Origin of the sequence: Bacillus silvicola (assembly GCF_050524305.1) — a bacterium.
GTDB lineage: Bacteria > Bacillota > Bacilli > Bacillales > Bacillaceae_G > Bacillus_A > Bacillus_A cereus_AT.
In genome coordinates this window covers 57,672-115,342 of sequence record NZ_JBNGVC010000017.1, presented here as the reverse complement: position 1 = coordinate 115,342, position 57,671 = coordinate 57,672, and the positions used below count along the sequence as shown (strand labels likewise).

Genomic DNA, 57,671 nt, shown 5'->3' with positions numbered 1-57,671 from the left:
CATTTATTATACATTTGCTGCTTTAGGGCTTCACTTTTCACTTCCAAAAAAATTATGATTCAGAGGTGTATGCTTTCATATCAAAAGTTTAGTACTCTATTTTATAATCGAAAACATTTATAAACGCTTGTTAAGTGATTACAACCTTTATTAACTTCTTAGCGTACAATTTTCTCGAAATGATATGGAATGTAGTTTCAGTGAAAGTTGATGTAGATACAAAAGAAGCTAACGAAAATATTAAGGTATTAACTTCTGTAGCTAAGGATTGTGTTGAAGCGTTAGAACGATTAGAAAAGAAACTAGGAAGATGCTATGTCTTCTCCAATCCTCTTTAGAGCCATCACTTCAGTAATCGCTTTTTGTTCATTTGAATAAAAGGATAATTATGTTTTCTGTTGAATGAATAGATTGGGAAAGGTGGAGAATTTATGCAATATGGAGAGATGTTGAAAGAATTAGCCGAAGGGGGAATATATACCGAAAAACAGATTTCTAATTTGTTATGCAATAATAGAAAGGAATTAACTATTTTATGCGATTCTGTAAAAAAGTTCGGTGAATCTGAAAAAGAAAGATTTCAAGTGATGGGTAAATATGAAATATATGTTCATAAAAATCAAGGTCACTCTTATCAAGCACCATCAAAAAAGACAATGGTTTATGTTATAGAAAAGATTTAAAAGCATCCAAAACGGGTGTTTTTTCTTTGCTATATAGAAATTACACATTAATGGCCAAAATGGACATTTGATGAGGTTATAACATGTATATAGGAATTACTGTATTAGGCGCTGTTGTGTTCGATTTAGCGTCTTATTTGTTGTTAAGGGATGATAAAGGGTAACAAAATAAACGAAAATAGAAATAGCTAACAAATGTCTGTTTTTATAATTTATAGGTGAACATAACTATACCTTCATTTTTTATATGTAAATTATTGCTGATTATAAGTATATGTCTGTCTGTAAGAATGCTATATTCTTCTCTGTTTACCTATACCTATATTTTCACTAATTTATTATGATATCAATGTTGATTTAATATGTTTTATATAAAATGAATAAATGGATTTTTTGGGGCATAAAACACAATGAACTATTCTTTTTTATAATTCACATAATTTTCAAAATTAAAATCTTTGTTTGTTAATATTTGTTATATAATATAGCTAGGCAATAATCTAAATGGTTTCCCTGTTTTGTATGTTGAATTAGTTTGTTTTGCCCTTTTTTACACTATCTGAAAAAGAACTTGTAGTGATTCCTACAAGTTCTTTTTGTTTTTGGGGTTAAATGTGGATTCGAAATAAAGTTACGATTTTTTGAGGGGGAAAAGTAAATGTTTGTAAAGACAGAACGATTATTGATACGAAAATTTGAGTTGGAAGATTGGCAAGCTGCCCATGAGTATACATCAGATATCAATGTTATGAAATACATACCCGAAGGGGTTTTTACTGAAGAAGATACAAGAAACTTTGTGAATGAAAACATTGGTGAAAATGCAAAGAACTTTCCTGTGATATTAATAGATGACAATACCCTAATTGGTCATATTGTTTTTCATAAATATTTTGGTGAACATACTTATGAGATTGGTTGGGTGTTCAATCCTAAATATTTCAATAAAGGATATGCTTCTGAAGCAGCAAAAGCTACTTTGAAATATGGGTTTAAGGAAATGAAATTACATAGAATTATAGCTACATGTCAGCCACAGAATACCCCATCATATCGAGTGATGGAGAAGATTGGAATGAGAAGAGAAGGCTATTTCAGGAAGTGTATACCACATGGTAATGAATGGTGGGATGAATATTATTACTCTATTTTAGAAGAAGAATAGTGTCTCAGAACGCATCATTTAAATCAGAATCTCTTGGCTTATAAAATCGTTAAAACGTGGGCGGTACGCCATGCCTATCAAGCTAAGGTTTCATTACACCCTCAGAACGAAATTTTTAGGCTTTCTTGTAATGAAAAAGCTTATTTATCGTTTTGGGGGTGATCTGTTTTCTTAGGCTGATGGCAATGGGTACCGCCAGCATTTCGGAAAAACCCCGCGCTAAGAGCATGCAAGATTGTATGTAAAAAATCGGGAGACATAGGGAACTATGGGGGGCCAAAAGGCACGCCAAAATAGGAATGTATAAAAAAATGCATAGATCCATAGAATAAAAAAGGAGGTTCCCTTATGAGAGTAGGGGTTCCTCCTTGTCCTTGCTACCAATAATAGAGCGTTATGTTAACTGGAAATGTATGCGATATTCATAAAACCCGGACTGCTCAATTTGTTATGATTAAAAAATTATAGTTGAAATTCTTTCTTTATAATCTGAGCTACTTCTGTAGCGTTTATATTCGTATTATTGATTCTTATATAATTTTTCTCTGTAATTTCTCCTTCTTTTGAATTCAATCTAAGACTTTCAAATGTGCTTAATAAATTTTGTTCAGATTGTTCAATATTTCTTTTCGTTGGCTTATGTTCAAGTCGATTAGGTGTTTTATTCCGTTGAAGTCTTTCTTCTATATCAGCTTCTAGTTCAACGAAATAAATATCAACTCCTTGAGAACGAAAAATATTACATATGCTTTCAACATCATCCCAATCTTGCTTTTCATTAAACGCCCATACGTATGTAAAAATCATTCCATAATGGTCACTTTTTGAAAATGATTGAAATATTTCTTTTCGAAAAAGATGTGTTAATCGCCACATTTCCGAAGAGAACCCATACAGTGGCTCCAATAAATCAATTGTCATATGGTTATGAAATAATTTTAAATCAGTTAACTTTGCTAGTTCTTGTCCAACTGTCATTTTCCCAACTGCTTGTGCCCCAAATATCAAAACAAATTTTTTCATCGGATTCCCTCCACTAAGATATCAATTGCAAAACAAGAGATTCTATAAATGTATCACAATCAAGATGTTCTGTAGAATCTAGATGATTTTCTCTTCTTTGTATTTATAAAAATAGCTGTCTTCCGATAACGATAATTATGTGAAATATGCTCTTTTTATAATAACTATAAGAAAGGATTTGTATTTAATGGTATAATATGGTTTATATTTTATGGACTGGAGTTGAATGAGTAATATAAATACAAAAGGTAAAATTAAAAAAACAAAAAGAAAAGTATTAATAATTGTACTTTCCATGTTAGTAATTATAATTGGATTTGGATATTGGAAATTCTTTAGTTTGCAAGGTGTTCCAAAAGGTGAATTAATTCGAACAGTGAAATCCCCCGATGGAAAATATCTCATTAAGACTTATTTTCATAATGCAGGATCATTAAGTGCGGATGCTGTTAGAGGTGAATTAGTTAACCTTGATACAGATTCAGAGGAAAATATATATTGGAACTATCCAGATACGGATCCATATATTGAATGGGTAAATAAGCATAGTGTTAAAATTGGAGATCAAATTTTAGATATTTCACAGAAAGAAACTTATGATTGGCGTGATGATGATAAGCACGTTAAAGAAATGCCTAAACAATTTATTAAATAAAACAAGACAAATAAGATTTATTTAATAAATTGTTTAACTATAGATAGGATTATGTGAATGAAAAGTCTCTTTAGAAGTGAACTGCACCCCAATTGTTAGACACGACTAACAATTGGAGGTGCAGTTTTTTTATGGCTAAATTTTCTTCAAAAGAAAAAATACAAGCAGTAAAACGATATTTAGAAGGCCCAGAAGGCGGGACAAGCATTGCTAAATCTATAGGCGTGGATCAGCGGGTATTTTATCACTGGATTAGCCGATATGAATATTCCGGTGAAAAAGCTTTTGAAAAACGCTATACATCTTACTCTACGCAATTTAAACTAGACGTACTTAACTATATGATTGAAAATAGGACGTCTATTAGGGAAACAGCGGCAATTTTTAATATTCCATCTTATGAAACGGTTCGTAAATGGAAAGTAGCTTATGAAACAGAAGGATTGGATGCCCTACAACTTAAAGAAAAGAGGCATCCGTCTATGAATAATAAAAATCACAAAATAGTGAAAAAGCAATTACCAGTCGAAGGCTCCATTGAAGAACTCCAAGAGGAGTTAGAAAGGTTACGTATGGAGAATGCGTATTTAAAAAAGTTGAATGCCTTAGTTCAAAACAAACAGAAGTCACAAAAAAAGACAAAGCGCAAGTAGTTTATGAATTAAGGCATCAATTTCCGGTACAATCACTTTTAGTGCTTGCCAATATTCCACGTAGCACATATTATTATTGGTTAAAAAATGCCAAACGTCCGGATCCAGATGCAGATTTGAAAGTATTAATTCAAGCTGTTTATCATGAACATGAAGGCCGTTATGGTTATCGCCGTATTCGTGATGAACTTACTAATCGTGGACATAAAATAAATCACAAAAAGATACAACGCATTATGAAAGAATTAGGATTAAAGTGTTTGGTCCGTATGAAGAAATATCGCTCTTATAAAGGAACTGTTGGAAAGATTGCCCCTAATATTTTAGAACGTAATTTCAAAGCAGAAAGGCCAAACGAAAAATGGGTCACGGATATTACGGAGTTTAAATTATTTGGAGAGAAATTATATGTATCGCCAATGTTGGACTTGTTTAATGGTGAAATTATCACGTATACAATTGGTTCAAGGCCAACCTACGCCCTTGTTTCTAATATGTTAGACCAATCCTTTGAACGCTTAACAGATGAGGATGCCCTCCTTATTCATTCCGATCAAGGTTGGCACTATCAAATGAAAAAATACCGTGATTCTCTTCATAAACGTGGTATTACACAAAGTATGTCTCGGAAAGGGAACTGTTACGATAACGCAGTTATCGAAAATTTCTTTGGTATTATGAAATCTGAATTTTTATATCGAAAAGACTTTAAGAATATGGAACATTTTGAACAAGAACTAGCAAAATATATATCTTACTATAATCATAAGAGAATTAAGGCAAAATTAAAGGGTATGAGTCCGATACAATACCGGACCCACGCCCAAAACGCTGCCTAATGAAATAACCATGTCTAACTTTTAGGGGTCACTTCAAAGATCTAAAGGGACTTTTTTTAGGGGGGAAATTAAGATTTCAACCAAATTTTTGCTAGTTGAGATACTCCTTTTATTATCTTTTCTTCACATAAATTACCCAATCCAAGTTGAATATGTGGATATTTTGGTATATGTTTCGAGAAATATATTGAGCAAGGATAAACTGCAATTCCGTGTTCATATGCTCTTTCAATTAGCATTTTTTCACTCATTTTTGTTTTAACTTCAATAATAACGAAAATTCCGGAGCTACCACCTTTTATTTCAACATAATTCTTAAAGTGTTTTAGTAATTCCCTATTCAATAGATTCATTTTACGTTTATACAAAGTTTTCATCTTCCTTAAGTGTGGGTACCAATATCCTTCATTCATAAAGGTCGCCAGTGTTCTCTGATGAATAGATGAAGAGGTTTGCTCAAGCAAAGGGAGTATCTTTTTATATTCACTTACTAGCCTCCTAGGCAAAACCATATAACTGACACGGATAGAGGGTAGCAGTGCTTTTGAAAAAGTTCCTAAATAAACCACCCTATCATTAGAATCTAAACTTTGAAGAGACGGTACAGGTTGATGGATGTATCGAAATTCACTATCGTAATCATCCTCAATAATATATCCTTCCACCCTTTTTGCCCATTGAATTAACTTTAATCTTTCATTGACGGGGATAGTCACTCCAAATGGAAAGTGGTGAGTAGGAGTGACATATAAAAGTCTAGAAGGCGACGTCAAAAGGCGATCGACTTGGATGCCTTGCTCTTTTACCGGGATCGGATCAATGATAAATGACTGAAGAGCAAATAGCTCCCTTGCCACATTATATCCAGGGTCTTCTACTGCTAGATAATGATAGTCTTGCTTTAGCAACAGCGACAAAAGTAATAACAAGTGTTGTGTGCTACTGCCAATAATAATCTGTTCAGCAGAAGTATTGACCCCTCTTGATTGAAACAAGTAATCTGCTAGTACCTTTCTTAATTTAACATCGCCTTGTTTTTCTCCGTATGAAAACATGCTAGAGTCTTTAACGATTTTGTTTGTAAGCATTCTCCATTTTTTTAAGGGGAAGTTCTCTTGATCCACTGTTCCAATCTTAAAGTCAATAGTTTTCATGGCAGTTTGATTTTTTTTATGATGCTGTTCTCTAATGGGTTCATAATTAAGCATCTCATCCGATATAGTGGCCTCTACAAAAAATCCCTTTTTGTTCTCACTTCGAATATATCCTTCCGATCGCAATTGTTCATAGGCTACCTGAGTTGTGTTTCTGCTAACCTCTAATTGGAGGGCAAGTTGCCTAATCGATGGCAACTTTGTATTCCTTTCTAATTTACCAGATAAAATCTGAGTACGTATGTATTGATAAACTTGGTGGTACATAGAAGTGTTACTTTCTCGATTGATATTAAATATTAGTTCATTCATCATTGAAATACCTCATCTGTCATTTGTGTTTATTGTAAACTGTACCTTTTAGAAATGACAGTATAAATGAATAATGAATTTAGAAAATATTTTGATCTGGGAGATAACTTATGACAATATTTATGTACATATTTTGCTTGATTGTATGGGGACTTAACTTTATTGCAGTAAAAATTCAAGGAACTCCTGTCAGCTTGGAATTATCCTTAACTTATCGTTTAGTTATGACAGCCTTTTTATTTTTGATTCTTGTATGGTTCCTTCGACCAAGAGGGATGCCAACAAGAAAAGATATCCCATTTGTAATAGTTTTTGGTGTATGTAACTTTGCATTAAGCTATTTATGCCTTTATTACGCCACAATTTTGAGTTCTGCAGCAATCGTAACATTGGTTTTTTCATTAAAGGTGATTTTGACCCCGATTGCTCTCCGGGTTTTTTTAAAAGAAAAGTTACATTCACGCATTTTGTTTGGGGGGATTTTTGGTGTATTAGGCGTATGTATTCTCATCTATCCGAATTTGAGCAACTTTCAAGGGTCCAATGACATAAAAGGAATAATGGTTGCGATCGTAGGTACGCTTCTTACCGCAGTAGGTGATGCCAGCTCGGCACGAAATGCAAGTCACAAGGTGAATCCTATCTATGCAAATGCCATTGGATTTACAGTGGGCAGTATGTTGATGGGAATAATTGTATTATTTCAAGGGCAAAAATTTATATTTCCAACATCGTTTTCATACTTATCTGTGTTGCTATATTTAACTCTGGTTGCTTCATTTCTAGCATGGTTATTCTATTTGAAGCTTGTAGAAAAAATTGGAGGAGCTCAAAGTGGCTATATGGTTGCACTTTTCCCGGTAATTGGAGGGATAGCTTCCGTTTTAATCGGTGAGTCAGATCCATCATTGTATTTGTTTGCTGGTTGCTTTTCTAGCTGTATTGGCGCTGCTATTGCATTAGGGTTTGGAACTCGGAAGCAAAATGTGAAATTACCTCTAAAAAGAGCTAATTAAGAAGGAATAAGTCTTGTGAACTTGAAAATAGAGCTCATTTATTTGATTCTCAGGTTGTTGACCAAGAATGCATGAACACTTAAACAAATGAAATATAGACTATAGGGGTTTATGAACCGAGATCTATATGTATCTCGATTTTTTCTTATTAAACTAACGGAACAGATTAGCATCAAAACAATATTTCGTGTTATTGCAGTAAAAGAACGTTGATTAATGGTTTAAATTAAGTAATGATTGAACCAGTTAAAGAGTAGATAATGGGTTTCAATGTTATTTTTATGTTTAATAATATGCATTTGGACATCAAGTAAACAAGTCCTATAAAACAGAATCATTTATTTTTACCAGATTGTTAGTGTACAAATACAAGAGAATCGAGATCGTTTGTTTTGCTAGATTAAAGCAACGCCACATCTATATGGTTGAGATGTGTTACGCCTTCTAATCCGAGAATCTGCTTTATAGAACGTGTCCACGATTTATATTTTACTTCATATAATATTTATTTAGTTTAATTTTTATGAATATGTATAATTACATAAAGTTTATGAGAAAAAGAGAGTATACTTTGATATTGTGTAATAAAGATAAGGCCCACCTACGGAAATAGGTGGGCTCTTTAACGCATAAAGAAAAGACACTCCTCTTGAAGTGTCTCTCTCTACTTAATCTACATAAAACTTTTCTTACAGCACAAATATATCTGGGTTCCCACCCAATTTATATTTTACTACATCTCTTTATAAAGTTTAGTTAATTTAATGTAAATTTTATAAAGAAAAAACACTCATATAAGAGTGTCTTTTTCGATAGTTTTTTAGCAGAAGCAAGAAGCTCCAACTATGATTAATAGAATAAATAATACAACTAATAAAGCAAAGTCGCCGCCACAACTACTGCAACTACCACCAAAGCCCATTTTAATCTCTCCTTTGAGTAGGAAGGGAAAATTAAGGTCACTCATGTATTTTAATGGATTCACTTTACCTTATGTTTTTACGTATTAATTGAGCAGGTCCTTTTGAAAATAAAGAAAAGACACCCTAAGATGCCTTCCTCCGACTTGAACCATCTTAATTTTAAATTATGTCAGGAAGTAAAAAAAAATATAAATTGTTAATAGGGATACAGACTTCAAAACAAAAAAGTACGTTAAGTAAACTCTTATTCAAAAGTTTACTTTCATATTAGAAAAGGTTAGCTCCTCACTTCACCCCACCCAAAAATAAAGGGTAACTCAATTATCAAACTCATATAAAGTTTTAATCTTGTCTAAACACCCATTAGGATATACAACTGATCATCTATTTTTCTTTACATAATCTCCAGATACAGTCCATATCAACTATAGATTCTTGTCTTATGCTAAATGTAATCAAAAAGCAAGTAGATAAAGATAATGACTAAAACATTAACTCTAGATACTTTTTTGATGAATATTACAAATAAACAGGAGGTAATGAAAAATGATTAAAACATTATTAGCAGGAGCACTTTTAAGTACAGGATTAGTAGCGGGAGGTGCAGTAGGTGCAGATGATGCGAAAATGGACAATTTAAAATCAAATGAAGATAGTTCAAATCAAGTAATTACACAGAGTGCAGATGGAACAACGTCTTTCTCACAAAACTTTGATGCACCTAAAGATGCAGTGCCAGCAACTCCTAAAGGAGATGCAAAAACTGTTGAAAGAACAGAAGGTACAGGTTCTCAAGAAGGAAAAATGGTACCAACAAAAGAAGGTACAGATTCTCAACCTGGATTTAAAATGGGAGCCCCTGAAAAACCAGAACATGCAAAAACTGTTGAAAGAACAGAAGGTACAGACTCTCAAGAAGGAAAAATGGTACCAACAAAAGAAGGAAATTAAATAATATATAGTCATAACGAAGAGCATCCAAAAAATGGTGCTCTTTTTATATGATAGGGATCAACTAGTTTTACTGAATATAGAACTGTAGCAGGAATTGAGGCTAGAGCATGGTGTTTGGAGCAATAGTTTTGGTGGTAACGTTAGAACACAAACATTTTATTAGAGATTTTTTAAATTTACATACACTCTAGATAGACTACATATTAACTTCAGATACTTGTTTTATGATACAAGTAATCAAACAAAAGGAGGGCAATGCAAAATGATTACAACAGTATTAACAGGGCACTCTTTTAAGTACAGGAGATTATTAGCAGGTGGAGCAAATGTTGAAGATGTACAGACAGATAAACATATTCCATATGAAGAAAATGAATTGCAGCAAACTTTAGAAGAGTACGATTCGAAGAGGTTTGAGTTATAAAAAGAAAATAGATACATAAAGTGAAAATATATAAATTGACAAGAGAAAAGCACTTTGTGTATATCACAGGTGCTTTTTATTTTCATTTTGATATAGGACTTGAATTAAACTTTTATACTAAAATATATACGGCAAAAAGGGGGGAGTTCATTGCACAAAATTATGTATGGAATATTAATTTTAATGTATACTTTGTATTCATTTTTTGTAAGCGATGGAAGTGAAGTAAGGTTTATTATGGTGTTAACTATAGTACTTATCTTTTCTGTGATTTTAGAAAAAGGAAATGGAAACAAAACGACTGATTAAAGGTCGTTTTGTTTCCATTTTTTTAGTTGGCTATTAAAGTCCAGATGTTTTAGGGGTACCATCACATCGCCATCAAGCTAAGGTTTTGAAGTACCACCAAAACGAAAATTCACTTTCTCTACAGGTAGTTACTTTGAGAAGTCAGCTCATTTATTTCGTTTTGGGGGCGTTTATTTTTCTTAAGTTGATGGGGATGGGTGGGACCCTTTCCTTGTTTAGGCCGGATATCCGCCTGTTGGCGATGGCCAAGCACTAAATAATCTGCGAATCAGCACAATTTCTCCTAAATGGTAGGAGTTGTGAGATGCAATATTGCGTAGTACACCGCCCGGGGTTTCACCAGGCCATTCCTCCAATGTTTTGTCCAATTGAACAGTTTGGGCAATCGTGCATGCCTGTTCAATCCCCTGAAGAAAATACTGAATAATCTGTTTCCACTCTTCCTCACTGCCAGGACATTCTTCTTCAGGCCAGCTCTCTTTTACATGGGCAGGCAATGCAGGCTTCTTCCCCTGAGCGGATAATAAGAGAAAATCTTGCCAGTAGGTCATGTGTTTCACTAATTGATAAATAGAATAAGGCTGTTCCTCTTTGCGTTTTCCCGCAAGCGCCGCGTCTATATCCGACAAAGCATTCTTGATGGGAAGATGTCCTCGTTCTCCTCTTAACGATTTTACTAATGCCTCGCTAAACGCATTATTTAATTGCTCCATAATAACTGACTCCCATCCTGTTTTATTTTCTAATTTTCTGATTTTACGATTCCGTCTCTTTATATGCACTAAAAATATAATAGAAGATTTACGACCATTAAGAGAAAACAAAATAAGGCAAAAATAACAAGAATCACTGACTTTTTAACGTACAGGAAATCGGTGATTTTTATTCAAATAGTACCTTAACGTACAATTGTAGTAACAGATAAATCAACAGTTCGAATGACAACATCCAGGTCTGCGTTAATGTCAGCCACTTTTGATTTTAGCTTTTCCAATCCCTCCTGAATTTTCTCCAATTGATTTTATTGTGGATGAACTATGAGTTGATTATAGTGATTAGAGTAAACTCTAAGTCAAGAAAAAAATAATGAAAAGGATAGTTAGTCCATTATGAGGGCTAACTATCCTTTTCATTTACTAAAGTAAACCTTGATGAATAAAATAAATCTCGATGTAAACTTTTAAATATCAGTTCACATTTGAAACCTTTATATTATTGAGTTTATCGCAATTTACCCATTTTCTTCGAAAGCTTAAGTTGTACCGCAGGTACCATCTTAATGTTAATAAGATTAGTCCAGGCTGATAATGTTTCCACTTGAATAGGTTTTGCTTTTCCATACTAATCACGTCTTTTTTAGAGTACTAGTATCAGTATGTCCAAGTTTCAGAGATTAGTTACATAAGTCATATAGTTTTTGCACCAGAACCATAAAAGTAAGTCTATGACCTATTTTTACACGTATCTCGGCTGTTCCCTATAAGAGGCCAAGTAAATAGTAGACAAAAAAGCGACCAATTTCAATTAGTTGCTTTTTTGTCTTTATTGTTCCACCAATCCCTATTCTTCAATTCGATTGGATCAGTGTAAAATATTCCTATTTTATCATCAGTATGTTTTGTTTCAACTTTCAGACGATAAATGCTAGGAGTTACAATCTGTCCAAATATCAAAATTTTTATAATAGTTAACTGAAAAATTTGAATGATATCATTTTTTTATTATTAGCTTAATAGAGATGTGGTGGTATTCCTATTAAATGATTTTCACAGCAGAACTGGATTTGAAATATATTCACCTGAAAAATCAGATAAATGATGATAAATAGAAAGAACATTTAATTATTTATAAAAGTGTACCTTTCGAAACACTTTTATAGAGGTATCGTGGATTCTTTAGATGTATGAAAATAAAAACTGTTCGAAAATGTATTAATAATGGAATGTGAAGCCAATCATCCCTAAAGTGATTCCAAAAGAAAAACTTAAGACTATTCAAATTCCAACCCTCTTATTGATGGGCGTAATGATTGGTACCATGATACCTCAAACCGGATTATATATCATTGTAATACTATTAATGATATTGTTTACAACCACTTGGGTTACCATGAATCGACAAATTCACAGTCAACCTATAGAGTAGAATCTGCTCCCTAATTTTTGGGTGTGAGGCAAGGCATGGAGAGAAGAGTATTTCCTAAAAAAGTGCTCCTAGATAAATCTAGGAGCACTTTTTTGGATTTAGTTACTGGTTTTATTGGATGGTGAACACCAGCAGTTAGATAATAACTTATGAATGTGAACTACTCACCACTTAGCAAAGTTTGAAGAGGGAGCTTCTTAGTTCCACGACGAAAGTAACCTTTCGTCTCCCTGAGCTTTACTTCGGGGTGTTTCACCCCTAGATGTCCAACGCTTGAGGAAGGAGAATTCTTTCGGGGAATTCGTTAAAACATACTCCAGCCTTCTTGTGCGGAAAGTAGTTCTAGTATTTTAAAACCAGCTATACTATTTCCGTTAGCATCTAGAGCGGGTCCAAAAATACCAATTCCCATTTCTCCTTTTACGCATCCGAATATCCCACCGGCAACCCCACTCTTGGCGGGTATTCCGACGCGAATTGCAAATTCACCAGATTCGTTGTACATGCCACATGTGACCATAAATGTTTTACAAATTTTTGTTATATGTTCCGGAACGATTTGTTTTTTTCTATATGGATCATATCCATCCATTGCAAAAATCAAACCAATCCTTGCTAAATCAATGCAGTTTACCTCAATTGCGCATTGACGTGTGTATAAGTCCATTAACGCCTCTACATCGCCATTGATAATGTTATTTTGTTTCATATAGTAGCAAAGAGAACGATTCAAGTAAGCTGTTTCTAATTCAGAGCCGGCTACTTTTGAAGAGTAATTAATCGTAGGATTGTCCGTAATATCACGCACAAAGGAAAGAATCCGTTCCATCTTCTCGTCATTACTATCCCCTGTTAGTATACTTGTAATCGCTAGTGCTCCTGCGTTAATCATTGGATTGAGTGGTTTAGAAGGGTTAGCTGTTTCTAGTTTTATAATAGAATTAAAAGGGTCACCAGTTGGCTCCATTCCAACTTTAGAAAATACATACTCTTCGCCACGCTCTAAAAGTGCAAGTGCAAGCGTAATTACTTTTGAAATACTTTGAAGGGTAAAAAGCGTTTGGGAGTTCCCAGCATGGATATAATCTGTTTCTTTATGATAAATTGCAATCCCTAAATCATCTGGATTTGCATTTCTTAGTTCTGGGATATAAGTAGCCAGTTTCCCTTTTTTTGTATATGATTGTACTTGCTCTAGTAATTGTTCTAAGTTATTTGTTTGAATACAGTGCATAACTAAAACGTCCTTTTCCTTTTTATTAAATGTATTCTCTCTAATTCATCTGAAGGTTAATAAAATTTTTGGTGAAATGGATAGATATTGTCTGAAATATTATAAACGTGCAAGTTCATAATTTCCTATTTCCACAACTTTTTAGTTGTGTTCATATAATCTGTATTTAATAAACGACCTGAATAAAGGTGCATCTTCGGTATTCTAAAAATTGACTCCTCTGTATTTAAGAGAAGATTTTTGTTATCCAATCTTTTCTTGGGTGCTTTCGCTGTTCCAGCATTCAGTATTATTTAAATTAGGAATATTAGTTGCATAGAAAATCGGATCTTTTCCGGCTTTCTTTTGCCTTATATAATCTTTGAGGGCGGAGAAAGCATATTTTCCAAGGAGGATGATTGCAATTAGGTTGAAAATGGCCATAATCCCCATGAATAAATCTGCAATATCCCACACAATTTTAACCGTTGCTATAGAACCTAGCATTACCATACCAATTACCGAAATACGATATATCAGTAATAATGTCTTACTACCACTTAAGAACTCAATGTTTGTTTCCCCATAATAATAGTTCCCAACGAGAGAACTAAAGGCAAATAGAAAAATAGCTATTGCTACAAAGGTAGGTGCCCATGGTCCAATATGAGTTTTTAATGCTTCTTGTGTTAATTGAATCCCATTCAGGTCTGTAGCATTGTGCATATCGGATAGAAGGATCATAAATGCAGTACAACTACAAATTATTAGTGTATCCGTAAAAACACCGAGCGTTTGAATAAATCCTTGTTTAACAGGATGTGTAACATTGGCAGTCGCAGCTGCGTTTGGCGCACTTCCCATGCCAGCTTCATTTGAAAATAAACCACGCTTTACTCCTAGAAGAATCGCAGCACCAAGCCCTCCGCCTACAACTTCCTTAATACCAAAAGCATGCAGCAAAATTTCTTTGAATAAAATAGGAACTTGCGTAATATTTGTAATAACCACAAATAGTGCAACACCAACATAAAGAATCGCCATAAATGGTACAATCATTTCTGCGACACGAGCAATCCGTTTTACGCCTCCAAAAATGATTAGTGCTATCAAACCTACTAGTATACAGCCGACAATTTTAGGGTCTAGGTTGAATGCGTTTTCAAATGCTAGCGTAACCGTATTCGCTTGAACAGCATTAAACACAAGACCAAAGCAAACTGTAATTAAAATTGAGAAAATAACTCCCATCCAGCGTTTATTTAATCCTTTTTCCATATAGTAAGCTGGACCGCCTCGAAATTTATTTCCATCTTTTACTTTGTATATTTGAGCAAGTGTACTTTCAACAAATGCAGAAGCTCCTCCAATTATTGCGATAAGCCACATCCAAAATATTGCACCGGGTCCGCCGGTGGAGATCGCAATGGCGACACCAGCTAGATTTCCTGTACCAACGCGAGAAGCTGTACTCATGCAAAATGCTTGAAAAGAAGAGACTCCATTTTTTTCTTTTTGTGCTTTACGGGTTGAGGAACTTGCACCATCACTAAGTAAGCGAATCATTTCCCCAACATAGCGAAATTGTACAAACCTTGTTTGAATTGTAAAATAGCATCCAACCCCAATTAAAAGAGCAATTAGGATGTAACCCCATAAAAATTCATTTGTAATTCCAATGAATTTGTGGATGGGATTGATTACATCTTTAATAAAATCCATATGCTTACTCCTCCTTATTCTAATGAATATATATTTATCTAAAAAGACGTGGATTCAGTATGACAAAGAAAATAAGCGGAAACATGATGTGCAAAGATTATTTTATCTTTTCCGACAGAATACTTCCTCCTCAATTTGTGTGAAGGTGTGATAGCACCAGCAGGTAGGTGGGAGATAAATGTCGGATGGCGTAAGTCAAAACGTTTGCTACCATATACTTGTACAGATTGCTCTTTGAAAACTGAAGATATGAGGTTGGTTGCAGAAAAATCGTTGCAATCGTAAAATCCTCAACGTTCCATCGTCCCACGCTTGCCGAAGTTGCGAAAACCAAGCTAAAGTAGGAAGCGTGATGAGTCAACGTACAAGACACTTCAGTTCTTACCGTAGGAACTACGGGAAGAGCCTGCTAAGATAACTGGTGGATATATTGATGTTCGCAGGAATCCCCCACTTCAAACATCTCGTAAGAGTGTTAAGTGGGGGGAGTTCAAAGAAGCTACCATAATGTTATTACCAGGAAAAATTCAATCCCGATACTATTTTCGTTTATATATTTTCTTTTTGTACACGAATCAGACGCCCCTTTAGAGTTACATTGTTCCAATGATTACAATTGCCTTAATGATTTTAGGTAGTAGAACATTGTTTAGTTCTTCCTGAAATCATCAAACCAATCAAACTACCAAGTAAGGCTATTAAAATCCATCCTATTCCTTCATTGTATAGAGGAACGTATTGCATGAAAGTAAGCAACGAGTCACTAGCAAGTTCTGCTGTTTCTAATCCTTGTACTATACTAATCAGTAATGCTCCTAAAACTGATCCAACATAGACAGCCTGCTTATCTTTTATAAACCGATCAAAAAAAGCGAGGATAATTAGCACAATTGCTACAGGATAGATAACAATTAGGATAGGTAGGGAAAGTTTAATTAGCATAGACAAACCAAGGTTTGATACTCCAAAGCTAAATAAGCAAATAATTAAAATGATTTTGTTATAAGAAATCTTTGGAAATAGTGTTGTGAAAAATCTCCCACATGCTGAAACGAGTCCTACAGATGTAGTTAAACATGCAAATAACATTGTAATTCCTAATAAGGAAAGACCATATTGACCAAATAAATGTTGTACTACATTTGTTAATAACACACTTCCGTTTTCAAATGTGCCAAATGTTTGAGAAGTAGCTCCAATATAAGCAAGTGATATATATATGATAGATAATCCAAGTGCGGCTATAAGCCCTGCTACTATAGTAGATTTAGCAATGGATTTTTTATTTGTAACACCTTTTTCTTTTATAGCGTTAATTACGATAATTCCAAATACGAGAGCAGCAAGGGCATCCATTGTTAAAAACCCTTCAATAAATCCTTTGAAAAAAGGAGATTCCTGATATGAATCAGAGGGTGTTGAAATAGATCCAACTGGTGAAGAAATTGCTTTAACAATAATAATACTAATCATGATTAGTAACAGCGGGGTTAAATATTTTCCAATTCTATCTACCAATTTAGAGGGATTTAAAGATATATAAAACGTTATACCGAAATATATAAAAGTATATAGTAGTAATATATACCATTGATTTTGCATGGTGGTACTTAAAAAGGGGGCAACTGCCATTTCATATGAAACAGTGCCTGTACGAGGAATGGCGAAAAAAGGGCCGATTGCTAAATAAATGATTAGAGGGATAATAACACCACAGGCGGGGTGAATCCTACTAGCAAGGGTACTAACATTTCCACCAAAAAGGGAAATAGCAGCGATGGCTAATAATGGAAGTCCAATACTACTCACAACAAATCCCGAAATTGATATCCAAATATTTGTTCCAGATGAATATCCTAATAATGGAGGGAATATCATATTACCCGCACCGAAAAATATTGCAAATAACATAAGTCCAATAGGAATTGTTTCTTTAAAAGTTAACGATTGTTTCATAGAGCACTCTCCTTTTATTTGACGAAAAATGTCGAAATTTAAGTTTTTTTCATTATAACATATGAAATTAGAAAATACAGAAAAATAAAAATGAAAAAAATTCCTTGTTTTACTTAAAATACTATTTTGAATAAAATGATATGAATACTCAAATTCATTGTGCTCTCTTACTATAATTATAGAAATATCTTTATACCGAACATTATTATATTGAAATTTAATGTATAAGTTATATTTATCTTGTATTTTTTATCGCCTTCTTCTTAATAATCTGATTTTTTGAAAAAATAAATGTGTTTTATCAAATATCATGTTATTATGGACAGGAATTGCAGAAAAATCGACATTTTTCGCGAAAAGGAGGGGTTTTATGAACTGATTTTTATCAATAATAGTAATTTTAGAAATTTATTTTATTGCATTTCTTGCACTACGCTCCTGTTTATAATCTTAATCATTAGTTCAATGGGATGTCTATTAACACCTAAAATGGCTTCAAAAAACAGATGTAAGTTTTTAAAATCTGTCTATTCAGTTTTTCAGAAAAATAAAAGGAGTGAGATACGTGGATTCTTTCATAAATTGGTTAAATAATCTTATCTGGAGTCCTGCATTGGTTTATTTATGTCTAGGAACGGGGTTATATTTTTCAGCCCGCACGAAATTTCTACAGATACGCCATGTGCGCGAAATGATAAAGCTTACTTTTCAAGGAGAAAAATCCGAAGCTGGTGTTTCTTCATTTCAAGCATTAGCTCTTTCTTTATCAGGACGTGTTGGAACGGGTAATATCGCTGGTGTTGCAACAGCGATTGCTTTTGGAGGACCAGGAGCCGTGTTTTGGATGTGGATTGTAGCTTTCTTAGGTTCAGGCTCAGCTTATGTAGAATCGACACTGGCTCAAATATACAAAACTAAGCATCGAGGTCAATTTCGCGGTGGCCCAGCGTATTACATTGAAAAAGGATTGGGAATTAAATGGTATGCAATTTTCTTTGCTATAGCAACCATTCTAGCAACAGGAATACTGCTTCCAGGCGTACAAGCAAATAGTATAGTCTCTAGTTTAGAAACAGCTTTTGGTATAAATACATCTATTTCAGGTGTCATATTAGTTATAGCATTGGCACTTATTATTTTTGGTGGGGTTAAACGTATTGTTAATGTTGCACAGGTTATTGTGCCGTTTATGGCCGTTGGATATATTCTGGTTGCCTGCGTAATTGTGTTTATGAATATTGAAAAATTGCCAGAAGCATTCATGTTGATTTTAAAGAGTGCATTTGCATTAGAAGCTACTTTCGGAGGGATTATTGGGTTAGCGATTTCTTGGGGTGTAAAACGGGGTATTTATTCAAATGAGGCTGGACAAGGAACTGGCCCACATGCTGCTGCGGCAGCTGAAGTGTCACATCCGGCTAAGCAAGGTCTTGTACAGGCATTTTCCGTTTACATTGATACATTATTTGTTTGTTCAGCAACAGCGTTTATGATGATTATTACGGGTATGTATAACGTATTTGATGTAAGCGGAAAATCGTTTATTGTGAATAATTTGAATGGGGCACAACCGGGCCCTGGATATACACAGGCAGCTGTTGAATCAGTATTCCCTGGTTTCGGAAATAGTTTTATTGCGATTAGCTTACTATTTTTTGCTATTACAACCATTATGGCATATTACTATATTGCCGAAACAAATATTGAATATTTAAACCGATATAAAGATCGTCCGTGGATGTCATTTGTATTAAGATTTATTTTTCTAGGAGCTGTGTTCTATAGCTGTGTAAAAAGTTCTACGACTGCATGGATTTTGGGTGATATTGGTGTTGGGATTATGGCTTGGATTAATATTGTTGCTATTTTATTGCTACAAAAACCAGCACTTTTAACTTTAAAAGATTATGAAAGGCAAAAGAAAAAAGGCAAGGATCCTGTATTTAATCCGCAAGGATTGGGCATTAAAAATGCTGATTTTTGGGAGACTAAATACAAAAAGGATAATGAAAAAAACGCTTCATGAAATCCTAGTGTGAATAGATAATATAATAAGGAATAAATATCCAACAAATAAATGATGATTTTTCTGAAAATATTTGCTAGTATTTAATTATAAAAGATTGGTATCTTTTTTCTTCATGTTTAATTGATTCATATTCTATGGTACCCTGCCTAATATGAGTCTCTAAGTAAAAGGAACTAGTATAATACTAGTTCCTTTTACTTTTTTATTATGATTAAACCAAGATAGTTACTATAACATCACAAATGATGGTTTATGGTGTTTTTATATGCCTAAAATATTAGTTTTTTTGGGCTAGCTTGATAGTAGTGTTTTGAGGTACCCCCAAAATTAGCTTTTTTGTCTACTAAGATAATGAGTGATTATGCCAACTCCACATGAGTATGATATATGTCATTTAATTGTGGTGAAATTTAGTTAATTCATTATTTTTAAGGGGGATGAAAACGTCTATATAGAAAGGATCAGCAGCTATTTGTATAATCGTCTCTTGATTAATTATTATGAATTGATTTTGCTGCAAAATGTAATTTATTTTAGTTTTTACAATGAGGGCCACCATATTAAGTAAATAGACCTAGGTATAAATTCACTCAAAAATACGCCATCCTTTCCTATGATTCTACAGAAAGGATAGCGTATTTTTTCATTTCAGGTGGGATTTTATTTACCCAGCTTGTGATAGGGCACTAAAATTATCGTTATATTTTAGTGGAATAGTTAAAAAATTGTAATCGTTTTCTTCTTTTTAAAAATTAATAACATCATACTAAGCGGTAAAACAGAAAAAGTTGATATTATTTTGAATTTCTTCACCGCTCATAATTATTTTTTGTACATCTGGCAACGCTTTGATTCTGTCGATCCGCATGGTACCTGAAAGGTATATTTTATAATGGTTACTTGATATATAGGTTTTGAAGTGTTCTTGATGTAGCTTTACTTTATATGTGATTCCTTATTTTCACATAAACACTTACTTCATAGTTTCTTTCTGTTGTGGCCGATAAAACGTATCTACCAACCGATTATACTCACTTCTTGAAATTTCTTTATTATACAGTTTAATTAATAAATCTTTATGAGCTTTCGAAAGCGCTATTTTGTCAATGAATTTTGGGTACATATATTATTCTCTCTCCGTCTGATAAATTATTATGTTCCATTTTGCCTACTTCCCTTGAATATTATAATGAAATAATAAATATAATGCGAAGGTATTCCAATCTTTCATATCAAATTTAATTTTTCTATAGAAGAAACTTATCCAAAATAGTGAAATCATTGGGGTTCAATTTATGAAAATAATTGGCCTGAAAAATACTTTTTATAAAATAATATGAAGAAGTAAAGTAGCATTTCTTATAGGAGCATTGCTACAAAAAGTAGATGAAAAAATTATATGAAATTACTGTAATCCCTATTATTGAAATAGTATTTGAAAAGGAGGGAAACTCAGTTTGAAGCCAATGGGGACATAGCTGTTTCAATTACTTTACTAGAGAAAAGTAATTGTTAAGTATGCTTGATAGATATGAGAACCATATGAAGCATATATCTATTAGGTATTATGGGAACAAATAAGTTTATAAACTCATTTAACCAATTCGTAGCTAGGCGATAGGAAAATAGAATGGGTATAGCTGTATTATTCTACTAATATTAGGAGCTTTTGCTTTCTTTTCTCTACTTGTTCTTGTACTGTAATCCTATTTAACACGTCTTTTTCTCCTTTGAATACGATTGAGGATGTAGGTAGTCTTTAGACTAATACATTTATTGTAACATGGATATATTGAGAAGGAATATGGGACAGATTTAATGAACTATAAATATAAAATACACTCGGGAGGTTTTTATATGGAAAAAATAATTACAGTAAAAACAGGGGATTATGTCCAATTTCCTTATCGTGACAATCCTTCCTTAAAATTAACTGGATATGTGGTAAATGTTCTAACAAATACAATTGTTGTAGATGTTTCAGAAATACTCCAAATTCAAGAAAATGAATTAATAGAAATTCGTCAAGTTGTCAAACATGGCTGTTATGAAAGGATTAGTAAGCATGGAGAGAAGAGTATTTCCTAAAAAAGTGCTCCTAGATAAATCTAGGAGCACTTCTTTTTGATGCAGTTACTGGTTTCATTGGATGGTGAGCACCACCAGTTAGATAATAACTTATGAATTTAAGATGCACACTTTGTAAACCCTCTCATCTTTTACCTGTTAAGAAAGTTTGCAACAGAACCTAAAAATAAATATGAAAATTTGTGTTAATTTATTAACTTTAATATGATTTTTCGCTTCAATTATAGTATTGGCAACATAATTTTACTATGTTTAAAGAGTATATATAAAGATTTAAGATGATAAACTATCTTATAAAAGGCTATTATCTAATTATTTATCTGAAAATTGCGAAAAGATGTGTAGATAGATATTATTGTAAATACATATATAATTCATTTTAATTTTCTGACATTACTTATCGGGTGTTCTTATACTAGTCTTTGGTGTATATTACGATAAAAAACAATGTACGGTGTCAGTATTTAAAAGGTTATATATCATAACTTAAAGGGGGAAGAAAACTATGAAAATGAAGAGTAAGATGATCATGACAACAGCGCTTGCAGCTACGTTAGCTACAGGTGCATTACCTACTACATCGGTGTTTGCTGCAGAAAAAGAAGCTCCTATCCAACAAAAAGAGTCACAAAGTAGTATTCAACCGTTTGCACAGAGTAATTTGGAAACAGCTGTTAATGCTGCTTTACATGGTCCAGAAGTCAAAAAAATCAAAGTATTCGATCATGAATTTAATGTAAAACCAATTGAAGTTGTAAATTTAGCTGGCGGTAAAAAATATGTTAAGGGACAAATTTCTCATCATTTGAGTTTTCGTCCAGATGATCAATTTTATTATGAGTTTACAGTACAAGATGGAAAGGTGATAGATAAGCCTGTATTTAATATTGATAGGGGTGGTTTTACACCATTTGTGGCTCCGCTTTTATCAATTCTTGCTGCGTATAATGGAATCCCAGTTAATCCAAACGATTTAAACTCACTTGGCCAACAGCTTGGAAAAGTTATAGATGGAAGCTGGGAACAAGCAGCACAATCTATTGCCACTGTAGTTAGTTTAACTTTTAATGAGTAGAAATTGAAGGGGAAATAAGTTATTGTTTAGTTTTGCAGAAGCCCATTTTTCGTAAGCATCCTTGTTATAAAAAACTTTTATATAAATATAAACCAAGTATTAACACATCTGCTGTATTTTCTTAATTTGTTAACCATCTTGTCTATCATTATATGTCACAAAATAGGAGTCTTGTTTAAGACTTCTGTTTTGTTTGTTTAAAAAATGAGTGGCTTCGATTCTTTTTAAAATCCGTGAAGTATGATGAAGAATGGTGTCTTTACATGTCTAGGGTTCAACTCTATGAAATTTGTATATGTATGAATCTGATGGTTGTTGGATGAACCACTATGGCCCTTCAAAATTTCAAGTAACTGACCGCTATCAAAAATATTTTCAAGCAGAAAATTTCATTATTCTGGGAAAAGAAGCAATGTATATTGTAAAAAAACGTACCTTATTTTATGAGACTAATCTATTAAAAGTTAGGAGAGATATAATGAAGAAAATAAAAATGAAAAACATCTTAAAAAGTGGAATCCTTACTTGTTTTACACTTGCAAGTTTATGTACGACTTCTACAGTATTTGCTGATAGTCATCCAGGTTATTCCTATGAATCCAATATAGGCTATCAAAATCCAACATGGATGTCAAAACTAGAAGATACAAAAAGAATAAGCGAAGTATCTATCCCGGGGACTCATGGTTCAATGGCTTTACATGGGGCAAGTTTTATTGATGAAAATTTGACAAGAAATCAAACAATGACCCTATCTCAACAATTCAATGCAGGAATTCGTTATGTAGACATGCGTGTTAAACGTGTAAAAGATTCTTTTGCGATGCACCATGGAATTGTAAATCAAAAAGCAATGTTTGAAGATGTATTAAAAGAGACAATTCAATTTCTAAGAGATAATCCTAAAGAAACTATTTTAATGCGTTTAAAGGAAGATACTGATCCTGAAAGTGGCTCGCTATCATTCGAGGAAATATTTAAAAATTATAAAGAACGTAATGCTTCCTATTTTTGGGATCCGAATTCTGTACCATCCTCAGAAAAAAATAATCCTAAGCTAGGAGATGTTCGAGGGAAAATTGTAATATTACAAAATTTCTCGGCATCTCAAGAATATGGTATTAATTATGAATCTTTGAATACCCAAGATAAGTTTGAAGTTGGCACTGGACCAGACGGAATGTATGAAAAATGGAATGCGGTGAAAACCCATCTTCTAAATGCAAATAATAACTTTAACAATGGTAAGATCTATCTCAACCATTTTAGTGGCACGGGTGGTGCAGCAGCATTATTGAATAATTGTTACCCTTGGTTTGTTGCAAGCGGAAAAGAGAGCAGAAATACTAATAGTAATCCAAAACTGATTCAAAAAAATGTAACAAATGAATGGAGAGATTTCCCTCGAGACATAAATGGACAAGTATTTTATGGGGGAATGAATACACTTGGAACTGATTTCATACAACAAGGTGGTATTAAGCATTCTGGTATTATTGCTGCTGATTTTCCTGGACCAGGTTTAATAGATAGTATTATCAGATTAAATGGGATAGACTCAAGTGAAAAAGAAATATTAATTTCCCAAATTTCTTCTGAATCGAATCCATTATCTGGACAAAAAAATCGATCAAGTCAAAACTTTAGCATTAATAATTTACCTACAGGAACAAAGGGGTTAAAATGGGTTATCGAGCCTACAGAAAAAGATAATGCTTCTACTATTTCCTTCAATGTTATGATCGATGTTTCTCTGGGGACGGATTCTGTTCGTTGGGGAAACATTTCGAATGGGTCTAAGACTGAAGCATATACAAATTCTAAATACTATATTGCAAACCCAAGTGGCGCAACTAACAAATTTACAGTGAAAATATACGCTATTACAAATTAAGGTTGTATTGTAAAGTTTTTTAATAAGGGTAAGGTTCTTTAAACTACTCACCACTTAACATCCTCGCGGACTGTTTGAAGTGGTGAGTAGTTCAAATCAAAGCATAGTGGAGTATTGCTAGCTATGATCCGTATTCAATTTATGCTACGAACCTTATGGTAAACATGTACTGTCAAACCAGTTAAAAAAACAGGAAATAATATGTAATTATAAAAACTTATTGAAAACGCTAACATAGTTGGCTATAATCAGGGTATAAAACTTCAAATGGATTGTGACTGTTCGGCAGGCAAAACCTAAATTATGGTGAAACCAGATTTTGAAATACTGGATTCTAATTAATTTAGGTTTTTTTATACTCTAAAGTATGTAGCTGCTGCTGAGCAATCAATATCTAAAAACCTAATAAGGTGATGATATATGCTCATAAAAAAAGTTTTTAATAATAATGTTGCTTTGGTAAACCGAACTGGAACAGAAATGATTGTCATGGGTAAAGGAATCGCTTTTCAAAAAAAAGTAGGTGAATATATTGATGAATCCATAGTGGATAAAGTATTTGTGCTAGAGAAGGAAAGTCAAGTATCGAATAAATTATTACAATTAATTAATGAGATTCCTACGGAACACTTCGAGCTTACTACCCAAATTGTGGAATATATAAAAAAGCAAATTTCTAACTCAATTAGTGATAATATTTATCTTACCTTAACTGATCATATTAACTTCGCAATTAATCGATTTCAACAAGGTCAAATTATTAGGAATCCTTTATTTTGGGAAATAAAAAAGTTTTATCCAGAAGAGTATAATGTTAGTTTAACAGCTCTTACAATAATTAAAGAACATACTGGATTTGAACTACCAGAAGAAGAAGCTGGTTCCATTGCCTTACATGTAATTAATGCACAACAAGATAATATAGTAATGGAAGAAACTATTATGGTAACAAAAATAGTAGGAGAAATTTTAAAAATTGTAAACTACCATTTTGGAATCAAATTAGATGAAAAATCTCTGAACTATAATCGTTTTGTTACACATTTAAGGTATTTTGCTTATCGTCTTTCTCGTAATGAACAAATAGTAGAAGAAGATAGCTTATTATATCAACAAGTTAAGGAAAGTTATCCGGAAGCTTACGGTTGTGCAAAGAAGATAATGGCACTTTTAAAATCTAACTACAATCAAAAGCTTACAAAAAATGAGATTACTTATTTTGTTATTCATATAAATCGTGTTACTCAAAGAAAATTAAATCATAATGATTAATTTACAGGATTGTGACTGTTTGGCAGGCAAAACCTGAGTTGAAACTATGTATATACATAGTTTCAACTCAGGTTTTTTATATTTCTGATGATACATTTTATAGCATTGATCCTTAACTAATCAAAAATTAAGAAATTCTCTTAGAAGAAACCTTTTGTTTCTCCAATTTCCTTTTTTTGTGTCCAAGGGATTAAGATTTTGAGTACAAATCTCTAAGGAAATTCAGGATATCTTGATATATATAATAATTTTTAATAATAAAGGAGTGTGTAGAATGAAATATGAAAAATTATCAAAAAAGATTATACAAGGAATCGGAGGAAAGGAGAATGTCAAAAGCGTTGTCCATTGCGCTACGCGTCTTCGCTTCCAACTAAATAATAAAACGCTTTTAGACAAAGAAAAGTTAGAACATTTAGAAGGGGTACTGAGTGTTGTTGAGAGTACAGGACAAATTCAAATTGTAATTGGTTCAAATGTTGCAGATGTGTACAATGATTTAGTTCAAGTAGGAAACTTTAATAGTGGATCTGTTCAATCAAATAATCAACCAAAAGAAAAGGTAAAGCTCACAGCAATGATTTTCGAATTAATCTCTGGTACGTTTACACCACTCTTAGCACCACTTGCTGGAGCTGGGATGTTAAAGGCGATATTAGCAGTATTAGTTATGTTTGGTGTTCTTTCTGAAAAAAGTGGTACGTATGGAATCCTAGCAGCAGCAGGAAATGCTATTTTATACTTTTTACCTGTTATGATTGGTATTACTCTTGCTATTAAACTTGGTGCTAATGGATATATGGGTGGAATTATTGGAGCTTCATTATTAGAACCGAATTTTACTAGTCTAATGAGCAGTGGAGATACAACTTCATTCTTGGGAATTCCTGTCCTATTAATGGATTATTCTTCAAGTATCGTTCCATCCTTTATTGCTGTACTTATTTATGCACAATTGGAGAAGTTCCTAAAAAAAGTTATCCATAAAGATTTACAATTATTTCTTTCTCCAATGATTTCATTGATTATTATAGTTCCATTAACAGTACTAGCGTTTGGGCCATTCGGAATTTATGTAGGAAAAATGATTACCTCTAGTATTAACTTTTTAAGCGAACACAGTGGATTACTGACTGGTGCAGTGATTGGAGGTACAATGATTATTTTAGTTGTCTTTGGACTTCATTGGGCACTCATTCCAATGAGTATCGAAAACTTAACGAATGGTGGAGATCCAATAGATCCAATGTGGGCAGCAAGTACATTTGCACAAATGGGAATCGCTTTAGGGATTTTCCTGAAAACGAAAGACAAAAAACTAAAATCTCTAGCAGGATCTACTACAATTACTGGTTTACTTTCAGGTGTAACAGAACCAATTATTTATGGCTTAATTTTAACTCATAAACGTACCCTAGCTTACGTCATTATTGTTGGTGCTATCGGAGGCGCATTTATTGGGTCATTTAAAGCCGAAGCGAAAGCGTTTATGCTGCATAGTATTTTTACACTAGGTGGTTCTACCACTCCATGGTTACCTTACTTTTTAATGATCCTACTTACAGTTGGTGGAGCTACACTGCTTACTTATTTCTTTGGATATGAAGATAAACCTTCAAAACAGAAGGGAAAGATGGAAGGGGAACCTAAGCAGTTGAGTAATCCTAATAACACGAAAAAAGTATTAAACAAACAAATAATTAACAGCCCATTATCTGGACAAGTCATCCCATTATCACAAGTAAACGATCAAGTATTTTCATCCGAAGCAATGGGTAAAGGTATAGCCATTGATCCTAATAAGGGTGAGGTGATTTCCCCAGTAAACGGGACTGTGACTACTATGTTTCCAACTGGACATGCAGTGGGAATTACCTCAGATGATGGAATCGAGATTTTAATTCATGTAGGAATTGATACAGTTCAATTAGATGGAAAGTATTACACTAAGCTTGTAGAAACAGGAGATTCAGTGTCGATGGGGCAATCTTTAATTCAATTTGAAATCGATAAAATTAAAGAAGCTGGATATGAAACAACGACACCTATTATTGTGACAAATAGCAATCAATTTCTAGATATTATTCAAACGACGAATCAATCCGTCTCAACTAATGCTAATTTATTAACAATAGTTAAATAGGGGGTATTAAATATGAAACCATTCACTAAACCGTTTCCTGAAAATTTTTTATGGGGTGGAGCAACAGCAGCGAATCAAATTGAAGGGGCTTATAAAGAAGGTGGAAAGGGTCTTTCTACAGCAGATGTACTACCAAATGGTGTCTTTAGCCCACCAAATTTCTTACTAAATGGAGATTGCCCTTATCATACTGCAATTGACTATTATCATAACTATAAACAAGATATTGCTCTCTTTGCAGAAATGGGATTTAAATGCTTCCGTATGAGTATAGCATGGACTCGAATTTTTCCAAATGGTGATGAGTCTCAACCAAGTATAGAAGGATTAGCTTTCTATGATCAAGTATTTGCCGAATTGAAAAAATACCACATTGAGCCTATCGTAACAATATCTCATTATGAAATGCCTCTCAATTTAGTGAGAAAATATGGTGGATGGCGAAATCGTAAACTTATTGATTTTTATTTAAATTTTGCCACTACTTTATTTGAACGCTATAAACACGTGAAATATTGGTTGACGTTTAATGAAATTAATTTTGTAATTCATGCTCCTTTTACTGGTGGGGGACTCGAGTTTAAAGAAGGGGATCATAAGCAAAATATACAGTATCAATCGGCTCATCATCAATTTATCGCAAGCGCTTTAGCTGTAAAAGCAGGTCATGAAACGATAAAGAATAGTAAGATAGGTTGCATGCTTGCCTATGCGCCAACTTATCCGCATACTTGTAATCCTGAAGATGTATGGAAAGCCATGATGTTAGATCGTGAAACAGTATTCTTTACTGATGTTCAAGTTCGAGGGTATTATCCGTCATATACTGAAAAATATTTCGCTGAAAATCAAATACAAATCACAATGGAACCTGGTGATGAGGAAATTCTCTCATCCCATAAAGTAGATTACCTAGGTTTTAGCTACTATAATAGCGGTACGGCATCTGCTTCTCCTGATAAACATGAAACTTCTGCCGGTAACTTACAGGTTGGTGGTGTTAAAAACCCATACCTAAAGGTCTCAGATTGGGGATGGGAAATTGATCCAAAAGGTTTACGCATAGCCTTGAATTTGTTATATGATCGATACCAAATACCTCTATTCATTGTTGAAAATGGTTTTGGAGCAGTAGATGTACTAAATACAGAGGGTACAGTACATGATGATTATCGAATCAATTATTTGAAATCTCATATTACAGAAATGAAAGAGGCCATCGCTGATGGAGTCGATTTATTAGGTTATACTACATGGGGACCAATTGATTTAGTAAGTGCATCAACAGCAGAAATGAAAAAGCGTTATGGATTCATCTATGTAGATAAGGATAATGATGGAAATGGGACCCTAAAACGTTATAGAAAAAAAAGCTTTGCATGGTATAAAAATGTTATTGCCTCTAATGGTGATAATTTGGATTCATTTTGAAATTAAATTTTAACACATTATCCGAAAAAATTCTTTTTCTTAAGCGTGTACAGGGGGATAGCCCAACGATAGGTGGGAGAAATCTTTCGGTTTGGTGCAGCCAAAAGATTTCTGATAAACTAGAAACGGTTCTGTTGTAAAGTTTCTTAACACATAAAACGATGAGGAAATTACAATTGAATTTTATACGACGAAAAGACGAGGTCTGATTGAAGACTTCGTCTTTGTTTATTCCTCCCGAAATACATCTTTTCATATTGTATTTTGTACATCGCGAAATCTATGAGGACCTTTCAGTGTATTGTTTGCAACTAGATAAGACGTGCGATGTCAAAATCATCCTTTAATAATCTTATATTCTATATATTTTACATTAAGTCGTGTATAAATTACTTAGCGGTCATTTTTTATCATTTTAGCCAAGAAGACTCCTTCCTCAAGGAACGCTTAGTGAGTAGGTCGGAGATGCATTGGCTTCGGACAAGGGATGGCAGGAAGCCATCTTAATTGTTCGACATACATAAACTGTTACTTTACTACCTATCGAATGTACGTTTGTTGTACAATAGAAGCATACCGAAATGGAGGTGAAATGAATGATGATTAATAAAGCATATAAATTTCGTATCTATCCAAATAAAGCACAAGCAACCCTAATCAATAAAACGATTGGCTGTTCTCGTTTTGTATTCAATCATTTCCTATCTCTATGGGATAATGCATACAAAGAAACAGGGAAAGGTTTGACATATGGTACATGCTCTGCCAAACTCCCTGCCATGAAGAAAGAGTTTGTTTGGCTAAAAGAAGTGGATAGTATCGCGATTCAGTCGTCTGTTCGCAACCTTGCGGATGCTTATACACGCCTTTTCAAAAAACAAAACAATGCCCCGCGTTTCAAATCTAAGAAGAACAACGTACAATCTTATACCACAAAACAAACAAATGAAAACATTGCCGTTGTAGGAAACAAAATAAAATTGCCAAAACTAGGTCTTGTTCGATTTGCCAAAAGTCGTGAAGTAACAGGACGTATTTTAAATGCTACAGTTAGACGGAACCCTTCTGGCAGATACTTTGTGTCATTGTTAGTTGAAACAGAAGTGCGAGAACTTCCGAAAACAAACTCTTATATTGGAATGGATGTGGGACTAAAAGATTTCGCCATTTTGTCAGATGGAACAACCTATAAAAATCCGAAGTTTTTTCGATCATTAGAAGAGAAGTTGGCAAAAGCACAGCGTGTTCTTTCTAGAAGAATGAAAGGATCTTCTCGCTGGAATAAACAACGAGTAAAAGTAGCTAGAATTCATGAATACATGACGAATGCTAGAAAAGATTACTTGGACAAAATCTCGACTGAAATCATCAAAAACCACGATGTTATCGGTATAGAGGATTTGCAAGTATCGAATATGTTAAAGAATCAAAAGTTAGCAAAAGCAATTAGTGAGGTATCATGGTCTCAGTTTCGAACTATGTTGGAATATAAGGCAAAATGGTACGGTAAACAAGTCATTGTTGTATCGAAAACATTTGCTTCAAGCCAATTATGTTCTTGTTGTGGATATCAAAACAAAGACGTTAAAAATCTAAATCTACGTAAATGGGACTGCCCTTCTTGTCATACACACCATGATAGAGATATTAACGCAAGTATCAATCTAAAGAATGAAGCGATAAGGCTTCTAACCGCAAGGACTGTGGAGATAGCCTAATCAATTAGAGTTCGATAGAACTCTTTACTTAGGAATCCCCCTCTTCTAAACGAAGTGAAAGTGGGGGTAGTTCAAACAAATAAGTTTCTAAACTAAAAATTGAGAATGTTCTGCACAAACATTCTCAATTTTTCAGTTATTTGTGATGCAAATCTATTTTACATGTAAAGGTTGTGTTTACAAATCAATTAATGAAAGTAAGGTTTGTATCACTTCTTTCCCCGCGGGGAAGGGAGGAAGGCAGAATACACATGGGGATTTTTTCTCTCATACTACAAGTTTTTCATCCTCGCCATATAAAATATGTGGAACCATCCGATTATTCCTATATAAACTATACATTTATAAAATTTTACAAATATATAAAAATATGAAAATTATACAATGTATTCGAAACATATACTAATTGGGGAGTGGATGATTTTGAAACGAATCTTTGGTGTACTTTCAACGAGTCTATTAGCTGGTGTCATGGTATTTGGTGTATCCAACATCGAGGCAAAAGCTGCAGAAACGACAGATAAACCCTACAAAGTGGTGGAACCTGGGTTTAATGGAGAACTAACGCCAATTGGATTTGATACAAAAACAGATTTCGAGAATCATATTAAAACGCACCCTGTTCCAAAGAATAGCACTATTAAACCGCTAGCAGCAATTTACTCTACTTTCTATCATGATATTAATGCAAGTGGACCAAACTTCACTGTAAACGCAAGTAGAAACCCAGTTGTGGTTACAAACTTCGCAGGATGGAGTAACGATGCTGTATCGAGTGTGCGTACGCATTCGTATGGCGATCACACATTTATTTATGAACATGCAAATGCAGAAGGACGTGCACTTGGTCTTGCGAACACAGGTGCCGTATATAATTTGACGAATTACAGTATGGGAGACGGAGCTAGAACGTGGAATGATGAAGCATCCTCAACAATTGTAAAATCGAATTAATTGTTCTACAAAAAAAGATGATCCTGAGTGTCAGGGTCATCTTTTTTATTTGTAGAATTATGTAAAAAGTTTTTGACATTTATTACTTAAGTAGATAAACTAATTATGTAAAAGGTTTTTGACAATACTAGGGGTGATGTTTATTTAAATGGAGAATGGAATTCGGATTTTACGTAAAGAGAAAAAGTTTTCCCAAGATGATTTAGCCAAATTATGTCATGTTTCAAGACAAACGATTAATGCGATAGAAAATAATAAATATGATCCTACATTGGAACTTGCTTTTAGTTTGGCGGAAAATTTGGGTGTAACAGTTGATCAATTGTTTATTTATAAAAGCTAGATGAGGAGAAAAAACAAATGAAGAATGGAATTAATATCTTATTTACTAGTTTATACATTGTGATTATGGGTTTACTTGCGTTTGAGTGGTATGAGAAGCAACAGCTATCTATCACTCCGTTATTTGTAGCTACAATCATTTTGCAATCATTATTCATGAAGAAAATTTTAAAAGGTAAAAAAGAGAACGTGCATTTTATCGATGAAATGTTTTTACATATCAGACAGAAAAGTTTATCAATATGTTGTTTTGTAATGTATGTATTAACTGTAGGTATTTTATTTATATCAGAAGGTACATGGAATTTTAACAATATGCATAACAAACCATTAATTTTTCTAGTTTTTTTATATCCTATCGTTTACCAAATTAGCCATATGTCTGTTGCAAGGCGTAATTCTTAATTTGGATTCATAAACAATAAATTTAAATGTAAAGGAAAGATTAGAATGGAAATTATTTTAGTCATTATTTTGGTTGGAATATTTAGCTTGTTTACACGTAACTTAGCAGGGGAAGGTGGAGGATTATCAAAGGGCGATGAACGTCAAAAAATAATATTCAAGGACGCTTCCATTACAAGTTGGCAAATTATCCTTTTTTATGCTTTGGTACGTCTATTGGCAATCACACCATTTATAAAGCAATTATTTGTTAATGAAAAGACATCCATCTTTTTATCTAATTCTTTTTTTACGAATGGTGGAGATATCTTAGTTGTTGGTTTATTAGGGTATGCGTTAGGAATTTTCGGTAGTTATATAAAACGTACACAAATTTGATTGAAGGGGTTCCGCCACATGCCAACAAGCTAACGTTTTGAAGTGACCCCAAAACGAAAAATTGGTCTTTTCATATATGTATCAATTATTCGTGATTCTCCAATATAATCGTATCCCCAAACTTTTTTTACGATGCTTTCTCTTGGGAGTACTCTTTTCTCATTTTGAAGTAGTAGTTGCAGAATTTCGAATTCTTTCGTTGTTAAGGAGATTTCAACTTCATTTACACATACTTTATAGGCGTCGACATCGACACGCAATTCTTTAAAGACGAAATGATTGTCTAAGCTTTTATCATTGCTTCTTCTTAGTACTGCTTCGACTCGTCTAATCAAAACATGAAAAGAGAATGGTTTTGTAATATAATCATCGATTCCAAGATCAAATCCTTTCATTATTAGATATAAAATTGCGGATGATCCATCATTCGGAACATAGTTGTATAAAAATAAAAAAACAAAAAGTAAAATCAGCACCGTATCTATATAAGTGAGCAAATGTAAATAAAAGAAACCTATATAAACCGAGTTAACATAAATCCAGAAATTAGTTCCTTATCTCTATCAGATGTGAGTTAAACGGTGAAATAAGAAAGAACCTTCAGTAGGTTCTTTTTTATAGTTGGTAAATATGTGATCAACAATAGATAGTAATTTAGATGCTTTTTATTAATTGGCTCAGTTTTCTTAGGGAAGAAATCATTTTCTCATGACTTATTACTAGATATAACCAGACATTTCATTTATTAATTTGGGTGGGTGATTTAGTTTTTTGGGTTTTCCACGCTAAAATATAAATTTTGTTTAGGGACAAAATGTTAAAGGTGTAAATTCTGAATTAACAGAAAAATTAGGTGGTAAAAATCCCATTGAATATTTTAACATGTAGTTCATTTTTCTTTGGCCATATTTTCATGTTGTTACCGAACGTTTATATGTGTCTAATGGAAAGAAATATTTTAAGTTTGTTACTATCTATTGTTTGATTAAGATGGTAACACGAAAATAAAACGTTTACAATAAAAAAATAAAGAAAAAATCTAAAAATCCGACTTTTTTCGACAAAATGATTGAGAGAGAAAAAATCTAAATTAAGTAAATCTTATATGTAGAGAGATTCTTTATCTCATAAATAACAGTTATAACATATGTAAATGTTCTATAAGTAATTAAAACGTCGAATATAAAATTATATTGTGACAATTATAAACAAAACATACTTAATAATTCATACTTAGACTAACAAATCAATTCATAATAAGTTAAATACGCTATATTTAATAGATTATAATATGGAATATTTAACTATAATATCCCATATTATATATAATTATAAATTATTTAACATATTAGTTGCGGGGAATTTTGACATAAGATATTTTAAATAGTAAGCACAGAAACATTTTAAAGAAAAAGAGCTATTTTAAAATGTACCCTAAAAACGTTTTTCCTAAAAAGTAGTAAGAATTTTAAAATTGTTTCTGTGCCTAATTAGATGAAAATAATATAATAAATTGTTTAAAAAAGATGAAAATAAGTTACTTTTACGGAGAAATTATATACACCCCACACCATTAGAATTATGAATTAAGAACAGAAAAAATAAAATGGGATGAAGAGGGGCAACCAAAACGTCAAGATAATCCACTTTGGGATGTAATAAAAAATGATTTGCAAATCGATGCAGGAGTAAATAGAACTACATTTAAGGATGTCCCACAAGAACACTGGGCATTTCATGCAATTCATGATTTAGCGAGTAAAGGAATTATTGCAGGTTATGGAAATGGGATATTTGGTATGGGTGATAATGTAACACGTGAACAAGTAGCTGCATTAATTTGCCGTACTTTGCATATTGAAAAACAAGATAGATATGAAAATCCATACAGAGACATCGATGGAAATTCAACAATGTTTCCTGAGGAAATATTAGCTTTAACGAAGCTAGGAATTTTCCAAGGAGATGATCAAGGAAACTTTAGACCGAAAGTTACATGGTTCTGGTGCGAAAACTTCAAGATAATTGCAAGTAATCTCTAGGTCTTGGACATCCTGATACTATTACTCTAAAAAAAGTGCGTGATCAGTATGGAGAAGCGAAATTTATTCAAGTGGAAACATTATCATCATGATATTCTTTTGCAAACAGTAAGATGGTACCTACGGTACAACTTGAGCTTTCGGGATTTGGTGGAAATGATGGAGGAACGGGGCTTATCCGTTGTTCATACAACGATTATGCGTTGGGTTCATCAGTATGGTCTTGAATTAGACAAAAGAATCCGTCGTCATCCCAAGTAAGCCAATGGCTCTTGGAGAGTCGATGAAACATATATCAAAGTAAAAAGTCAATGGATGTACCTGTATCGTGCTGTCGATTCGAAAGGAGATACCATCGATTTTTACCTAAGCAAAGCAAGAAACCACAGGGCTGCCAAGCGATTCTTCAAGAAAGCTTGGCAGTCTTTTCATATTTTTGAGCCTCGTGTCGTGACAGTCGATAAGAATCCAGCTTATCCTATAGCAGTTGAAGAATTGAGAAAAGAAAAAAAGATGCCATTAGGCATCCAACTAAGGCAAGTGAAATATCTCAATAACATAGTGGAACAAGATCATCGATTTATTAAAAATCGAGTTCGTTCGATGTTAGGATTGAAATCCTTTCGCACAGCTACATCCATTATTTCTGGAATAGAAGCTATGCATATGGTGAAAAAAGGGTAACTTATTTTACTGGACAAGTCTGTCCAAAATCAAGTGAAGTTCATCCATCAACTATTTGGAATTGTTGCTTAAGACTAGATTCCACTAGGAAATTTTTCGCCTCTTTATATCTTTCCTAAGTATTGGCACCAGAACCGAAAATACTGTGTAAGTATTTTTTTGAACATTTGGTGAGCAGTATCATCAATGTGATAAATCGTATATTAAGAATATAATAATGTTAAAAGCAAGTGATCGTTATCACCACTTGCTTATGAGGTCTCTAAATAATGAAAATCAAAAAACATACTAAATAGAGTGAACAGGCACCTCATAGATAATATGTACTTCAATTATTAATTCTAAACATTGAGCAATTTTCACGCGTATTGAGTAAAAAATGTGGTTATGATATTTTTGAATAATTTTACATATTGTTTTGAATAAGTTAATTTTATTTTTAATATATAATTACTATAAATAAATATTCGAGTTCAAATAACGGACATAATTTCCCCATATTCACTGCATAAAATTTTGTTAAACTCTGAAATTCAAGAGGTAAATTATTCTTTATCATTGTAGTTCTTTTTTTATACGCTACTCTAAAATGCGTGTAATTATTAGAAATATGAATATGGGAAGCGGAGGGAGAACTGTTATTAAAGATAATTTCCACTTTTATTTATATACAATAATACAGAAATGGTGGTTTTTAGTATAAAATTACAGAATATTGAAATTATTTTTGTTTGTAAATTTGCTAAAACTATTTTAAAAAAGGAGGGGGATTTAACACAGCGCAATACGTGCATTGTGTGTTAAAAATTAATATGAATAAACGACTTTATAACGTCTTAGCAACGGTCATGGTACTTCAAATAGTAAACATAAACATTCCTACTACTTCGTTTGCAGATTCAGTAGAAAATGTAGTAACGGGAACTAAAATAACGTCTTCTGATATAGAAGCGATAAAGAGTATTGAAGATGATATGAGAGATGAGGATGGAAAAGGGGATAAAATAGATGAAAATGGTGAAATACAAGGAAACTTTATTGTAAATATCCAAAAACAAACTACTTTATATGATTCTCCTAATATACAATCTACTGTTACCAGTGAAGTACCTAAACAAATAGCAACAGGAACAAAGAAGAAAGGTGACTGGTATTTTGTTCAAACAAGCTCGGGAGAAGGTTGGATATATAATAGTAATCAAACCTTTATAGAAAGAAATATCTATACTTTACCGAGTGATTCAAGAAAAATAGTAATTAATGAAAAAACAGAAGTTTATTCATCTCCATTTGATGAATTTAAAGAAAATGGTAGTTTAGAACCCCAAACACTAGATGCTATAACACAGGCAGGAGATTGGTTTCAAATACAAACTGATGGTGAGATCAAATGGATAAAGTCGCCTTCTGTAAAATTTAAAGGGTCAAAGCCTTCACTTATTAAACAAAGAGCTACTACTAGTAATATATATGGTGTACCATTTACAGAATGGATTGTTCCAAAAGGTAACGATAATATTCGTCCTGGATATGCGATGAATGCAAAGTATATTACAATTCATGAAACAGATAATGAGAGCCCAGGGGCAGGTGCAAAAAATCACGCACAATATTTATATAATCAAGCAACAGGGAATACAGATCGTGCTGCTTCATGGCATTTTACAGTGGATGATAAAGAGATTTATCAACATCTACCTTTAGATGAGAACGGGTGGCATGCAGGTGATGGAACGAATGGAACTGGAAATAGACAATCCATTGCAATTGAAATTGCTGTAAATAGTGATGGGAACTATGATAAAGCTGTGGATAACGCTCGTAAATTAACAGCATATTTGATGAGGGAGTTAGATATTACTATAGATCATGTGGTTAAACATCAAAATTGGAGCGGGAAAATTTGTCCATCAAAAATGATTAAAAGAGATGCTTGGAATGATTTCTTAGTTGGTACAAAAAACTATTATAACGCTAACAATAAAGATGATATTACCGGTGGTTGGTATGAAAAGGATATTCGTGAATTAGCATCGCAAGGGATTATGGTAGGAGATGGACAAGGTTCATATTGGCCGGATCGTCTTGTTACTCGAGCAGAATTTGCAACACTTATTACTAGATCCTTAAAGTTGCCTGAGGGTACTTCAAACTTTACGGATCTTAATACGGCAAACCCCTCATTAATAGATGGAATTAATCGTGCAGCAGCAGCTGGAATCATAAATGGTAGAGGAGATAATATTTTTGCTCCAAATGACACAATTAAGCGTGATGAAGTGGTCATTATGATTGATCGAGCGTTACAATATAAAAATATTATTGGAAAGCTAGTAGACTTGCCTTTTACTGATCAGAACTTAGCGTATGATAAACAAGCTGTACAACGTGTTTATGGACTAGGGATTGTAAAAGGAAATGAAAAAAATGAATTTATGCCCAAAGGTACAGCCACTCGCGGAGAAGCCGCTGCCTTTCTGAATAGAATGCTACATGTATTAAATAATGATAACAATAATACAATAGGTGTTGTTACCATAACTGGTTCTGGAGTAAATCTGCGCAAGGGACCCGGGACGGCTTATGAAGTAATTCGTAAACTAAATAAAAATGAATCATATTCTGTATATAAGGAACAAAATGGATGGTTAAGTATTGATGATGATCAATGGGTATATTATGACCCGAGTTATATCCTTTTTACTAAAAATAAATAGTGACTAAAAGACTCGTGTAAAACAGAAAGTATTCTTGTTAGCAAGAATGCTTTCTGCTTTTTTATATTTAAATTTCAAATATTGCGAGAGATTTATATAAGGAAATCTATAAATCATTTCATTTGTATAAATCTTGTTTGCACTAATAAGTAAATTAAATGTTGTGTGTTTATCTAATGTGAAAATAATGAGTTTAAAATTCATCCCTTTTCAAGATACAGATTATATCGAAAGTGAGAGGAAATCAAGTTGAAATTTTTGTTATCTATCAGACGTTTTTGTTTTAAATATTTTACTTTTACACCAATCTTCAATTATAAAGCGTCGGGACACGTGTAATAATAAAAAATTAATTTTATAGTTTAGAAAATTTAACGCATAAATTGTAAAGTTCGTTGTATGAATATAAATTAGTATACAGTTGTTTATATCTATGATTTGGGAATGGTATGATATCAAAAAATGAAGAAATAAGTTTTATTATTACTTGACAAGCTCAAAAATAGTGGATATGCTTTAACACGAAACGAACAAAAAATTTTAAATATTTATAACCTGTTAGGTGAGGCTCCTATACAAACACAGGCTATTGCCCAAAAATATCGAAAGATGCCAATGGGTAGAACAGGAATTGTCGGATTAAGGCTCTTCTTAAGATAGCTAAGTGATGAATGATTCATCCTTTACGTTGTATAGTGCCAAAACTCAACTAGGGGGGAATGAGCTTTATTTAGCTATGTCTTTTTTAAATCAACCTCCTTTAGTTGAATCACTAGGGGAGGTTTTTTATATGCAAAATTTTATTTGTAATAAATCTCTTAAAAAAGGGGGGAAAACTAATGATTGATGATATTGATCCCATATTTATTAAGAAATTTGTTTTCCCAGAAGTGGGAAAATGACTAAATAGTACTACTGTCCTTAAGGAGGAATTACGATGAAAAAATATTTACAACAATTATTAACGACAAAAGACATACACCTAGTGCGAGAACTTTTAAAAACTCAGTCCTATGATATTGCAATGGGAATGAAAGATTTTCATCATGAAGATCAGATATCTTTAATGAAATGTTTTCCTATTGAAAAAGGAGCGAAAATTCTTAGTTACCTTACTCCAGAGGAGCAATATAATATTTACACCAACTTGTCTGTGGATAAAGGGGAAAAGCTATTAGCTAGGCAATCCATTGATGACCTCGTTGATGTAATTCTTTCAATTCATCCACTTCAGGCTGAAAAATTGATACAACTTTTATCTGAAGAATCTCAACAAAAAATTAGAGATCTGCTGGTTTTTCAACCTGGAACAGCGGGCAGCCTGATGACAATTGACTATATCGCTGCCAGGGAAAATTGGAAAGTGAAAGATACGCTGTCGCATATTAGGAAAATTGGGGCAGGGGTAGAATCTATATCGTATATTTATGTTCTTGATACACGTGGACAGCTTAATGGAATTGTTTCTATTCGTGAATTATTGCTAGCATCAGATGATAAGACTCTATCATCAATAATGGCATCAGATGTTATTTCAGTTTCAGTAGACTTAGACCAACAAGAAGCTGTACAAAAGCTAATGGATTATGATTTATCCGCTATACCTGTAACAACGATGGAAAACCGGATGGTAGGTATTATAACCTTTGATGATGCAATGGATGTTTTCGAAGAAGAAGCAACCGAAGATATTCAAAAATTAGGAGGAAGTACCCCATTAGATAAGCCATATTTCGAAACCTCTATTTGGCATATATACCGTAAACGTATAGGTTGGTTATTACTTCTGTTTGTAGCAGAAGCATATACTGGTTCTGTACTTCGACATTATGAAGAAACTTTGACTCATGTAGTTGCACTGGCTTTCTTTATTCCATTGTTAATCGGAACTGGTGGAAATACAGGTACACAAGTTGTAACTACATTGGTGCGTGCTGTAGCTCTAAATGAGGTGAAATTTAAAGATATATTTCGTGTCATGAAAAAAGAGGCATTAGTAGGTGTTTTACTTGGGCTTACATTAGCCGTGGCAGCATTAATTCGTGCATACACTTTAGGCGTAGGTACTGAAGTCGCACAAGTTGTAGCTATTACAGGATTATTCATTGTTATTTGGTCGTCAATTGTTTCATCTGTATTACCTTTGATTCTAAATAAGTTAAAGCTGGATCCAGCTGTTATCTCGGGTCCGTTCATTACGACGTTAGTCGATGGGACGGGGTTAGTTCTGTACTTTACCATTGCAAAAATGCTATTAGGTTTATAAAAAATTTATGGGCCTTAATAACCCATTATATAGTTAAAACTAACTTCAAAAAAAATAAATAAAGCGTCTACACTATACTAGCGACAGACCACATTATATTCTAAAGTTTTGCTGCTAAAGAGTAAAGCTTATAAATAAATATTACTTTTTATGGTGAGAATAATACTATTTAAGTGCAATAGCGCTTCTAAATTTGATTAAAAATTCATGGTAGTTAAAAAAATGTAGTTTTAAAATTATATTTTGAAAAACAGGGGAATTTTATTGAATGGATAGGAGGTAAAGTTGTTGCGAATTAATAAAAAAAAATCTTTTTATAATCAGGAAGTACTAAGCAAAAATTATAAAATGCTAAGTGAGATTGCAAAATGTGATGTTGAGTCGACGCTAGCTTTTTTTAAAACAACGTCTCATGGACTTTCTCAGGAGGAAGCTACTAAGCGGCTTGGAGTATACGGAAAAAATAAAGTGGTTTATCAACAAAGAATCAAATGGTATATAACATTATTTAATTCTTTTAGAGGTCCGTTTATTTTTCTTTTAATCATACTAGGAATATTATCTTTTCTTACTAATGATAAAATAGGTACTATTATTGTAGGTATTATGGTGGCTTTAAGTGTGTTAATTCGGTTCATACAAGAAATTCGTTCTCAAAAGTCTATAGAAAAATTAAAAAATCTTGTATATGAAAAGGTAACTGTTCTCAGGGGGAAAAATGTTTCGTATAGGGAAAATAAGAGGGCGGTATTAGAAGAAAGTGAAAAGGTAAAAGTTATTCTTGAGGATCTTGTACCAGGAGATATTATAGAATTATCTGCTGGAAACATTGTACCTGCAGATGTACGAATTATCTCATCAGAAAATTTACTTGTAAATCAATCTTCTCTAACAGGGGAAGCATTACCCATTGAAAAATCAAATCAATATTTCCATATGTACAAAAAACGTAAAATTAGAAAAATCCAGAATTTAATTGAATTAGAAAATCTTTGTTTTATGGGAACACATATTATAAGTGGTACCGCAAAAGCGATAGTTGTATGTACTGGAACAGATACTTACTTTGGTTCAATAGCAAAGAATCAGTTTAAACTGAACAAGAAATCTGATTCTAGATTCGATAAAGGGGTAAGCAAAGTTAGCTGGCTATTAATTAAATTTATGATTATCATGACACCTATTGTTATGATGATACATGGAGTTATAAATGGGAATTGGTATGAGGCATTTTTATTCGCCTTAGCTGTAGCGATTGGACTTACTCCAGAGATGCTTCCAATGATTGTAACCGCTAATTTGGCTAAAGGTTCTATTAATATGAGTAAAAAGAAGGTACTTGTAAAACAATTATCTTCTATCCATAATCTCGGAGCTATGGATATTCTCTGTACCGATAAAACAGGCACATTGACAGAAGATAAAATGGACCTGGTATGCCATACAGATACTAATGGAGAGAAGTCGGATGAGGTTTTGAAATTAGCGTATTTAAATGGTTACTTTCATACAGCATATAAAAATGAAATTGATCTATCGGTTATGCGTTATGTAAGAGATAGTAGTAATTTTGATATATCTCAATACTCAAAAATAGATGAATGCCCATTTGATTTTGATCGAAGACGAGTTTCTATTGTAATAGAAAAAAATGCTAACGAACGAATATTGTTATGTAAAGGTGCTGTTAGAGAAGTTACATCATTTTGTAGTTATATAAAAGAAAATAATAAGATAATTCCTATTACAGATGACATTCAACGTAAAAATAAACACTTAATTGGACTCTGGCATGAACGGGGGATGCGTGTTGTTGCAGTTGCATATAAGGAGTTAAAGAGTGATAAAGTAGGGGGTTACTCTATTGATGATGAATCAGATATGACACTTGTTGGATATGTAGGTTTTTTAAATCCACCCAAACAATCTGCTATCGCTGCACTTCATACTCTACAAAAGAAAGGAGTACAAGTAAAAATTTTAACTGGTGATAATGAGTCCGTTACAAGAAATATATGTAGGAAAATGGGCTTGTATATAGGAGAACCAGTACTTGGTTATGAAATTGATAGTCTTCCTGATAAGGTATTAGTAAAACTTGCTAGTAATACGAGTGTGTTTGCAAAATTAAATCCTAGTCAAAAATTCCGTATTATTAAGGCACTACAAATGAATGGGAATACAGTTGGGTTTATGGGAGATGGAATTAACGATGTGTTTGCTTTAAAGCAGTCTGATGTTGGTATATCTATCCATACAGCAGATGATATTGTTAAAGAGTGTTCAGATATTATACTTATAGAAAAGAACTTATATGTATTAGAAGATGCTATTGTGGAAGGTCGTACAACGTTTGGGAATATATTGAAGTATATTAAGGTGACAGCAAGTTCAAATTTTGGAAATGTATTAAGTTTATTAATTGCTAGTGCCTTTATTCCTTTTCTTCCAATGCTACCAATTCAGATATTATGTCAGAACTTACTATATAATCTATCCCAACTTTCAATTCCATGGGATAAAGTAGACAATGAATTTTTAGTAAAACCAAGAAGTTGGGATAAGAAAGATTTATTTCGCTTTATCATTTTTATTGGGCCGGTAAGTAGTATTTTTGATATAACCATTTTTATTGTAATGTGGAATATATTTGGTGCAAATATTCCTGAAATGCAATCCTTATTTCAAACGGGTTGGTTCGTAGTAGGATTATTAACACAATTATTGATTGTGCATATGATTCGAACTCAACATATTCCTTTCCTACAAAGTACGGCTGCTAGACCTGTTTTAATACTTACAGGCTTAGTTATGATTATAGGAATTTCCCTTCCATTTACCAGGTTAAGTACTCAAATTGGCTTAACTCCACTTCCGTTGTATTATTTCCCGTGGTTATTTGGAATTTTAACAATATATGCTCTAGTTACTGAAATTATAAAGAGAATATACATCAGGAAGTTTAATCGATGGCTTTAAAACTAAAACATTTTGTTGTAGTTCATTGTACGTTGAAAAGGCGGAGTCTCTTTGGAGACTCCGCCTTTTCGTTATATCATGAATTACAGGAATTACTAGTAGCCTCATAATATTTCCTCATATATTCATGCCGCTGTTTATCTCTTGAGAAATTTTGCACCTTCACACAAATTGAGGGGGAAGTTTTCTTGGCTAAAAATAATCTAGATAGTTTAATTTCTAATTGTTCCTGTATCTTTTATTTTAACGTGTGTATTCACACGTATTTTAGCTTTTGAAAAAGCGCGCAACCAATCTTCCTTTACCTTTTTCCATTCTTTATATTCAAAAGCTCTAGCGTGTAATGATAAACCAATTGGATCAATTTTATTTCTCTGCATATCCTGTAACATGCCTTGTAATTTTTTGTTGAACTCTTCCTGGATTTCATGTTCCAATCTACCTATATTCTTATTACCATGTAAACGAGTTTTAGTTAAGTTTCCGTTGGTTTTTTCAATTAAGGATACATTCATACTTACATCTATATTAAAAATAAATTTACCTTTTTGGAAATCAACACTAATTTTTCTCTTTGCATTTTGTACGAAAACAGACGCATTTGGCTTTTTATCAGATTTTTTTGGAGAAAGAACAAGGTGTAGTATCATCCGACCTGTATTTTTTGACTTATTAATAAGGTTGAAAAACTTCACATCGGTTTTAGGAATCTTCGTTAAGTACTTTCCTTGATGATTTAAAAATGCAATTCCTACCGTATCAATTTCATTATTTGTTTTCTTGATAATGGGAACAGTTTGCGTCATTCCCTGTTCATTTTTTTCTCTCATTAATTGTTGAATCGTGGAAGAGACGGATTGATTATTTTGAATAGACGATTCGATTACACCCTTTATATAAGATGGAAGTGATGGCTTATCAGGTCTATTAACTTTAAACACATCTTCTGCCGGTCCATCAACAAGCACCACTTTAGCATTGATGGTAGCGTAAGGATCACGGTAAGAGGAATCGAGCGCCTGTATCCAATTTTCTTCTTGTGCTAATTTATCCCCAATTAAAATAACTTCAGCTTTGGATGATGTCACATACCCTGTTAATTTTGTATCCATTTTGCTAAATCCATCATATATGGTTGACGCCTGAACCCAATGCTCTACAGTACTGCTTTGCTGTTTATGATGAAAGAGTGGTATGCTTGTGCCCACTTTTATGTTTCCATTAGAAGTTCTATCTAAGCCGATTAAAAGGATTAAAGAAACTTTTTCAAGAGGAATTCTATGACTACAACCAATTAAACATACACAACAGATTACAATCCATATCCATTTTCGAATCAAAGCTGTTTCCTCCTAGTAAACCAAGTAAAAACAATGCTGTAAGCGAAAAAGATGATTGGTAATACAATAAAGAAAATGATATTTAAGATATCCATAAGAGAATATATAAATAAATATTGATCCACATCGGGATTTAGAAAAACAAACAAGCCAACTATTAATAACATAAAACCAACCAACGCCCAATTACGAGATTTTTTTTGAAATGAAATGGTCACAGATTCAAAACTGAAAAATAAATACGGATATATTGTAGTGGAAAATACAATCAAATAGTAAGCGATATATAAAATTTCTAATCGTTCTATGAATAAAAAACGAACTCCTTTTAACAGATGAAATACTGGCCAAATTACGTCTTTTATCCCCTCCGGACTAAAGTATATATAAGAAAGAATAGTCACATATAAATAGAGAAACATGGTTCCAGTATTCGCTATTAGTATTCCTTTTATGGCTTTTTGTTTTTTTTGTAAGAACGGATAAATAAAATATGCAATTTCTAAGCCCGCATAAGGAGTAATGGTTTCTTTTGTTGCCTTTACAATAGGATATAAGCCATCTTTAAAAATAGGTAGTAGGTGTAAAGGATTGTAAATACTCTGTAATGAGAAAAGGAGAAAGATTGGCATCCAAGTAGTGAAGAAGAAAACAAGCATAGAGTAACTAGTAAGAGCCCTTATCCCACTTAGGGCTAAAATAATAAAAGGTAATAGTAATAATGTGGCAATTTGATAAGCAGGAGTGGAAGGGAATATCCATACTTTTACAATGTCAGTTGCCTTTAATAAAGTATTAAAACCAGCAAAAAATAGATAAAAGGCATATAAAAGAAGAAAAATTGTCCCTAGCCATTTACCAAAGTATGTATTTAAGATCTGAGAGAAATTTTTGTTAGGATTTTTTTGTAACATTAATATAATAATTACGCCAATTATAGAAGTAATTATCCATCCCAGAATGATAGAAATCCAGCCGTCTGTACCAGCGGTAGTGGCAAGAGGGCTTGGCATAATTAACATACCTGATGCAAGTTGCAGTGAATGAATGAAAACAATATATTCGAATAAATTTATGCTTTGGAATTTAAGTTTCCCCATGCGAGCCACCTTCTTTTTTCTTTCTTTGTTTCGGCTGTCCTGTACTCGAGCGGGTGGTGATCATAGAAATAGGAAATCTTACAAAAGAATCTTTTAACTCTTGAAGACGAAATGGTGCTATTGGCAATCCATATGGTGAACCATAGGAAGTTAGTGAAACAAAATGAGCAAATAAGAGCATTAATCCACTAACAATACCTACAATTCCAAAAAAGTAGGCAAATAACATCATTGGAAAACGAATAAGCCGAATACAGCTTGATAAATCATAATTAGAAACAACAAATGATGCAATGGCAGTAATAGATACGATAATAACCATAACATTACTCACAAGTCCCGCTTGAACAGCTGCTTGTCCAATTACAATCCCTCCAACAATTCCAATGGTTTGTCCAATTGGTTGTGGTAGACGAATACCAGCTTCACGAAGCATTTCTAATGTGATTTCCATAATAAATGCTTCTAGTAAAGGCGAGAAAGGGACTTTAATTCTTGACGTTGCAATAGAAGTATATAGATCTAAAGGAATGATTTCAAAGTGGAATGAAACCATTGCAATATATATTGCTGGTAAAAATATAGCTATAATAAATCCTAAAAATCGTAATAAGCGAAAAGATGATGCAATCAGCCAATGTACATTATAATCATCGGGAGTCTGAAAAAATCCAATTAAATTCATTGGAACGATCATTGCACCAGGAGATCTATCAATTAACACTGCTACTTTACCATCAAGGATATGATTAGAAATAGCATCTGGACGTTCACTTAAATAAGCCTGTGGAAAGGGAGTCCAATTTTGATCTTTTGTAAAGTTGGACAATTCTCCAATGCTCAAAACTGTATCAGTTTTAATTTTACAGATTCTTGTCTCCACTTCCTGTACCACATCTTCGTTAGCTACATCGCCTAAGTAAAGTAAATATACAAAAGTCGTGGCCCGTTCTCCGATTGTCATTTTTTTGATTTTTAACTCAGTAGAAGGAATATATCTACGAATGAGACCTATGTTTTTAGTGGCATTCTCAATAAACCCATCATGAGAACCTTTAATGGTAACTTCTGAAATAGGTTCCTGAATCGATCTTTCTGCCCATCCCTTTGTATTTATGAGAAGGGCTTTCTTTTCTCCGTCCATAAACAGTACACATTGTCCCTCGAGCAGCCCTTTTTTAATTTCATTCCATGTATATACTGTTTTTGTATAAGTAGCAATAATATTAGAATTAAATACTTGCCTGTCTTCATTTACTTCTTGTAATAATGGTGTAACGACATTTCCTTTTAGTGCAAAACCATCTGTCAGACCTTCAAAATAATATAGTAAAACATTCGTTTTTGTTTTTAATTGTAATGGATGTTCAACTAAATCGGCACAAATATCAAAGATCTGTTCTAATGTATTCTTAAGTTCTTGTAAATTATTTGTCTGGATAGTTTCAACAATGGTATTTTCCATGGTTTCTAAGGTCTTTTCATTTAAAGACATGATTTACACCTCTTTACGTATAACAGTCGTGTTTTTATTATTTTTATATAATCAAATTTTATTCATTGGGATAGCAACACATCGCTATCAACTTGAAATTTTATAGCCTTCTTGAAACAAAGAATTTCATTTTATCATTATTTTTGTGGTGACCTGTTTGCTTGGTTTGATGGTCCCGTGTATAAAAGTTTAAAGAACATTAATTTTACATATTACAAAATCGTAAAAGTATATTAGCATATAGAACAATTCGATATTGTTGTAGCATAAGGGAAAGAGAAGTATGTTGGCTCAGCAGCACCTTCTGCTGAAGATTTACAAGCAAAAGGTGCAGAAATGAAGGCTGAACAAAAGAAAGAAATAATACACCTCTTAAAACATTTTTAAGAAAAATCGGGAATATATTCAGCCCTTTAATTCCAGCTTTTGTTGGAGCTGGTTTAATCGCGGGTATTGCATCAATTTTGCCAAATAATATTACTGCAGGAAACTTAGATAGTGCTACATGGCAGCAGTATGTAACTATTTTTAATGTTATTAGAAATGAGATATTTAGTTATTTGGTTATTTGGTTATTTATGCAGGGATTAATGCTGCAAAAGAATTTGGAGCAACACCATCTCTTAGTGGATTCATTGGTGGTGTAACCCTTTTAACAGGAGTAACAGCTGATCTACCAATAAACAATATATTCAACGGTGAACCATTATCACCAGGTCAAGGAGGGGGAAACAAATATAATACATATTCTAATCTAGGTCTAATCTAAGGTAGTAACAAAATAAGAAATGGAGAAGATTTTATTATGAAAATAAAAAAAAAACCTAGAGGAGCATGGAAAAAATTCTTATATCATTCCTCGTAGTTTTTGGATTAGTTCTTGTGGGATTTAGTTATTGGAACCTTTCACCAGTTCCAAAAGCTTTTTTAATTAAAAAAGCATTCGAAAGGGGAATGTTCATTCCGTCACTGGGTTATGAAAAAGCCCTACAAGAAACAAAAATCTTTAAGGATATAAATTATAAATCTAAGTTTCCAGATGGCACATTAGACATCGTTTATCCGAAAGATTATACAGAAAAAACTCCTGTTATTTTTTGGGCACATGGAGGTGGATTTGTAGGTGGTGATAAATCAGATATCACTGGGTATGCAGTAGAGTTAGCTGCCTATGGTTATACAGTGGTGAATATAAACTATGCTCTTGCTCCTAAAAGAGAATATCCTACACCAGTACTCCAACTAGGTGAGGCTTATGAATATATAAAAGAAAATGCAAAGGAATATGACCTAAAACTAGATCGCGTTTATTTTGCAGGACATTCTGCTGGAGCACAAAAATCTGGTCAACTCGTTAATATTCAAATCTCTCCCGAATATGCGAAATTAACCAAAATTAGCGCTATTGTAGATCTTTTTACAATAAAAGGTGTGTTGCTATTTTGTGGTCTATATAATATGCCAGCTTTAGCTATGATGGAAACGACTAAAGAAGTACAAGATTTTATGCGTATCTCTGGTTGGGCTTACTTAGGGGAGAAAGACTTTGAAAAATTACCTGAAGTAGAGATAGCTTCTATTTTTAAATATGTTACAAATGATTATCCACCAGCATTTATCAGAGATGGAAATACTGCATCATTCGAAGATCAAGGTAAAGCATTAGTTTCTGCTTTACAAAGTACAGAAGTGCCGGTAGATATCCTAATCAATTAGAAACCGCTAGGTTTCCGTACTTAGGAATCTCCCACTTCAAACAGTCCATTAGGATGTTAAGTGGTGAGTAGTTCAACTCTGTGTTTCTTCAAATTTTCGTTTTTGAATATATGCTTGAGCATGAATAATTTCTTCCCGAAGCTCTTTTAATTCTTTCGTAGATTCTGATTCAATAGTCATGTAAGTAGTAACTAAACTAATCATCATATCCATCTTCTCTACTATATTTTGAATGACTTGTTCAGATTGCTCTTTTTTAGGGTGTTGTATTGCCTTTAATACATTTTCTATATAATTTTTCTTTCTTTGCTGGATATCATAAATAAACTGTTGTGTGTTTGAGTTCATTTGTTGTTCCTCCGTTTTGGATATATTTTCATTCTATCATATTTGAATAGGAAATATTGGATTCCCCTAAATTTACACCTGTCTCGTACATCTCCTCAAATATACAAACTCATTCCTTAACGTACAGGGAACCAGTTTAGATGTATCTAAACATACAATTCCCCCAAAATGATATAGTGAGACCAGATAGTTGTTTATGAACCAAAATCTATATGTATTTCGATTTTTTCTTATCAAAAAACCGGAACCAACGATAGAAATGAGGTACGGAGAATGAGTAAGATTATTTTTAACGAAATTCAAATGAAACAGCTAGAGAAAGATAAAAATGTATTAAAAGTGTCGGAATGTTCAATTAGCTATTGTTCAGATTTCAAAGTAAGAGCGGTAAAAGAAAATCAACAAGGAAAAGGCCCTATCCAAATCTTTTTAGAGAATGGGTTTAACTTAGCTGTGATTGGTGAGGAAGGCTTTTATACAGAACGCCGTGGGAAAGGAAGCACGTATTGCATTTTTAGAAGCGGAATTGACATTCCTAAAAAAGTTAGACGAACTCGAAAGGAAGGCGTTACAGATAAACGTAAAAAGACCGCCTATTACGGGCGGCCTCTTTTTTTAGGACATAAACAAAGGATGCAAAGTGCAACAAAAAATATAGGTAACAAAATTATAAGCGATAGCCTCTTCATAAAACAGGTATTGAATCATCGGCATGTCCCAATATGAAACTTTTAAAACTGCAACTGTATTTTCTCTCGATGTTTCATTTAGTGTTGTACCTATAACTTTTCCGTATACAGTAAATTCTCCGATATAAGCTGGATCATCAACATGACGGAACGGTGTGTCACCTTCAAGCTCAATGTCCGTAGATTTTATATTAGGATATGTATCTTTAATTTTTTCTTTTAATATAGCTAAATCACTTTTACTTATTTTTTGAGGTGCTCCCGTAGTGGCTTGTGCGTATACGTGTAATTTTATGTCATCTTTTTGGATAGCTGACCTACCTACTATTCTATTTGGAGAAAATATAAGTAATATCACATGCAAAATAAAAAACATTACAATGACTTTAGAGGATTTTTCTAACTTGTTCAATTATCACACCACCAATATATAATAATTACATTATAAGATATATTAGGGTTTGTTAGTTAGACGTATCAAACTGTTTTTGTTGACTAATTTTCTGTTTATACGGTATTCATAGATAATTAAGTATTTCAAATTTAGTAAAGAAGAATAAAACATATATGGATGCGGATTGAGTAACCCTATCCCTCTTTTCGAACAAGAAACCCCATCGTCTTTAGAAATACAATGTAAGAGAGGTTGGATACAGTGCGACATTGAAACACATAAGATTTTTGTATTTTAAACGAAATATACAAGTAATGTAAGGATTTCATGCATATAATAATGTTAATGGTTAAAATTAACAAAATATTCATTTTAATCAGATAAAAATGACGAGATTTTAACTTACAATTATGTTAATGCGATTAAAAAAGCTAATAACTATTTTTCATAACAGTTAAGTTTAGATAGGAAGAGGATAATGAAGACTAAAGATAGTTATAAAATCATTGTAATTGGTGCCGGGACTGCGGGACTGTCCTTTACTGCACATTTATTACGTAATGTATCCCTATTTAAAGAAAGTATAGCGATTATTGATCCATCTAAAAAACATTATTTTCAACCTCTGTGGAGTTTAGTGGGTGGTGGAATTGTTTCAAAGGAGTCTACGATGCGTGATCAAGAATCCCTTGTTCCTAATGGCGCGATCTGGATTCCTAAACGTGTTGTTAAGTTGTTCCCATCTGAAAATAAGATTCTTTTAGATGATGAAACTATGCTTGAGTATGAAATTCTTATTGTAGCAGCCGGTATACAAATAAATTGGGGCGGTATTAAAGGGTTGAAAGAATCTATTGGGACTAATGGTGTTTGTAGTAACTATTCCTATAAATATGTTGATTCTACTTGGAGAGAAATTAAAAGATTTAAAGGAGGAAATGCTGTTTTTACCCACCCAAACACCCCTATTAAATGCGGTGGTGCCCCACAAAAAATTATGTACCTAGCTGAGGAGCATTTTTGTAATAGTGAAGTAAGAAAGAATAGCGAAGTTATGTTTTATTCTGCAAACCCTAACATATTTCAGGTTCCACGTTATGCAGATACACTAAATAAGGTGTTAAAAAGAAAGCAAATTATAACGAATTATAATAAAAATTTAGTAGAAATTATTGCCGAAAAGAGAGAAGCTATTTTTGAGGATACGCAAACACTAAAAAAAGAAAGTGTGTCATATAGCATGTTACATGTTGTTCCACCAATGGGACCGCCTAGTTTTATAAAAGATAGTGAAATAAGCGATCATCAAGGTTGGGTTGATATAGACCCTTATACTTTGCAACATGTACGTTATAAAAATATTTTTGGACTAGGGGATTGTACAAATTTACCCACATCTAAAACTGGAGCGGCAATTCGAAAACAAGTACCTGTCTTAAAACAAAATATTATGGACGTACTGAATGGAAGAGATATGCAGGCTAAATATGATGGGTATACATCTTGTCCAATTGTTACAGGGTATAAAAGTCTTATACTAGCTGAATTTAATTATGAACATGAGCCTCAAGAAACGTTTCCGTTTAATCAAGCGGAAGAACGGTATAGCATGTTTTTGCTAAAAAGATATATGTTGCCATATATGTATTGGAATTTTATGTTGAAAGGAATTTTATAGGGGAAGGATAAAAAGTTGTTGTGAACTACTCGCCACTTAGCAAAGCTTGAAGTGGGAGCTTCTCAGTTCCACGATGAAAGCAACCTTTCGTCTCCCTGAGCGTTACTTCGGGGTGTTCCATCCCTAGATGTCCAACGCTTGGACGCTCTTTTGGTACGGTTGATATTTTACGCAGGAACCGAATGGCTTGGTTTTCGCACTCAATTTTCTTCCTGCAACCTCATATATCAAGTTATCAAAGAACTTCATATAGCTAGTTTATCAAAAGCTTTTGGCTATGCCGCACCGAAATTCATCTCCTACCTACCGTTGGGCTACGCCCTTCACACGCTTGAGGAAGGAGAATTATTTCGGGGAATTCGTTAAAATCTGAAAATTAATAGCAAATAAGAAATAGGAGGGAATAGCCATGCTCTTAAAATATTTTTATGATGAAAAATTAGCACATGCTTCCTATTTAGTTGGTTGTCAGAAGGAAGGAGTAGCAATTGTAATTAATCCAAGCCGTTGTATAGAACAATATATAGAATATGCTAGGAAAGAGGGAATGGAAATAATTGCTGCGGCTGAGACACATATTCATGCTGATTTTCTTTCTGGGGCTAGAGAACTTTCTCATCTTTATAAAGCAAATTTATATGTATCTGATGAAGGTGATTGTGATTGGAAATATCAGTATCTTAATGAGATTCAATACCATCTTGTCAGAGAGGGAACTGAATTTAAAATTGGTCATATAAAATTTAAAGTAATTCATACTCCAGGCCACACATCTGAAAGCATTTCTTTTTTAGTAACTGACACGAGCCAGAATAATTATACAAATGAACAACCTATTGGAATATTCACGGGTGATTTTGTATTTGTAGGCGATGTAGGAAGACCAGACTTATTAGAAACAGCTGTTGGTATTAAAGACACTGCTAAAAAAGGAGCAAAGCAACTATTTGATTCTATACAAAAAATAAAAAAACTCCCTGATTATATACAAATCTGGCCATCGCATGGTGCAGGAAGTGCATGTGGAAAAGCATTAGGGGCAATTCCAACTTCAACATTAGGTTATGAAAAGATGCTCAATTGGGCATTTCAGTGTAATGAAGAAAGTCATTTTATATCTACTCTATTGACGGGACAGCCAGATCCTCCGAAGTATTTTTCATTAATGAAGAATTTAAATAAATTGGGTCCACCAATTCGTAAGAAGAGAGATATTATTAGCATTAATACATTTGAAGAGTTCCAAGAAATCACTAAAAAAGTTCAGCAAATTGTTGATATAAGGGATGTAGAGTGTTTTGCTGCGGGTCACATTGAAAAATCCATTAATATTCCGTATAACAATTCTTTTTCAACTTGGTGTGGGTGGTTATTAGACTATAAAAAAGAAACATTAATCATTTTAGATATGGAAAAAGTTAATGTGGAGGAAGTTATTAGAGACTTTGAGTCTATTGGCTTAGATAATATTATTGCTTTTGCACCTTCAAAAGTAATTCAAAGATTCCATAGTTTAGAGAGTTATAAGGAAAAAACATCAAATGAATTATATCCGTTAATAAAGGATGGAAGTGTTAAGGTTATCGATGTGCGTAGTAAAAAAGAATGGGATGAAGGACACCTTCATGATGCAATACATATTACTTTAGGTAATTTATTTGAGCAGCTAGATCAAGTTCCTACAGGCTGTCCTATAGTTTTACAATGCCGGACGGGTTTACGTTCTGCTATAGCTGCTAGTATTTTGCAAAGAGCTGGTTTAAAGAGTGTAGTCAATTTAAAAGGAGGATTCCTTGCATGGGGAAAGTCTGGATTACCATACTATAAGTAATTTAAAAGAGTATAAAATGTCTTTTTCTTTTTTCAACATTCATCTTTTATTGACTGTCGGGATATTGCGGATGCTGCAGTGGAAGTTTTGATTAACAGGGAGAAATCAGGGGGAATATATACTCTCACAGGGGCAGAAATTTTTAGTTACCCAGATATAGCAAGTGAACTGTCCATTATACTCAATCGCACCATTACCTATATTAATATGGATTCTGTGGACTTACGGAGGAATTTAATTCACTATGATCAAATGCCCATTTGGTTGGCAAATCACATTGTGGAAATTCAGGAAAATCCAACAGACACTGTGAAAGAATTAATTGGGAAAGAGCCTAAAATATTAAATGCTTTTCTTCATGAGTATAAAGAGAATTTTAAGTAGTTTTAAAATTCATTTTATTAATTTATTACAATTCTTAATTGAAGCAGTTATGCTAACGCTTCTTGGTGGTTTAATTGAAATTGGGCTGGGTTATGGTGGCGCATATATTGTTTCTACGTTTGCAAAATGGCCACCGCTTGTTTCATGGGAAGTTGTCGTTGGTGGCGTATTGCTCTCTATGACACTTGGTATTATTTTCGGATTAATTCCAGCAAACAAAGCTGCAAAATTAGATCCAATTGAAGCACTCCGATACGAATAGATTACTAGTGAGCGGTTTGTAGCCTCTAGTTTAAGCAAGCGTATGGTCCGCCCATAGAACAGGTTCTATAAAATAGAGAGAATCATTGTATTATCAGGTATGCCAATATACACATAAATTACGTTCATTACGAAAAAAATCAGCAATAGATTTGTAACATCAATAACCGGTTCCTTAACATACAAGGTACCGGTTGTTTTGTGTCTAAACGTACAATTTTCTTTTTTTGATATGGTGACCCCGCATAGGTAATGCTAAATGAAGAGGCGTCATTAATACTTGACCTTCTCCGTATCCTGTATCTGCCATTGGATTCCATGATATTCAAATTTTTTTATCCACATGCGGACCATTTCGTGATTCTCTCCTAGTGATTTCGCAATGTCTTCTATACTTTCATTTCCATTTTAATAATGTATGACTGCATTCATTTTGTCTTCTGCAGTTCACATTTATCAACCTGTTTATGTTTTTTTCAAACTTTGCAACAGAACCACCTATTGATCATATATAAAATAAGAAAATTCACATTATTTTCTCGCGGAAATAGGTGGAACCGTAATAACTATGTCATGATCTTTTAACTGTACACGAAAAATATATACCGGTTGAGAAAAACCTTTTGTATCAGTGACGTGCTCCAAATTATACTCTGTAATGACTAATGTCTCACCTTCAAATTCTTCACCCGCTTCGAAAGTTCCCATAGGATAAATGTCTCCTTGTTTCAGCTTTTGAAATGCTTCTTTTGGAGAAATAATTTCGACATCTCGCACTCTTTCACCTTTAGAATCGTAAACAGGCATTTTTTTACCTTCATTACTTAACTCTAGTGATGTTTTTATAGTGACATGAGACATATCTGTTTTTCTGTAAGGATCAAATGGCATATTACCAAATTCCTTCATTTGATACGAAATAATTATTCCAAGTGCGACGAAGCTTACTGCAGTAGGTAAGATTAAATATTTGACTATTTGTGTGTGTGATTCTTTTTTTTTAATAAAAATAAGAATTATATTTAATATACAATACCCAAGCATCATTCCTATAGTATTATGAAGTAAATCGTCTAGTTCCGCACTTCCACGAAGTGTTATAAATTGAAGAGTTTCAATAAATAAAGATGTTGTAATTGAACTGATTAACATCCATTTTGCTTTTAAAAAAACTTCACTAAATAAAGGTAATAAAATCCCTAACGGAAACAGCATACCTATATTAACAATGATATGAAAAAAAGAATTAAATGAAAATTGATTCCATGCTTGTTGATATTGGCTTAGTACATCGAAATCAATTGTTCTTACAAAGATATTCCCAGCTGAACGACCAAATGTGGTAGCCATTATTAAAAGAGAATAATATCCTATTATTAATATAAGTAATATAACTTGTCGTTTAGTAAATTTCTTTTCTAGTTCATTAATAAAATTCATTTTACACCTACTTTAAAATTTTCGCCTAATCCATTGATAAATCTTGCATATCCTGTTATTGCTTTCTAACAACTTGGGATTCTTATATTTACTAAAGAAATAAGATTCCGCCATGTATTATACTTTTTTTGAAACTTTGTTGTTCTTTGTTTCGCCCAATTAATACACTTCTTTTCAATTAAATGATACGAAAATATAGAACAAAGTATTGTCATAGTTATACATAAAGTAAGAAGGAACAGAATAGGTATCTTTGCATACAAAAGTTTAAATAGTACCATCATGATTGGAAAATGACACAAGTAGATACTATATGAAATTTCTCCTAAATATACAAATTACCGCTAACCCTCGTATTGAATCTAATTCTTTTATTCTCTTACTCATAAAGTCTTCTCCTTATAAATTGTAGATTTTACTGTTAATAAAGGCCACTATACTAGTGTAGTGGGAGAATTGTACATATAACGTATAGGATAGAAGGAATTATTAAAATAAAAAGTAGGATAAACTTTAAATTTTTATTAAATTTTTGAACACCCTTCTTTTGGTAACCTTTCTTCAAATATTGTTCTGATTGCATTACCTATATTATAAACAGATGGTTATAAAATACGGGTTTAGTCACAAGAAAGTAATTCACGTTAGCCAGGAGCTAGATCTTTTAATTTATCAGCTAATGAGAAAATCTAAAATAGAATCATATTAGGGGTCTCGCCACATCGCTATCAAGTTAAGAAACACATTTTTCCCAAAAACGATAAAAATGAACTTCTGTCCTACAAAAAACACAAAATTTTCATTTAGGGGGTACTTTAAAATCTTAGCTTGATGGCAATGTGGCGGTACCCCTATTAACAACCTATCCTACTTATCTCCCAAATTATATTGCTGAAAATGGTGATTTTCCACGTGGCTATGAATTTTCTTATGGTACGAGCCTATCTACTCCTACTGTATCAGCGGTTGCGGCTCTTATATTAACAGAGTATAAAGAGGAAAAATTAAAAAACTTGTCTATTAATGAAATTCAAAATATTATGTATCAAACTACCTTAAAATCTGGAACAAATAGAAAAGAAAAATTTTCAGGAAGGGGTACGGTAGATGCATATGAGGCCTTGAATTTAATCAACAATAAATAAGATTTGAATAAAACCATAATAGAAGGTTAAGTAATTTATTTTGCAGAGATATTAGTACCTTTTAGAGACATATAAGAAATGTGCTCTTAAATAATTTTAATCGTTAAAATAACTGGTTATATCTTAGTGGGATAAACTAGTTGTTTTATATTCTAAATCCATTCATTCGGTCCATTATTATTTTTTCTGTGATGAGTGAAGTGGAATCTTCTAATTATATATCATGAATAAACTTAAAATACTAGAATCTTTATGATAAATAAATATTTTTTAAATTTAAAGAAAAT

The 57,671-nt window shown here is 33.0% G+C and carries 42 protein-coding genes, 8 pseudogenes and 1 riboswitch; of the genes and pseudogenes, 33 read left to right on the top strand and 17 right to left on the bottom strand.

Annotated features, from left to right (window positions below; all coding sequences use genetic code 11):
* Window positions 1–431: 431 nt before the first annotated feature.
* Together ACP6L7_RS32010 and ACP6L7_RS32005 are read left to right on the top strand one after the other, a co-directional pair.
* Complete coding sequence (locus tag ACP6L7_RS32010; protein WP_098791805.1) at window positions 432–683, top strand: hypothetical protein; 252 nt, start codon at window positions 432–434, stop codon at window positions 681–683.
* Window positions 684–1,341: 658 nt separating this feature from the next.
* Complete coding sequence (locus tag ACP6L7_RS32005) at window positions 1,342–1,848, top strand: GNAT family N-acetyltransferase (RefSeq protein ID WP_430529683.1); 507 nt, start codon at window positions 1,342–1,344, stop codon at window positions 1,846–1,848.
* 462 nt (window positions 1,849–2,310) lie between these two features.
* Here ACP6L7_RS32005 and ACP6L7_RS32000 read toward each other — a convergent pair whose 3' ends face one another.
* Entirely contained in the window at window positions 2,311–2,871 is a 561-nt protein-coding gene (locus tag ACP6L7_RS32000; protein ID WP_098791808.1) for an AAA family ATPase, read from the bottom strand.
* Between the two features lie 226 nt (window positions 2,872–3,097).
* On the opposite strand from ACP6L7_RS32000, the gene ACP6L7_RS31995 reads away from it, so the two are divergent.
* On the top strand, window positions 3,098–3,526 hold the full coding sequence (locus tag ACP6L7_RS31995; RefSeq protein ID WP_430529682.1) for a DUF5412 domain-containing protein: 429 nt from the start codon (window positions 3,098–3,100) through the stop codon (window positions 3,524–3,526).
* A 131-nt stretch (window positions 3,527–3,657) separates the two neighbouring features.
* Window positions 3,658–5,018, top strand: a protein-coding gene (locus ACP6L7_RS31990) for an IS3 family transposase (RefSeq protein WP_430528870.1) whose coding sequence is annotated in 2 segments (ribosomal slippage) — window positions 3,658–4,114 and window positions 4,114–5,018 — 1,362 coding nt in all. Because the reading frame shifts where the segments join, the coding sequence is not laid out codon by codon here.
* Window positions 5,019–5,086: 68 nt separating this feature from the next.
* On the opposite strand, the gene pdxR is transcribed toward ACP6L7_RS31990, so the two are convergent.
* Complete coding sequence (gene pdxR, locus ACP6L7_RS31985) at window positions 5,087–6,487, bottom strand: MocR-like pyridoxine biosynthesis transcription factor PdxR (protein WP_430529681.1); 1,401 nt, start codon at window positions 6,485–6,487, stop codon at window positions 5,087–5,089.
* A gap of 107 nt (window positions 6,488–6,594) precedes the next feature.
* Between pdxR and ACP6L7_RS31980 the strand changes: the two genes are divergently transcribed.
* Window positions 6,595–7,500: a DMT family transporter gene (locus ACP6L7_RS31980; protein ID WP_098791750.1), complete on the top strand. Its 906-nt coding sequence runs from the start codon at window positions 6,595–6,597 to the stop codon at window positions 7,498–7,500.
* An 820-nt stretch (window positions 7,501–8,320) separates the two neighbouring features.
* Here ACP6L7_RS31980 and ACP6L7_RS31975 read toward each other — a convergent pair.
* The gene (locus ACP6L7_RS31975) at window positions 8,321–8,422 is read right to left on the bottom strand and encodes a YjcZ family sporulation protein (RefSeq protein ID WP_430529680.1); all 102 of its coding nucleotides are present in this window, start codon (window positions 8,420–8,422) and stop codon (window positions 8,321–8,323) included.
* Window positions 8,423–8,969: 547 nt separating this feature from the next.
* On the opposite strand from ACP6L7_RS31975, the gene ACP6L7_RS31970 reads away from it, so the two are divergent.
* The 3 genes from ACP6L7_RS31970 to ACP6L7_RS31960 all read left to right on the top strand — a co-directional run bounded on the left by ACP6L7_RS31970 (window position 8,970) and on the right by ACP6L7_RS31960 (window position 10,110).
* Window positions 8,970–9,374, top strand: coding sequence for an alpha-ketoglutarate permease (locus tag ACP6L7_RS31970; protein ID WP_430529679.1), 405 nt, complete (start codon window positions 8,970–8,972; stop codon window positions 9,372–9,374).
* Window positions 9,375–9,639: 265 nt separating this feature from the next.
* A complete protein-coding gene (locus ACP6L7_RS31965) occupies window positions 9,640–9,801 on the top strand; it encodes a hypothetical protein (protein ID WP_430529678.1) in 162 nt (53 codons plus the stop codon).
* A gap of 150 nt (window positions 9,802–9,951) precedes the next feature.
* Entirely contained in the window at window positions 9,952–10,110 is a 159-nt protein-coding gene (locus ACP6L7_RS31960) for a hypothetical protein (protein ID WP_430529677.1), read from the top strand.
* Window positions 10,111–10,325: 215 nt separating this feature from the next.
* On the opposite strand, the gene ACP6L7_RS31955 is transcribed toward ACP6L7_RS31960, so the two are convergent.
* The 6 genes and pseudogenes from ACP6L7_RS31955 to brnQ form a co-directional block, all read right to left on the bottom strand.
* Entirely contained in the window at window positions 10,326–10,823 is a 498-nt protein-coding gene (locus ACP6L7_RS31955; protein ID WP_430529676.1) for a DinB family protein, read from the bottom strand.
* A gap of 191 nt (window positions 10,824–11,014) precedes the next feature.
* Window positions 11,015–11,110: pseudogene (locus ACP6L7_RS31950) on the bottom strand (SDR family NAD(P)-dependent oxidoreductase); the annotation flags it as partial.
* A gap of 244 nt (window positions 11,111–11,354) precedes the next feature.
* A pseudogene (locus ACP6L7_RS31945) lies at window positions 11,355–11,450 on the bottom strand (IS6 family transposase); the annotation flags it as partial.
* A gap of 1,109 nt (window positions 11,451–12,559) precedes the next feature.
* Window positions 12,560–13,489 carry a glutaminase A gene (gene glsA / locus ACP6L7_RS31940; RefSeq protein WP_201053853.1) on the bottom strand — a complete coding sequence of 310 codons (930 nt, stop codon included), beginning with the start codon at window positions 13,487–13,489 and terminating at the stop codon, window positions 12,560–12,562.
* A gap of 243 nt (window positions 13,490–13,732) precedes the next feature.
* Window positions 13,733–15,190: an alanine/glycine:cation symporter family protein gene (locus ACP6L7_RS31935; protein WP_430529675.1), complete on the bottom strand. Its 1,458-nt coding sequence runs from the start codon at window positions 15,188–15,190 to the stop codon at window positions 13,733–13,735.
* 630 nt (window positions 15,191–15,820) lie between these two features.
* Entirely contained in the window at window positions 15,821–17,146 is a 1,326-nt protein-coding gene (gene brnQ, locus ACP6L7_RS31930; protein WP_430529674.1) for a branched-chain amino acid transport system II carrier protein, read from the bottom strand.
* Between the two features lie 565 nt (window positions 17,147–17,711).
* Here brnQ and ACP6L7_RS31925 point away from each other — a divergent pair.
* The 12 genes from ACP6L7_RS31925 (at window position 17,712) to ACP6L7_RS31870 (ending at window position 32,875) form a co-directional block, all read left to right on the top strand.
* Window positions 17,712–19,172, top strand: a complete 1,461-nt coding sequence (locus tag ACP6L7_RS31925; RefSeq protein ID WP_097833021.1) for an alanine/glycine:cation symporter family protein — start codon at window positions 17,712–17,714, stop codon at window positions 19,170–19,172.
* A gap of 1,860 nt (window positions 19,173–21,032) precedes the next feature.
* Window positions 21,033–21,263 (top strand): DUF2187 domain-containing protein, encoded by a 231-nt coding sequence (locus tag ACP6L7_RS31920; protein WP_002169682.1) that lies wholly within the window; start codon window positions 21,033–21,035, stop codon window positions 21,261–21,263.
* Between the two features lie 505 nt (window positions 21,264–21,768).
* Entirely contained in the window at window positions 21,769–22,338 is a 570-nt protein-coding gene (locus ACP6L7_RS31915) for a methyltransferase (RefSeq protein ID WP_430529673.1), read from the top strand.
* Window positions 22,339–22,816: 478 nt separating this feature from the next.
* Window positions 22,817–24,232 (top strand): phosphatidylinositol-specific phospholipase C, encoded by a 1,416-nt coding sequence (locus ACP6L7_RS31910; protein ID WP_098361946.1) that lies wholly within the window; start codon window positions 22,817–22,819, stop codon window positions 24,230–24,232.
* Window positions 24,233–24,652: 420 nt separating this feature from the next.
* Window positions 24,653–25,504, top strand: a complete 852-nt coding sequence (gene licT, locus ACP6L7_RS31905) for a BglG family transcription antiterminator LicT (RefSeq protein ID WP_430529672.1) — start codon at window positions 24,653–24,655, stop codon at window positions 25,502–25,504.
* Window positions 25,505–25,778: 274 nt separating this feature from the next.
* A complete protein-coding gene (locus tag ACP6L7_RS31900) occupies window positions 25,779–27,647 on the top strand; it encodes a beta-glucoside-specific PTS transporter subunit IIABC (protein ID WP_430529671.1) in 1,869 nt (622 codons plus the stop codon).
* A 12-nt stretch (window positions 27,648–27,659) separates the two neighbouring features.
* On the top strand, window positions 27,660–29,078 hold the full coding sequence (locus ACP6L7_RS31895; protein WP_098361944.1) for a 6-phospho-beta-glucosidase: 1,419 nt from the start codon (window positions 27,660–27,662) through the stop codon (window positions 29,076–29,078).
* 596 nt (window positions 29,079–29,674) lie between these two features.
* Window positions 29,675–30,796, top strand: a complete 1,122-nt coding sequence (gene tnpB, locus ACP6L7_RS31890; protein ID WP_430529670.1) for an IS200/IS605 family element RNA-guided endonuclease TnpB — start codon at window positions 29,675–29,677, stop codon at window positions 30,794–30,796.
* Between the two features lie 423 nt (window positions 30,797–31,219).
* Window positions 31,220–31,750, top strand: a complete 531-nt coding sequence (locus ACP6L7_RS31885) for a hypothetical protein (protein WP_170960997.1) — start codon at window positions 31,220–31,222, stop codon at window positions 31,748–31,750.
* A gap of 148 nt (window positions 31,751–31,898) precedes the next feature.
* Window positions 31,899–32,093: a helix-turn-helix transcriptional regulator gene (locus tag ACP6L7_RS31880; RefSeq protein WP_430529669.1), complete on the top strand. Its 195-nt coding sequence runs from the start codon at window positions 31,899–31,901 to the stop codon at window positions 32,091–32,093.
* Window positions 32,094–32,110: 17 nt separating this feature from the next.
* A complete protein-coding gene (locus ACP6L7_RS31875) occupies window positions 32,111–32,497 on the top strand; it encodes a hypothetical protein (RefSeq protein WP_097832286.1) in 387 nt (128 codons plus the stop codon).
* A 45-nt stretch (window positions 32,498–32,542) separates the two neighbouring features.
* Window positions 32,543–32,875, top strand: a complete 333-nt coding sequence (locus ACP6L7_RS31870) for a hypothetical protein (protein WP_430529668.1) — start codon at window positions 32,543–32,545, stop codon at window positions 32,873–32,875.
* Window positions 32,876–32,943: 68 nt separating this feature from the next.
* On the opposite strand, the pseudogene ACP6L7_RS31865 reads toward ACP6L7_RS31870, so the two are convergent.
* Window positions 32,944–33,270, bottom strand: a pseudogene (locus ACP6L7_RS31865) (response regulator transcription factor); the annotation flags it as partial.
* A 1,182-nt stretch (window positions 33,271–34,452) separates the two neighbouring features.
* Here ACP6L7_RS31865 and ACP6L7_RS31860 point away from each other — a divergent pair.
* From ACP6L7_RS31860 to mgtA, 5 genes and pseudogenes are all read left to right on the top strand, one after another.
* Window positions 34,453–34,902: pseudogene (locus tag ACP6L7_RS31860) on the top strand (S-layer homology domain-containing protein); the annotation flags it as partial.
* Window positions 34,903–34,965: 63 nt separating this feature from the next.
* Window positions 34,966–35,673 (top strand): annotated as a pseudogene (locus ACP6L7_RS31855) (IS6 family transposase).
* Between the two features lie 740 nt (window positions 35,674–36,413).
* Window positions 36,414–38,318: an S-layer homology domain-containing protein gene (locus ACP6L7_RS31850; protein WP_141536831.1), complete on the top strand. Its 1,905-nt coding sequence runs from the start codon at window positions 36,414–36,416 to the stop codon at window positions 38,316–38,318.
* Window positions 38,319–38,865: 547 nt separating this feature from the next.
* A riboswitch (M-box (ykoK) riboswitch) is annotated at window positions 38,866–39,042 on the top strand.
* A gap of 213 nt (window positions 39,043–39,255) precedes the next feature.
* The gene (gene mgtE, locus ACP6L7_RS31845; RefSeq protein WP_097832289.1) at window positions 39,256–40,584 is read left to right on the top strand and encodes a magnesium transporter; all 1,329 of its coding nucleotides are present in this window, start codon (window positions 39,256–39,258) and stop codon (window positions 40,582–40,584) included.
* Window positions 40,585–40,869: 285 nt separating this feature from the next.
* Entirely contained in the window at window positions 40,870–43,563 is a 2,694-nt protein-coding gene (gene mgtA, locus ACP6L7_RS31840) for a magnesium-translocating P-type ATPase (RefSeq protein WP_098361650.1), read from the top strand.
* Window positions 43,564–43,775: 212 nt separating this feature from the next.
* Here the strand turns inward: mgtA and ACP6L7_RS31835 are convergent, their stop codons facing one another.
* The 3 genes from ACP6L7_RS31835 to ACP6L7_RS31825 are packed head-to-tail and all read right to left on the bottom strand — an operon-like array spanning window position 43,776 to window position 47,498.
* Window positions 43,776–44,903: a Ger(x)C family spore germination protein gene (locus tag ACP6L7_RS31835; RefSeq protein WP_430529667.1), complete on the bottom strand. Its 1,128-nt coding sequence runs from the start codon at window positions 44,901–44,903 to the stop codon at window positions 43,776–43,778.
* Window positions 44,900–46,003, bottom strand: a complete 1,104-nt coding sequence (locus ACP6L7_RS31830) for a GerAB/ArcD/ProY family transporter (RefSeq protein ID WP_430529666.1) — start codon at window positions 46,001–46,003, stop codon at window positions 44,900–44,902. Before ACP6L7_RS31830 ends, ACP6L7_RS31835 begins: the two co-directional genes overlap by 4 nt.
* A complete protein-coding gene (locus tag ACP6L7_RS31825; RefSeq protein ID WP_097832293.1) occupies window positions 45,990–47,498 on the bottom strand; it encodes a spore germination protein in 1,509 nt (502 codons plus the stop codon). Before ACP6L7_RS31825 ends, ACP6L7_RS31830 begins: the two co-directional genes overlap by 14 nt.
* 350 nt (window positions 47,499–47,848) lie before the next feature.
* On the opposite strand from ACP6L7_RS31825, the pseudogene ACP6L7_RS31820 reads away from it, so the two are divergent.
* Both ACP6L7_RS31820 and ACP6L7_RS31815 read left to right on the top strand, forming a co-directional pair.
* Window positions 47,849–48,225, top strand: a pseudogene (locus ACP6L7_RS31820) (PTS transporter subunit EIIC); the annotation flags it as partial.
* A 107-nt stretch (window positions 48,226–48,332) separates the two neighbouring features.
* Window positions 48,333–49,214, top strand: coding sequence for an alpha/beta hydrolase (locus ACP6L7_RS31815; protein ID WP_430529665.1), 882 nt, complete (start codon window positions 48,333–48,335; stop codon window positions 49,212–49,214).
* A 72-nt stretch (window positions 49,215–49,286) separates the two neighbouring features.
* Here the strand turns inward: ACP6L7_RS31815 and ACP6L7_RS31810 are convergent, their stop codons facing one another.
* Together ACP6L7_RS31810 and ACP6L7_RS31805 are read right to left on the bottom strand one after the other, a co-directional pair.
* On the bottom strand, window positions 49,287–49,562 hold the full coding sequence (locus ACP6L7_RS31810) for a hypothetical protein (RefSeq protein ID WP_097832294.1): 276 nt from the start codon (window positions 49,560–49,562) through the stop codon (window positions 49,287–49,289).
* 615 nt (window positions 49,563–50,177) lie between these two features.
* Window positions 50,178–50,663 carry a transposase gene (locus tag ACP6L7_RS31805; RefSeq protein WP_141533290.1) on the bottom strand — a complete coding sequence of 162 codons (486 nt, stop codon included), beginning with the start codon at window positions 50,661–50,663 and terminating at the stop codon, window positions 50,178–50,180.
* Between the two features lie 460 nt (window positions 50,664–51,123).
* Between ACP6L7_RS31805 and ACP6L7_RS31800 the strand changes: the two genes are divergently transcribed.
* The 4 genes and pseudogenes from ACP6L7_RS31800 to ACP6L7_RS31785 all read left to right on the top strand — a co-directional run.
* Window positions 51,124–52,323, top strand: coding sequence for an FAD/NAD(P)-binding oxidoreductase (locus ACP6L7_RS31800; RefSeq protein WP_097832295.1), 1,200 nt, complete (start codon window positions 51,124–51,126; stop codon window positions 52,321–52,323).
* Between the two features lie 409 nt (window positions 52,324–52,732).
* The gene (locus ACP6L7_RS31795) at window positions 52,733–54,154 is read left to right on the top strand and encodes an MBL fold metallo-hydrolase (RefSeq protein WP_430529664.1); all 1,422 of its coding nucleotides are present in this window, start codon (window positions 52,733–52,735) and stop codon (window positions 54,152–54,154) included.
* 78 nt (window positions 54,155–54,232) lie between these two features.
* Window positions 54,233–54,538: a Rossmann-fold NAD(P)-binding domain-containing protein gene (locus ACP6L7_RS31790; RefSeq protein ID WP_240523176.1), complete on the top strand. Its 306-nt coding sequence runs from the start codon at window positions 54,233–54,235 to the stop codon at window positions 54,536–54,538.
* A 22-nt stretch (window positions 54,539–54,560) separates the two neighbouring features.
* Window positions 54,561–54,800, top strand: a pseudogene (locus tag ACP6L7_RS31785) (ABC transporter permease); the annotation flags it as partial.
* A 530-nt stretch (window positions 54,801–55,330) separates the two neighbouring features.
* Here ACP6L7_RS31785 and ACP6L7_RS31780 read toward each other — a convergent pair.
* Complete coding sequence (locus ACP6L7_RS31780; RefSeq protein ID WP_097832298.1) at window positions 55,331–56,239, bottom strand: VanZ family protein; 909 nt, start codon at window positions 56,237–56,239, stop codon at window positions 55,331–55,333.
* 65 nt (window positions 56,240–56,304) lie between these two features.
* Window positions 56,305–56,577: pseudogene (locus ACP6L7_RS31775) on the bottom strand (acyltransferase family protein); the annotation flags it as partial.
* A gap of 263 nt (window positions 56,578–56,840) precedes the next feature.
* Here ACP6L7_RS31775 and ACP6L7_RS31770 point away from each other — a divergent pair.
* Both ACP6L7_RS31770 and ACP6L7_RS31765 read left to right on the top strand, forming a co-directional pair.
* Window positions 56,841–56,948 (top strand): aspartyl-phosphate phosphatase Spo0E family protein, encoded by a 108-nt coding sequence (locus tag ACP6L7_RS31770; protein ID WP_141533294.1) that lies wholly within the window; start codon window positions 56,841–56,843, stop codon window positions 56,946–56,948.
* A 130-nt stretch (window positions 56,949–57,078) separates the two neighbouring features.
* Window positions 57,079–57,384, top strand: coding sequence for a S8 family serine peptidase (locus ACP6L7_RS31765; RefSeq protein WP_097832300.1), 306 nt, complete (start codon window positions 57,079–57,081; stop codon window positions 57,382–57,384).
* Window positions 57,385–57,671: the final 287 nt, after the last annotated feature.

What these genes read in the sequence shown, in the direction of transcription:
- ACP6L7_RS32010 (WP_098791805.1), top strand. Translation starts at nt 432, where the DNA reads ATGCAATATGGAGAGATGTTGAAAGAATTAGCCGAAGGGGGAATATAT.
- ACP6L7_RS32005 (WP_430529683.1), top strand. Translation starts at nt 1,342, where the DNA reads ATGTTTGTAAAGACAGAACGATTATTGATACGAAAATTTGAGTTGGAA.
- ACP6L7_RS32000 (WP_098791808.1), bottom strand. Translation starts at nt 2,871, where the DNA reads ATGAAAAAATTTGTTTTGATATTTGGGGCACAAGCAGTTGGGAAAATG.
- ACP6L7_RS31995 (WP_430529682.1), top strand. Translation starts at nt 3,098, where the DNA reads ATGAGTAATATAAATACAAAAGGTAAAATTAAAAAAACAAAAAGAAAA.
- pdxR (WP_430529681.1), bottom strand. Translation starts at nt 6,487, where the DNA reads ATGATGAATGAACTAATATTTAATATCAATCGAGAAAGTAACACTTCT.
- ACP6L7_RS31980 (WP_098791750.1), top strand. Translation starts at nt 6,595, where the DNA reads ATGACAATATTTATGTACATATTTTGCTTGATTGTATGGGGACTTAAC.
- ACP6L7_RS31975 (WP_430529680.1), bottom strand. Translation starts at nt 8,422, where the DNA reads ATGGGCTTTGGTGGTAGTTGCAGTAGTTGTGGCGGCGACTTTGCTTTA.
- ACP6L7_RS31970 (WP_430529679.1), top strand. Translation starts at nt 8,970, where the DNA reads ATGATTAAAACATTATTAGCAGGAGCACTTTTAAGTACAGGATTAGTA.
- ACP6L7_RS31965 (WP_430529678.1), top strand. Translation starts at nt 9,640, where the DNA reads ATGATTACAACAGTATTAACAGGGCACTCTTTTAAGTACAGGAGATTA.
- ACP6L7_RS31955 (WP_430529676.1), bottom strand. Translation starts at nt 10,823, where the DNA reads ATGGAGCAATTAAATAATGCGTTTAGCGAGGCATTAGTAAAATCGTTA.
- glsA (WP_201053853.1), bottom strand. Translation starts at nt 13,489, where the DNA reads ATGCACTGTATTCAAACAAATAACTTAGAACAATTACTAGAGCAAGTA.
- ACP6L7_RS31935 (WP_430529675.1), bottom strand. Translation starts at nt 15,190, where the DNA reads ATGGATTTTATTAAAGATGTAATCAATCCCATCCACAAATTCATTGGA.
- brnQ (WP_430529674.1), bottom strand. Translation starts at nt 17,146, where the DNA reads ATGAAACAATCGTTAACTTTTAAAGAAACAATTCCTATTGGACTTATG.
- ACP6L7_RS31920 (WP_002169682.1), top strand. Translation starts at nt 21,033, where the DNA reads ATGGAAAAAATAATTACAGTAAAAACAGGGGATTATGTCCAATTTCCT.
- ACP6L7_RS31915 (WP_430529673.1), top strand. Translation starts at nt 21,769, where the DNA reads ATGAAAATGAAGAGTAAGATGATCATGACAACAGCGCTTGCAGCTACG.
- ACP6L7_RS31910 (WP_098361946.1), top strand. Translation starts at nt 22,817, where the DNA reads ATGAAGAAAATAAAAATGAAAAACATCTTAAAAAGTGGAATCCTTACT.
- licT (WP_430529672.1), top strand. Translation starts at nt 24,653, where the DNA reads ATGCTCATAAAAAAAGTTTTTAATAATAATGTTGCTTTGGTAAACCGA.
- ACP6L7_RS31900 (WP_430529671.1), top strand. Translation starts at nt 25,779, where the DNA reads ATGAAATATGAAAAATTATCAAAAAAGATTATACAAGGAATCGGAGGA.
- ACP6L7_RS31895 (WP_098361944.1), top strand. Translation starts at nt 27,660, where the DNA reads ATGAAACCATTCACTAAACCGTTTCCTGAAAATTTTTTATGGGGTGGA.
- tnpB (WP_430529670.1), top strand. Translation starts at nt 29,675, where the DNA reads ATGATGATTAATAAAGCATATAAATTTCGTATCTATCCAAATAAAGCA.
- ACP6L7_RS31880 (WP_430529669.1), top strand. Translation starts at nt 31,899, where the DNA reads ATGGAGAATGGAATTCGGATTTTACGTAAAGAGAAAAAGTTTTCCCAA.
- ACP6L7_RS31875 (WP_097832286.1), top strand. Translation starts at nt 32,111, where the DNA reads ATGAAGAATGGAATTAATATCTTATTTACTAGTTTATACATTGTGATT.
- ACP6L7_RS31870 (WP_430529668.1), top strand. Translation starts at nt 32,543, where the DNA reads ATGGAAATTATTTTAGTCATTATTTTGGTTGGAATATTTAGCTTGTTT.
- ACP6L7_RS31850 (WP_141536831.1), top strand. Translation starts at nt 36,414, where the DNA reads ATGAATAAACGACTTTATAACGTCTTAGCAACGGTCATGGTACTTCAA.
- mgtE (WP_097832289.1), top strand. Translation starts at nt 39,256, where the DNA reads ATGAAAAAATATTTACAACAATTATTAACGACAAAAGACATACACCTA.
- ACP6L7_RS31830 (WP_430529666.1), bottom strand. Translation starts at nt 46,003, where the DNA reads ATGGGGAAACTTAAATTCCAAAGCATAAATTTATTCGAATATATTGTT.
- ACP6L7_RS31825 (WP_097832293.1), bottom strand. Translation starts at nt 47,498, where the DNA reads ATGTCTTTAAATGAAAAGACCTTAGAAACCATGGAAAATACCATTGTT.
- ACP6L7_RS31815 (WP_430529665.1), top strand. Translation starts at nt 48,333, where the DNA reads ATGGAAAAAATTCTTATATCATTCCTCGTAGTTTTTGGATTAGTTCTT.
- ACP6L7_RS31810 (WP_097832294.1), bottom strand. Translation starts at nt 49,562, where the DNA reads ATGAACTCAAACACACAACAGTTTATTTATGATATCCAGCAAAGAAAG.
- ACP6L7_RS31800 (WP_097832295.1), top strand. Translation starts at nt 51,124, where the DNA reads ATGAAGACTAAAGATAGTTATAAAATCATTGTAATTGGTGCCGGGACT.
- ACP6L7_RS31795 (WP_430529664.1), top strand. Translation starts at nt 52,733, where the DNA reads ATGCTCTTAAAATATTTTTATGATGAAAAATTAGCACATGCTTCCTAT.
- ACP6L7_RS31780 (WP_097832298.1), bottom strand. Translation starts at nt 56,239, where the DNA reads ATGAATTTTATTAATGAACTAGAAAAGAAATTTACTAAACGACAAGTT.
- ACP6L7_RS31770 (WP_141533294.1), top strand. Translation starts at nt 56,841, where the DNA reads ATGGTTATAAAATACGGGTTTAGTCACAAGAAAGTAATTCACGTTAGC.